Origin of the sequence: Pseudomonas sp. PS02290 (genome assembly GCF_029960075.1) — a bacterium.
In the GTDB taxonomy this organism is placed as follows: Bacteria; Pseudomonadota; Gammaproteobacteria; order Pseudomonadales; family Pseudomonadaceae; genus Aquipseudomonas.
Genome location: NZ_JASCOY010000021.1, coordinates 1 through 57,671 on the forward strand (window position 1 = coordinate 1; position 57,671 = coordinate 57,671).

49 protein-coding genes and 1 pseudogene (1 of these 50 running past the window's edge) are annotated in these 57,671 nt (G+C 60.3%); 18 read left to right on the forward strand and 32 right to left on the reverse strand.

What is annotated here, in order from left to right; translation table 11 throughout:
* Positions 1–129 precede the first annotated feature (129 nt).
* From QMX88_RS12090 to yaaA, 9 genes are all read right to left on the reverse strand, one after another.
* The gene (locus tag QMX88_RS12090; RefSeq protein ID WP_192171838.1) at positions 130–1,266 is read right to left on the reverse strand and encodes a mannuronate-specific alginate lyase; all 1,137 of its coding nucleotides are present in this window, start codon (positions 1,264–1,266) and stop codon (positions 130–132) included.
* 7 nt (positions 1,267–1,273) lie between these two features.
* Positions 1,274–2,713 (reverse strand): alginate O-acetyltransferase, encoded by a 1,440-nt coding sequence (locus tag QMX88_RS12095; RefSeq protein ID WP_282369539.1) that lies wholly within the window; start codon positions 2,711–2,713, stop codon positions 1,274–1,276.
* A gap of 13 nt (positions 2,714–2,726) precedes the next feature.
* The gene (gene algG / locus QMX88_RS12100) at positions 2,727–4,361 is read right to left on the reverse strand and encodes a mannuronan 5-epimerase AlgG (protein WP_282369541.1); all 1,635 of its coding nucleotides are present in this window, start codon (positions 4,359–4,361) and stop codon (positions 2,727–2,729) included.
* A gap of 27 nt (positions 4,362–4,388) precedes the next feature.
* Complete coding sequence (locus QMX88_RS12105) at positions 4,389–5,894, reverse strand: alginate export family protein (RefSeq protein WP_192171835.1); 1,506 nt, start codon at positions 5,892–5,894, stop codon at positions 4,389–4,391.
* Positions 5,891–7,303, reverse strand: a complete 1,413-nt coding sequence (algK, locus tag QMX88_RS12110) for an alginate biosynthesis TPR repeat lipoprotein AlgK (protein WP_133772048.1) — start codon at positions 7,301–7,303, stop codon at positions 5,891–5,893. Before algK ends, QMX88_RS12105 begins: the two co-directional genes overlap by 4 nt.
* A gap of 2 nt (positions 7,304–7,305) precedes the next feature.
* Positions 7,306–8,478, reverse strand: coding sequence for an alginate biosynthesis protein Alg44 (locus tag QMX88_RS12115; protein ID WP_282369544.1), 1,173 nt, complete (start codon positions 8,476–8,478; stop codon positions 7,306–7,308).
* Positions 8,479–8,531: 53 nt separating this feature from the next.
* Positions 8,532–10,013, reverse strand: a complete 1,482-nt coding sequence (alg8, locus tag QMX88_RS12120; protein WP_192171833.1) for a mannuronan synthase — start codon at positions 10,011–10,013, stop codon at positions 8,532–8,534.
* A gap of 129 nt (positions 10,014–10,142) precedes the next feature.
* Positions 10,143–11,459 carry a nucleotide sugar dehydrogenase gene (locus QMX88_RS12125; RefSeq protein ID WP_192171832.1) on the reverse strand — a complete coding sequence of 439 codons (1,317 nt, stop codon included), beginning with the start codon at positions 11,457–11,459 and terminating at the stop codon, positions 10,143–10,145.
* A gap of 996 nt (positions 11,460–12,455) precedes the next feature.
* Entirely contained in the window at positions 12,456–13,235 is a 780-nt protein-coding gene (gene yaaA / locus QMX88_RS12130; RefSeq protein ID WP_282369550.1) for a peroxide stress protein YaaA, read from the reverse strand.
* A gap of 183 nt (positions 13,236–13,418) precedes the next feature.
* Between yaaA and QMX88_RS12135 the strand changes: the two are divergent.
* The 5 genes and pseudogenes from QMX88_RS12135 to moaE form a co-directional block, all read left to right on the forward strand.
* A pseudogene (locus QMX88_RS12135) lies at positions 13,419–14,609 on the forward strand (polysaccharide deacetylase family protein); the annotation flags it as partial.
* Between the two features lie 377 nt (positions 14,610–14,986).
* Positions 14,987–16,381, forward strand: coding sequence for a PhoH family protein (locus QMX88_RS12140; RefSeq protein WP_065991946.1), 1,395 nt, complete (start codon positions 14,987–14,989; stop codon positions 16,379–16,381).
* Between the two features lie 147 nt (positions 16,382–16,528).
* Complete coding sequence (moaC, locus tag QMX88_RS12145) at positions 16,529–17,014, forward strand: cyclic pyranopterin monophosphate synthase MoaC (RefSeq protein WP_282369556.1); 486 nt, start codon at positions 16,529–16,531, stop codon at positions 17,012–17,014.
* 2 nt (positions 17,015–17,016) lie between these two features.
* Entirely contained in the window at positions 17,017–17,262 is a 246-nt protein-coding gene (locus QMX88_RS12150) for a MoaD/ThiS family protein (RefSeq protein ID WP_192171893.1), read from the forward strand.
* A 1-nt stretch (position 17,263) separates the two neighbouring features.
* Positions 17,264–17,713, forward strand: a complete 450-nt coding sequence (gene moaE / locus QMX88_RS12155) for a molybdopterin synthase catalytic subunit MoaE (RefSeq protein ID WP_282369558.1) — start codon at positions 17,264–17,266, stop codon at positions 17,711–17,713.
* A gap of 32 nt (positions 17,714–17,745) precedes the next feature.
* Here moaE and rhlB read toward each other — a convergent pair whose 3' ends face one another.
* Positions 17,746–19,212, reverse strand: a complete 1,467-nt coding sequence (rhlB, locus tag QMX88_RS12160; RefSeq protein ID WP_282369560.1) for an ATP-dependent RNA helicase RhlB — start codon at positions 19,210–19,212, stop codon at positions 17,746–17,748.
* Positions 19,213–19,326: 114 nt separating this feature from the next.
* Complete coding sequence (locus QMX88_RS12165; RefSeq protein WP_282369562.1) at positions 19,327–19,983, reverse strand: alpha/beta hydrolase; 657 nt, start codon at positions 19,981–19,983, stop codon at positions 19,327–19,329.
* A gap of 490 nt (positions 19,984–20,473) precedes the next feature.
* On the opposite strand from QMX88_RS12165, the gene QMX88_RS12170 reads away from it, so the two are divergent.
* The 8 genes from QMX88_RS12170 (at position 20,474) to QMX88_RS12205 (ending at position 28,070) form a co-directional block, all read left to right on the forward strand.
* Positions 20,474–21,505, forward strand: a complete 1,032-nt coding sequence (locus tag QMX88_RS12170) for an amino acid ABC transporter substrate-binding protein (protein ID WP_122535855.1) — start codon at positions 20,474–20,476, stop codon at positions 21,503–21,505.
* Between the two features lie 65 nt (positions 21,506–21,570).
* On the forward strand, positions 21,571–22,752 hold the full coding sequence (locus tag QMX88_RS12175; RefSeq protein ID WP_282369566.1) for an amino acid ABC transporter permease: 1,182 nt from the start codon (positions 21,571–21,573) through the stop codon (positions 22,750–22,752).
* Positions 22,753–22,762: 10 nt separating this feature from the next.
* Positions 22,763–23,860 (forward strand): amino acid ABC transporter permease, encoded by a 1,098-nt coding sequence (locus QMX88_RS12180; RefSeq protein ID WP_192171824.1) that lies wholly within the window; start codon positions 22,763–22,765, stop codon positions 23,858–23,860.
* A 10-nt stretch (positions 23,861–23,870) separates the two neighbouring features.
* Entirely contained in the window at positions 23,871–24,635 is a 765-nt protein-coding gene (locus QMX88_RS12185; RefSeq protein ID WP_282369568.1) for an amino acid ABC transporter ATP-binding protein, read from the forward strand.
* 181 nt (positions 24,636–24,816) lie between these two features.
* Entirely contained in the window at positions 24,817–26,124 is a 1,308-nt protein-coding gene (locus QMX88_RS12190; RefSeq protein ID WP_282369570.1) for a CynX/NimT family MFS transporter, read from the forward strand.
* A gap of 91 nt (positions 26,125–26,215) precedes the next feature.
* A complete protein-coding gene (locus QMX88_RS12195; RefSeq protein ID WP_282369572.1) occupies positions 26,216–26,701 on the forward strand; it encodes a nuclear transport factor 2 family protein in 486 nt (161 codons plus the stop codon).
* Between the two features lie 45 nt (positions 26,702–26,746).
* Complete coding sequence (locus QMX88_RS12200; protein ID WP_282369574.1) at positions 26,747–27,073, forward strand: GIY-YIG nuclease family protein; 327 nt, start codon at positions 26,747–26,749, stop codon at positions 27,071–27,073.
* A 64-nt stretch (positions 27,074–27,137) separates the two neighbouring features.
* The gene (locus QMX88_RS12205) at positions 27,138–28,070 is read left to right on the forward strand and encodes a glutathione S-transferase family protein (protein ID WP_282369576.1); all 933 of its coding nucleotides are present in this window, start codon (positions 27,138–27,140) and stop codon (positions 28,068–28,070) included.
* 139 nt (positions 28,071–28,209) lie between these two features.
* On the opposite strand, the gene QMX88_RS12210 is transcribed toward QMX88_RS12205, so the two are convergent.
* Together QMX88_RS12210 and yejK are read right to left on the reverse strand one after the other, a co-directional pair.
* On the reverse strand, positions 28,210–28,560 hold the full coding sequence (locus QMX88_RS12210) for a glutaredoxin family protein (RefSeq protein ID WP_192171819.1): 351 nt from the start codon (positions 28,558–28,560) through the stop codon (positions 28,210–28,212).
* 25 nt (positions 28,561–28,585) lie between these two features.
* Positions 28,586–29,587: a nucleoid-associated protein YejK gene (gene yejK / locus QMX88_RS12215; protein WP_074884246.1), complete on the reverse strand. Its 1,002-nt coding sequence runs from the start codon at positions 29,585–29,587 to the stop codon at positions 28,586–28,588.
* 354 nt (positions 29,588–29,941) lie between these two features.
* On the opposite strand from yejK, the gene QMX88_RS12220 reads away from it, so the two are divergent.
* Complete coding sequence (locus QMX88_RS12220; protein WP_037014905.1) at positions 29,942–30,223, forward strand: HU family DNA-binding protein; 282 nt, start codon at positions 29,942–29,944, stop codon at positions 30,221–30,223.
* Positions 30,224–30,321: 98 nt separating this feature from the next.
* On the opposite strand, the gene rlmF is transcribed toward QMX88_RS12220, so the two are convergent.
* The 5 genes from rlmF to QMX88_RS12245 form a co-directional block, all read right to left on the reverse strand.
* Positions 30,322–31,359 (reverse strand): 23S rRNA (adenine(1618)-N(6))-methyltransferase RlmF, encoded by a 1,038-nt coding sequence (gene rlmF / locus QMX88_RS12225; protein ID WP_282369583.1) that lies wholly within the window; start codon positions 31,357–31,359, stop codon positions 30,322–30,324.
* A 173-nt stretch (positions 31,360–31,532) separates the two neighbouring features.
* Positions 31,533–34,379 (reverse strand): valine--tRNA ligase, encoded by a 2,847-nt coding sequence (locus QMX88_RS12230; protein WP_282369585.1) that lies wholly within the window; start codon positions 34,377–34,379, stop codon positions 31,533–31,535.
* Positions 34,380–34,553: 174 nt separating this feature from the next.
* Entirely contained in the window at positions 34,554–35,000 is a 447-nt protein-coding gene (locus QMX88_RS12235; protein WP_282369588.1) for a DNA polymerase III subunit chi, read from the reverse strand.
* Positions 35,001–35,007: 7 nt separating this feature from the next.
* Positions 35,008–35,436, reverse strand: coding sequence for a DNA polymerase III subunit chi (locus QMX88_RS12240; RefSeq protein WP_192171815.1), 429 nt, complete (start codon positions 35,434–35,436; stop codon positions 35,008–35,010).
* A 57-nt stretch (positions 35,437–35,493) separates the two neighbouring features.
* Positions 35,494–36,984: a leucyl aminopeptidase gene (locus tag QMX88_RS12245; RefSeq protein WP_282369593.1), complete on the reverse strand. Its 1,491-nt coding sequence runs from the start codon at positions 36,982–36,984 to the stop codon at positions 35,494–35,496.
* A gap of 305 nt (positions 36,985–37,289) precedes the next feature.
* Between QMX88_RS12245 and lptF the strand changes: the two genes are divergently transcribed.
* Both lptF and lptG read left to right on the forward strand, forming a co-directional pair.
* Entirely contained in the window at positions 37,290–38,408 is a 1,119-nt protein-coding gene (gene lptF / locus QMX88_RS12250; RefSeq protein ID WP_192171813.1) for an LPS export ABC transporter permease LptF, read from the forward strand.
* Positions 38,401–39,462 (forward strand): LPS export ABC transporter permease LptG, encoded by a 1,062-nt coding sequence (gene lptG, locus QMX88_RS12255; RefSeq protein ID WP_192171812.1) that lies wholly within the window; start codon positions 38,401–38,403, stop codon positions 39,460–39,462. The genes lptF and lptG overlap by 8 nt, the downstream gene beginning before the upstream one ends.
* Before the next feature lie 64 nt (positions 39,463–39,526).
* On the opposite strand, the gene QMX88_RS12260 is transcribed toward lptG, so the two are convergent.
* The 14 genes from QMX88_RS12260 to gap form a co-directional block, all read right to left on the reverse strand.
* Positions 39,527–40,003 carry an RDD family protein gene (locus QMX88_RS12260; protein ID WP_282369649.1) on the reverse strand — a complete coding sequence of 159 codons (477 nt, stop codon included), beginning with the start codon at positions 40,001–40,003 and terminating at the stop codon, positions 39,527–39,529.
* Between the two features lie 122 nt (positions 40,004–40,125).
* Positions 40,126–40,338, reverse strand: a complete 213-nt coding sequence (locus QMX88_RS12265; protein WP_003227496.1) for a cold-shock protein — start codon at positions 40,336–40,338, stop codon at positions 40,126–40,128.
* Between the two features lie 395 nt (positions 40,339–40,733).
* Complete coding sequence (gene gcvT, locus QMX88_RS12270; protein ID WP_282369597.1) at positions 40,734–41,855, reverse strand: glycine cleavage system aminomethyltransferase GcvT; 1,122 nt, start codon at positions 41,853–41,855, stop codon at positions 40,734–40,736.
* Positions 41,856–41,924: 69 nt separating this feature from the next.
* Complete coding sequence (locus QMX88_RS12275) at positions 41,925–43,301, reverse strand: L-serine ammonia-lyase (protein ID WP_192171809.1); 1,377 nt, start codon at positions 43,299–43,301, stop codon at positions 41,925–41,927.
* Positions 43,302–43,407: 106 nt separating this feature from the next.
* Entirely contained in the window at positions 43,408–46,266 is a 2,859-nt protein-coding gene (gene gcvP, locus QMX88_RS12280; protein ID WP_282369603.1) for an aminomethyl-transferring glycine dehydrogenase, read from the reverse strand.
* 10 nt (positions 46,267–46,276) lie between these two features.
* Positions 46,277–46,660: a glycine cleavage system protein GcvH gene (gcvH, locus tag QMX88_RS12285; RefSeq protein WP_192171807.1), complete on the reverse strand. Its 384-nt coding sequence runs from the start codon at positions 46,658–46,660 to the stop codon at positions 46,277–46,279.
* Positions 46,661–47,115: 455 nt separating this feature from the next.
* Positions 47,116–48,624 (reverse strand): sigma-54-dependent transcriptional regulator, encoded by a 1,509-nt coding sequence (locus QMX88_RS12290; protein WP_282369605.1) that lies wholly within the window; start codon positions 48,622–48,624, stop codon positions 47,116–47,118.
* A gap of 92 nt (positions 48,625–48,716) precedes the next feature.
* Positions 48,717–49,067 (reverse strand): DUF5064 family protein, encoded by a 351-nt coding sequence (locus QMX88_RS12295; protein ID WP_192171805.1) that lies wholly within the window; start codon positions 49,065–49,067, stop codon positions 48,717–48,719.
* Between the two features lie 175 nt (positions 49,068–49,242).
* A complete protein-coding gene (locus tag QMX88_RS12300) occupies positions 49,243–49,641 on the reverse strand; it encodes a YbaN family protein (protein WP_192171804.1) in 399 nt (132 codons plus the stop codon).
* Between the two features lie 93 nt (positions 49,642–49,734).
* Positions 49,735–50,334, reverse strand: a complete 600-nt coding sequence (locus QMX88_RS12305; protein WP_282369609.1) for a biliverdin-producing heme oxygenase — start codon at positions 50,332–50,334, stop codon at positions 49,735–49,737.
* Between the two features lie 89 nt (positions 50,335–50,423).
* Entirely contained in the window at positions 50,424–52,763 is a 2,340-nt protein-coding gene (locus QMX88_RS12310; RefSeq protein ID WP_442969450.1) for a TonB-dependent hemoglobin/transferrin/lactoferrin family receptor, read from the reverse strand.
* A 181-nt stretch (positions 52,764–52,944) separates the two neighbouring features.
* A complete protein-coding gene (locus tag QMX88_RS12315) occupies positions 52,945–53,190 on the reverse strand; it encodes a FecR/PupR family sigma factor regulator (RefSeq protein WP_282369611.1) in 246 nt (81 codons plus the stop codon).
* A gap of 81 nt (positions 53,191–53,271) precedes the next feature.
* The gene (locus QMX88_RS12320) at positions 53,272–53,787 is read right to left on the reverse strand and encodes an RNA polymerase sigma factor (protein ID WP_282369613.1); all 516 of its coding nucleotides are present in this window, start codon (positions 53,785–53,787) and stop codon (positions 53,272–53,274) included.
* 224 nt (positions 53,788–54,011) lie between these two features.
* Positions 54,012–55,013, reverse strand: coding sequence for a type I glyceraldehyde-3-phosphate dehydrogenase (gene gap, locus QMX88_RS12325; RefSeq protein WP_122535884.1), 1,002 nt, complete (start codon positions 55,011–55,013; stop codon positions 54,012–54,014).
* 234 nt (positions 55,014–55,247) lie between these two features.
* Between gap and edd the strand changes: the two genes are divergently transcribed.
* On the forward strand, positions 55,248–57,074 hold the full coding sequence (edd, locus tag QMX88_RS12330; protein ID WP_282369615.1) for a phosphogluconate dehydratase: 1,827 nt from the start codon (positions 55,248–55,250) through the stop codon (positions 57,072–57,074).
* A protein-coding gene (locus QMX88_RS12335; RefSeq protein WP_282369618.1) for a glucokinase crosses the window boundary here: on the forward strand, positions 57,071–57,671 show its 5' portion. The gene runs 374 nt beyond the window's last position; only the first 601 of its 975 coding nucleotides appear in the window; its start codon is at positions 57,071–57,073; the stop codon falls past the right edge of the window. Before edd ends, QMX88_RS12335 begins: the two co-directional genes overlap by 4 nt.

Here is a 57,671-nt window from a genome sequence, read left to right on the forward strand (position 1 = left end):
AGCTTGCTCGCGATACGTCAGTCCGGTTGATGCCGCTCTGACTGATACATCGCTATCGCGAGCAAGCTCACTCCTACAGTGGGTTCGCGGTGGATCACACCACGGCGAACACTGCTGGAGCCTTTGCTCTTACGAACCGCCCTTGTCACCCTTTTCATGGGTCGGGTCATAAGTGCGGGTCAGGTCGCCGCCAAGACGGAAGTTCTTGAACGGCTGCATCTTGTGTTTCTGTTCAAGTACGTCCGGGCCGCAGTCATACAGCGAGCAGTACGGTTCCAGCCAAGCGAATTTCATGTCGGTCTTCAGGTCCGTCATGTCCTGCTTTTCGCCATCGCGGGCGGCGAATTCGCTGCCGGAGTTCTTCACGCCAGCCAGCACGCGATCACCCAGACGCTTGAGCGCACCGTTGTTTTCCTGACGCAAATCGACACCGTTGGCCTGGGCGAAACTCGCGATCATGGCCAGAGGCGGAAGTGCGTAGTTGTGGTACGCCAGCGCACGCTGTTTGCGCTTGAGCTCGTTCGGCAGGAAACCTTGCGGGTCAACCTGATTGGCGCCGATCTTGAATTCCTTCACTGCCCAGTCAAACAGGTCTTGGCGATTGGTCGCGACTGCCGTGGACATCACGGCCCAGGCTGCCCAGTAGGAGTGGTTGTTAGTCTTGTCGAGCGGCAGATTGTTCCAGTCGCTAACGACGTGATCCGCCAGTTTGCTGAACCAGGCCTCAATCACCTGCGATTCCTGCTGGCGGGTGGCCAGAGGATGCGACTCGGAGAACTTCAGGCGCAGATAGGCTGACGACATGCTGCCCAATGCCCATTTGCGCATCGACTTGCCGGTGTGGTTGAAGTCGGTGGACTCCAGCGCATCGGCCTTGGCCCAGGTGGTCAGCATGTTCAGCGCGCAATCGAGCTGTTCCGGGCGACCGTCACGCATGTACTGCATCACCACCTTGCTGGTGGCGCGCTCCATGGTGGTGATGTCTTTGGTCGCATCACGAAAAGCCTGATCGGAGACCATATTCAGCGTCGCGCGGGCTTTGTCCGAACCTTCGTATTTGCTGCGAAACTGCAGCGGACCGGTGTAGGGCTGCGGAATGGAGTCACAGCTGAACTTGCCCTGGCCCGTCTTGAATTTCTCGACACCTTCGTAGTAACCCTGCGGCGGCACGAGTGTCGACGCAGCGCTGGCGCCGGTGGCGAACAGTGCGGAGGACATCATTGCCAGCGACAGAAGGGTAGGGAGCATCAGTTTTGGAGTGTGCATAAGAGCCTCATAACCCGGCTTGCGCGGTTTGATGCGCGACATTCGGGAACACGTTGCGTTTGCATACTTTCGCTTCGACCTGCTGTGGCGCAGCGCCCGCTTCCGGACCCTGCACTTCCAGTGCGAGCAATTGCTGGTCAGCCCAGTCTTTGTCATCGCGCAGTTCGAAGGAGAAGCGCCCGTCGGTTTCAGATGTTTCAGGTTTCTCGATCTTCAAGTCTTCGTGGCGACCGTTCATGTACCAGAGGCGCGCCTGAAGGGTTTTCACCGAGTTGTCGGCGAACTTGATGTCGATCTGATTACTGCCGTTGCGCACATCCTTGATGCCGTTTTTGCCGTTGACCAGCAACTCGTTGATCCCTGGTTTGAGGGTGGTGCTGGTGCTCATGATTGCCGGTTTGCCTTCACAGCCGTTGTCCAGCAGCGACATCATCTGGCGATAGATGGTCTCCTGATCCAGGCGGTAAAGCGGCGAGAATTCCCAGATGAGAATCTTCGGTGGGTGTTTCTGGAAGTCTTCGCTGCCCAGGTACTGCAGCATCGAACCTTCAAGGCCGCCGCCCGGGAAGGCGACGTTCAGCACATCAGCACCAATGTATTCCTGCAAAAAGCCGGCAAAGTTGTAGTTCTTGCCGCTGTGACTGGTACCCACCAGCGTGATCTCCGGATTGCCGGAGTCACCAAACAGGTCGCCGTCGGCTGCTTCGCCTTTGGGTTCCGTCTCGAACTGGTCCATGTACTGGATGGCGTAACTCGTGCCGCACAATTGACCGGCCATGTTGTGAAGAGTGCCCTTCTTGCCCATGCGACCTGACAGGTGGGTCTCGAACTCACGACGTGGAACACCGGCGAAGGCCTGCATTTTCTTCACAGAATCAGCGACGATTTTTGCTGTGCGCTGAGCGCCATACGGCGTCCAGTGCTGGTCACCGCGGAAGTAGAAATCATGGGCCTGTTGCTCGTTGGTCAACGGCGACAGGTCCGGCACGGTGTAGCCCATCTTCGCGAAACGACCGAGCATGGCCTGGTAGTTACGCAGCGCGGTGTTGTAGTCGAACTTGTCGCGCTCGGCCGGGAACAGCTTGTTGCGATCCACCAGCCCGCGGGTTGGCTGATACACCACGACCAGCTCTACACCCTTGCTCTTGAAGGCGTCGTGCAGCATTTGCATGCGGCGATAGCCTTCAGGCGTGGTGTCGAATTCGGTGCGCAGATCTTCGCGGGTCCGGAACAACCAGTCGCCCTGGGCCTGAACCAGCGTGGTGAAGTTCTGCTGGTAGCGGCTGACGTAGTTTTTTTCGTCGTGCGCTTCAGGGCACAGACTGCAGCAAGGCTCGGCCGTGAAGGTCGGGGCTGTAGTGTCCGCTGCATACGCGCTATTGCTGGCGGCGAACAGTGCAGCGGTCAGGCCCGAGAGGCTGAGCAGTTTGATCAAATGTGCGTGCATAGAAATATCTTCCTCAGTCCCGGAGTTGTTTCTGGCTTTCGACCGGGTCGATCAACACGGCTTTCTGTTGGCGCACCAGCAGATCGAGGATTTCGTCCTGACGGTCGCCCAGTACACCGTTGAAGCTGATCCCGCTGGCTTTGGTCGGTGCGAGCATCGAGACTTTGTACAGCTCGACGCTCAGAGGCGAGTCGATGGACAGCGGGCCTGAACCGTTGGAGGTCAGTTCGCCGCCGACCATGATCAGCGAGACTTCGGCATCGAACGGGTCGAGCTTGATGTCGCGGTCAGTGTCCGACAAGTCCTTGATGTGGCCATAGACGCCCATCAAACCGTTACCGATGGCCAGGTTTTCGTACAGCTTGATGTTGGTGCTGTTGCGAACCCGGATGCCGTGACGCTTGTTGGCGAACACACGATTGCCCCACAGCAGGTTGTCGGCACTCTCATACAAGGTGATGCCGTCGGTGTGGTTGCGGTAGATCTCGTTGTACGCCACCAGGTTGTTCACGCTGTTACGGTCAAGGACGATGCCGGACAGGTGGTTGTCGTAGCTTTTGTTGTTGATGATGAAGCTGTCGTTCACCTCACGGGAGACGATGATCCCGTGCTTTTTCTTGGTCCCGTACACCGTGTTCTCGGCAATGATCAGACCGTGGGAACGGTCATGGGGGTCGATGCCGTAGATGATGTTGTCGTGGTAGGTACTGCCCTTGACCACGAAGTCGCGGGTTTCATAGCAGTAGAAGCCGTACCACATGTCCGAGAAGTCAGAATTGACGATCCAGCCGGTTGGCTCGGCGCGGTTCATCTGCGCCTTCATGTTCGGTGTGTACTGGGAAATACTGACGCCGTACGACTTGCTGTTGTTGTAACCCAGGCTCGCCACTTTGGTGTTGAACATGTAAGTCTGGGTGCCACCCCAGGACAGCAGGAACGGGCGGAATTCCTTCGGCGCCTTGAACGTCGACGGGCCGTTGGACTTCTCGCTCCAGCCGGTCAGCTTGGTGTCGGACATGAACAGCAGGTTGTCGTTGACCAGAAACGCACCGGCATCCTGAGACAGGCGCAGCTCGGTGGTTTTCTTGTCGACTTCAAAGATGCCGTTCTTGCCGACAACGATCGGCAGACGCGCCAGAAAAACGCCCGGCGAGGTTTCGCTCAGGTACTGTTTAGGCACCTTCTTCGCCAGCTCCTGCAGGGTCATGTAGCCATCTTCGATGAAGATCGCCTGGGGGATGCCGTGCTGACGGGCCACCCATTCGGCCATCTTGTTGTCACCGCCGATGAATTCTTTCAGCGAGTCTTCCTGCATCATGCGTTTGATCGCAACCTTGCCCGGCTTGCTGCGCACGATCTTCTTCTGCATGGCCTGCTGGGTGTAACCCGAGAGGTCAGGCAGTTTTGGTTTGTCCATCAACAGCGGCTCAATGGGCGGACTGCTGATGGAGTAGGTCTTGGCCTGATGCAGGCCTTTGACCAGCACATCCTTGCCATCCGCCGGATGCGCCGCAGGGGCGGGAACCGGCAGCGGGCTGTTGGCCATGGCCGCAGTGCTGGCGAGCAGCAAGGCGCTGCTCAGCACAGCGCTTTCCAGCAGGGCATAGGGCCATGCCCGGTGACGCAATCTGCTTGCTTGACTGTTCATCTCATTGCACTCCTATCGCGGCTTGCATCAGAAGCGCCAGATGACGTCGACGATGGCGCGGTGCATGTAATCGTCTACACCGCTGTGGTACGCATCGCCCGGTTTGAACACGCCTGCACGCAGACGAATCAGCGCCGACGGTTCGTCGAACGACTGGCTTACCGCAGCAGGCAGCAGGCCTTGCTTGAAGTACTTGGTGACGACGAGGTCCATTTCCTGGCCCAGGTCCTTGCGGCCGTCTTCGAGGGGCAGCGAGGCAAAGGTGCTGACGCCATCGTCATCGACATTTTCCTGAGCAGGGTTGATGCCTGCGCCGCCGATGCCCGAATGGCCGTCGACGCGACGGAACTTGTGGTAGATCAGCGAGGCGTCGTACTCGTCCTGCATCTGCCAGGACGCGAACAGCGAGCCCGACTCCACGTTGGCCATTTCGCCCTGGAACGCTTCACCGAAGCGATGCACGCGCGAGCGGGTACCGGTCCAGTTCGAGCGGTTGCTTTCCAGACCGTTCTGCTCGTAGTTCTTGCTGGCGCGGGAGTAGGCGCCGCCCACTTGCCACATCGGGTCCAGTCGGAAACGCAGGCCCAGGTCGGTGGCCCAGCCGTTGACGTTTTCGCTGTTCTTCTCACCGGCCACGTACTGATCTTCGGCCGCGTTGTAGGTGGTGCCGATGCGGTCACGATCGCCGGTCAGCCAGGTCAGGCTGCCCCAATAGTTGACGGTGTTCAGGTTGCGGTAGTTGTACGCGTCGCTGTTGGCCTGCAGACCCAGCCAGGTCAGGTCGCCACGCGAAGTCTTGTCCAGGTCGTCGATGGCTGAGCCCTGTTGTTTCAGGCTGCCGCCGTCATGACTGTGGTGCGCACGAACGCCTGCCCATTGGCCTGGCGTCCACTGGTATTCCACGTCGCCATACAGGTGCGAGCGATCCTTGTCCTGTGCCGACAGCTCGGTCAGGTCGGTACGGTATTCGCTGAAGCGCTGGGCGGCGCCCACTTCTGCCTTGAGCAGGGTGGTGTCGAAGGTCCAGTTCACCGCTTCGATGTTGGTGTCGTGCCACTGACCGTCGTCATTGCGCAGACGCTGACGACCGACTTTCAGGATCTCGCCAGGGTAAGGCGTGAAACCGCTGTAGCCGATCCAGAATTCGCGCAGGGCAGCGTAGCTGTCATCCACTTTGCGGCTGTTCGACGTGCTGCGTGAACGCTGGGCGCTCTGGCCGTTTGCGTCAGTGACCTGCTGATCCAGCGGGTCGGTCTGAATGGTGTCGGTAGCGGTAACTACCTGGCCCATCGCGTAACCGCTCCAGTTGCCCCACTCGCCATAGGCCCACGGACGCAGATCCAGACCGACACCGTTGACGTCGCCACCGCTGCGGGTGCCGAGGTCACGGTCGTCTTCCATCTGGCCGGTCGCTTTGACTTCGATGCCGAAATTCTGAGTGTCGGTCAGGGCTGCCAGTGTCGGCGTGGCCCAGATCAGGGAGAAGCCCAGACCGAATCCGGCCGCCATCAGAGGGTTCAACTTAAGCTTCATAGAGGTGCGTCCCCGCCGTCTTTTTCTTCTTGCAGTGTCTGCAAGGCCAACGCGTTTTGCGCGGTTGTGCCGCGGACCTGCTGTTCTCGCTGGAGAAGGCTCTGCGCCTGGGCGCGCTTCTCAGGCGGCAATTGTTCGTTCAGTTGTTGCGCAAGATCCGTCGCTTGCGGCGTGCCCTGAGCCAGTGCGAGCTGGCCGAAGACCCATGCGTTGACCGGATCAGGCTTGATACCTTTGCCTTGCGAAAACAACTGCGCGAGGGCGAAGTCGGCACTGTTCTGGCCACCGCGTGCGGAGGTCAGCAACTGGTCGACAGCTTTCTGCGGGTCTGGATGGCCCAGATAACCCCGGCGATACAGCTGACCCAGGTAGTAATGCGCGGAGATTTGCGTCGCAGCGGCCTTGGTCAGGTGCTCTTCGGCTTTCTTCGCATCCGGCAAGACCAGCTTGCCTTCGTAATACAGCTTGCCCAACAACAGTTCGGCGCGCGGTTGATCCGCAGCACGGCCGTTGTCCAGGTATTCCATCATCTTGTTGACGTCGCCCAGTTCGGGGAAGTCGTACAGCAACTGCGCCAGGCTCACCCACGAAGCGGGGTAACCGGGGGCAACTTTCTCCAGCAGCGATTGCGCGGTCTTTTCGTCCGGCTTGCCGATTGTCGAATCCGCCAGCACGCGAGCGACGCTGTCGACACGCATGGCAGGCACGCTGCCCATGGCGTAGCCGCTTTGCATCTGCTCGATCAGCGCAGCCTGTTTGTCGGCTTCGCCACGCTTCTGGTAGACCGTCGCCAGCTCGGTGTAGCAAACGTCGGTGGTGCGCAGGGCTTGCTTGCAGATGCTTTCGACTTCAGCCAGATGCTGGTCGTAGGTGCCCTGGGTGCGATACAGCAGCACCTGGGCCAGACCCGCTTCCGGGTAACCGCCAGCGCGCCATTCGTTGATCTTCTGCTGCGCGTTCACGTTCGGGAACGTGTGCGGGTATTGCAGATAGAGCATCGCCAGCGGAATCAGCGTGCCGGCTTCGCCATTGGCGAAGGCTTTCTTCAGCAGACCTTCGGCTTCACGTTGCTCGGCTTCGGTGGAGTTCGGCTTGACCGCCAGCAACTTGCCCAGGCGCGATTGCGCCCGAGGCGAAGTGGCGGCTGCAGCGCGATACGTTGCCTCGGCCTGCTTGATCAGCTCCGGGTCGCGGGTACCCACCTGGATATCCGCGAGGCCGACCTGTGCATCGCTATAGCCCAGGTCCGCCAGTTGCCGATAGTTTTGCTCCGCCAGCGCGGTGTCGCCGCGTTTCAGGGCTTCGTTGGCCAGGCGCTGATCGGGCAGGCCGGCACAGCCGCCCAAACCGATAGCGATCGCCAGGCTCAACAATGTAGGGGCTGACAAGCTTCGTAGTGGGCTAGCCATGTTTAGAAACCTGCCGCCGTGGCTTTATCGATCAACCAGTTCAGCGACGGGCCACGAGTGCTCACCACTTCAACCGGGCGACCTGCCAGGCTGCTGTTGATGGCTTCGTCAGGCTGGATCTGAACGCGGATGTCAGAAGACAGGTCAGCAGGGCTCAGAGCCGTGGCGCTGACGATCTTGCCGCTGTGGTCGCCGTCTTCGCCAGCGACCTGGAAGGTCACGCGAGCGCCCGGCTGTACATCGGCGAACTGACGATAGGTGAAGCGAGCATCGACATTGGCGGCGACGTTGCGCGGGACCATCTGGAAGATCACTTGACCTTTGCTGGCGTATTGACCGTCGGCGACCAGTTGCTTGGCCACGACGCAATCGCAAGGGCTGGTCATGGTGCCGGCCAGTTGACGACCGAACAGTTCTTCGATTTTGGCCGGCTGCATTTCGTCCGGGTCCAGGTTGCCTTTCAACATGTCCAGCATGCTGGTGTTGAAGGTCGCCAGCGGAGCGCCTTTGGCGACGTTGCCGTTAGGGGCGACCAGGCTGGTCACAGTGCCTTCACGTGGCATAGTGACATCCAGGCTCGGCACGCTGACCAGGCCCGACGTGGAGTGGCTGACGAAGTACATGCCGTAGACCGATTTGGCGACGAAGCCGAACGCAATCACACCGACGGCGAAGATGCCGATGCTGAAGGTCACGGCACGCAGACGACCGAATGCGCTCAGGCCGCTGCCGCCGTCCTTGGATTTGCGTGCCTTGGTGAAGTTATCGCGCTGCAGGGTCGCGAGCACTTCGCCCATGCTGATGAGGTCGCCCGACAGGTGCGAAGTGATCAGATGACGCAGAGTCGAGATGTCTTGCGATTCCAGATTCTGGAACTGGCAGCCGACACGGCCGGTGCTCGAATCGATGGTGCGCACCTGCAGGTCGACGTCCATGGCCAGACCGAGGTTGTCGATCAGGAACTGCAGACGACCCTTGATGACCTCACCGACGGCTGGACGCAGGTTGGCAGGCGCTACAAAGCTCAGACCGCCTGCGGAAAGGTCCTCGACACGCACCAGCGGAGCGTTCGGCTGACCATTGAGCAGTCGCAGTTTGGCCGGGATCTTGACCCGTGCGTGCTGACGCTGGGCTTCGGATTCATGTACGACATTGGCATTCACGGCTGTATTCATGGTGGTAATTCCTGATTAATCGAGTTGATCCATTGTTTCGGTCAGAGGCCCGGTCAGACCATTGTCAGCAGCACGGCAACGAAGATGCTGCCAGCCGAGAAAGTCATGGTCCGCGACGACCAGGTGTTGAACCAACCCTGGAAGCTGGCCATGTCGCGGCTCAGTTTTGTGTCCTGGCGGGTCCAGGACTGTCGGTCGAGACGGAAGAAGACGTAGATCTTCATCAGTGCGCCAACGATCTGGTTGTAATAGAGAATCATCGGATAGGCCGGCCCGATCTTGTGGCCGCTGCACGACAGCAGCAGCGTCAGGATCAGGCGGGTGATGCCAATCCAGAGCAGGTACGCCAGCAGGTATTCGATACCGAACTTCAGGCTCGCCAGCATCGCGACGGTCAGGCCAAGGATCGACGTCCACATCGACACGCGCTGGTCGAACAGCACGATGCTGGTGAAGACCCCGAGACGACCAACGCCCAGACCCAATGCACGGGAGTTCTGCCGAAGGTTGTTGCCGTACCAGCGGTACATCAGCTTGCGGCTGGCCTTCAGGAAACTTTTTTCCGGCGGGTGCTCAACGGTGTTGATCGCGGCATCCGGCACGTAGAACGTGTCGTAGCCCAGGCGCATCAGGCTGAACCAGCTGGACTTGTCGTCGCCGGTCAGGAACTTGAAGCGGCCCAGACGCCAGTGCTGCAGCGAGTCGCTTTCCACGTCGGCGATGAACGCCGGGTCCGTCACCACGGTGGCGCGAAACACCGACATACGGCCGGTCATGGTCAGCACGCGCTTGGACAGCGCCATTGAGCACATGTTGATGTGACGCTGAGCGAAACGCAGCTTGTGCCACTCGCTCATGATGTAGCCGCCGCGGACTTCACAGAACTCGTTGGTGGTCAGTCCGCCGACATTGCCGAACAGCTGGAACCACGGAACGGTTTTCTGCACCACGCCTTCAGCCAGAACGGTGTCACCGTCGATCACCGCAACCACGGCGCGGTCGTCGGGCATGTGGCGGGAGATGGCGCGGAAACCGAACGCCAGGCCGTCACGCTTGCCGGTACCGGCGATGCGCACGAAGTCGAGCTTCACGTGCTCCGGCGGGTTGTATTTGGCCCACAGTGCCTTGACCAGCAGCTCGTCGGACATTTCCACCAGGGAGCACACGATGGTGGTCGGGAAGCCGCATTTGATGGCTTCGCGAATCACCGAGCTGTACACCTGAGCGGTGGTCAGCGCATCGATACGAAAGCTGGTGACCATCAGGAACACGTGGGATGGATCGGCTGCCTTGCCCAGCTTGCGCACTTTACGGCGCAGGTGCGGGTAGACGATGTACAGGAAAATCATGCCGCGCACGAAGTGCGTTGCGCCCATCGAGTAACGCCAGATGCCGACGATACCGATCAGGAAAATAAAATCTTTGGAGTGCGAGTCAAACAGCGATGCAGGCAGCGCCATGGCTATGGCCGCCAGCAACGTCAGATAAAACAGCCAACCTGCGGCCTGGAGGAAGCCGTGCTTCAGCCTTTGCATAGTGTGTATCCCTAAGTCAGTTGCAACCTCAAGCCGCAAGCTTCAAACCTCCAGTCGCTGGCGCTGACGCCCGGGACTGGAGGGATGAAGCCTGAAACTTGCAGCTCGTGGCTTGCAGCTCGCTGTGTGTTACCAGCAGATACCTTCGATTTGACCGTTTTCGGTGGTGGTGCCTTTCATGAAGCCCACCAGGTCAATCACACGCTTGCCGGCTGGCGCGTTGTTGGCGAGTGCACGGAAGCGCTCGTCGCGGTTACCCAGGATGATCACGTCGGAGTTGTTGATGACCGCGTCGAAGTCCGAGTTCAGCAGGGACGAGACGTGCGGGATCTTGGACTCGATGTAGTCTTTGTTGGCGCCGTGAACGCGAGCGTATTCGACGTTGCTGTCGAAGATGCTCAGGTCGTAGCCTTTACCGATCAGCATTTCTGCCAGCTCGACCAGTGGGCTTTCGCGCAGGTCATCGGTACCGGCCTTGAAGCTCAGACCCAGCAGGGCGACTTTGCGAGTGTCGCTGGCGGCGACGATGTCGAAAGCGTTCTGAACCTGGGAAACGTTGCTGCGCATCAGGGAGTTGAGCAGGGGGGCTTCAACGTCCAGAGAGCTGGCGCGGTAGGTCAGGGCACGGACGTCTTTCGGCAGGCAGGAACCGCCGAACGCGAAGCCTGGGCGCATGTAGTACTGCGACAGGTTCAGAGCCTTGTCCTGGCAGACCACGTCCATCACTTCACGGCCGTCGACGCCGACTGCCTTGGCGATGTTGCCGATTTCGTTGGCGAAGGTGACCTTGGTCGCGTGCCATACGTTGCAGGTGTACTTGATCATTTCGGCAACGGCGATGTCCTTGCGGATGATCGGTGCGTCGAGTTCTTCGTACAGGGACTGCAGAACGTCACCGGACGCCTTGTCGAATTCGCCGATAACGGTCATTGGAGGATGGTCGTAGTCGGCAATCGCGGTGCTTTCACGCAGGAATTCAGGGTTGACCGCGACACCGAAGTCGACGCCGGCTTTCTTGCCCGAGCAGTCTTCGAGGATCGGGATGACAACGTTTGCGACGGTGCCCGGCAGAACGGTGCTGCGCACGACGATGGTGTGACGGGTGCTCTTGTCACGCAGTACGAAGCCGATTTCGCGACAGACCGATTCAATGAAGTCCAGCTCCAGATCGCCGTTCTTTTTGCTTGGCGTGCCGACGCAGATCATCGACAGGTCAGTGTCGCGAATGGCGGCGGAGAAGTCTGTGGTGCCGCGCAGTTTGCCGGTCTTGATGCCGGTTTCCAGCAACTCGCCCAGACCTGGCTCAACGATTGGCGATTTGCCTTTGTTGATCAGATCGATCTTGGCGGCGGAGATGTCCACGCCAACAACATCATGACCACGCGCCGAGAGGCAGCCTGCGCAGACTGCACCGACATAGCCCAAACCAAAGATGCTGATACGCATAGTAATCTCCTCGATGTTTACGCCATTAGTTGGCCGAATATAAAAACTGTCTTACAACTTTTGCGCACTCGTACGCACGGCAATGAATGTCGCGTGACAAGCACAGGCAGAATTAAGGGGTGAGTTACCTATATGAAAGGCAAACCCGAATGTTACAGATCAAAAGTGTCGAGTAGCCCATACATATTTATATAGGTTCCCGATCTGGGATGTGGCAGGCACTCCAGCGGATGGTTTGCGCGTCGTGCTCAGGCGGTCAAGGACAAGGCTTTTAGCCGTCTCCCGATGAATCAGTCCCGATTCACGACTGCGGGCACCCGAATGGTGCTAGCTCAATTCACTTCAACTAGTTTGGTGCGTGACTCCTTGTACGTACCACTTGACCGACGGGTCTAACTTCGTTGAGAAGCAACTTCCAGATCTGTCCATGTGCCATGTAAGAGATGTCCTACATGGGGGACGAGAATTGTTACGGGATGTAGGAGCGTGGGCATTCCCCATAAGTTCCGGGCCGCTCGTCCTCTTTTTGAGATTTTTCGTAACACCAGGCGGTTTTCAGCAGGATCCAACGTGGGGCCAACCAAGGTTTGAGCCTTAGTTTGTAAGGCTTTGGCCGACGTGCAGACTGGAGTGTCACTCGTTCAAATCAACGTACCGAAATCTGAAAAAAAAGTTGTTAAATTTTTGAGAAAAAAAAGAGCACTTAGTTTCTGACTGTTAGTTGGCGCCAATTAGTCGGCAGCACTACCGTTCGTCCGCGCAAACTGCAGGTTATGAACTAAGTAAGTGTGGGAATTTGCGAACAGCGTCACTGTTAATCTTTACTTTCGGTTGGATGGATAGACGCATTCGAATGATGGGACCAACCGATGCGCACTAAAAATGCAAGGCAGGTCTCCTGAGAAGTGCACCGAAGTGGGATTGAATGACGTCGCGGCGCCCGTCAACCATTGAAGACGGGCGATGCTTGCAGGCGAGAGGACGGGTAGGTGCAGGTCAGGCGTCTTGCTCATCGCGCAGGAAGATGAGCTTGTCCGGGGAGGACAGCTCTTTGCTGTATCGATAGCCGTGAGCATCGAACTGCGTCAAGTCTTTGGGCTTGCTGATACGCTCGGAAATCACGAAGCGAGTCATCATGCCCCGGGCTTTCTTGGCGTAGAAACTGATGATCTTGTACTGACCGTTTTTCTGGTCGCGGAACTCGGTTTCGATCACGCGGGCATTCAGTGCCGGACGCTTGACCGCTGAAAAGTACTCGTTCGACGCTAGGTTGAGCAGCACATCGTCGCCTTGTTCTTTCAGCGCTTCGTTCAGCCACTCGCTGATGCGGTCGCCCCAGAATGCGTAAAGGTCCTTGCCCCTGGCATTGGCCAGCTTGGTGCCCATTTCCAGGCGATAGGGTTGCATCAGGTCCAGAGGACGAAGCAATCCATAGAGCCCGGACAACATACGCAGGTGCTTTTGGGCGTACGTCAGATCGGGTCCGCTCAGGGTGTCGGCGTCGAGACCGGTGTACACGTCACCCTTGAATGCAAGCAGCGCCTGTTTGGCGTTTTTTGGGGTGAACGCCGGATTCCAGCTGCCAAAGCGGGCGGCATTGAGGCCGGAGAGCTTGTCGGACAGATGCATCAGCTCACCGATCTGCGCCGGGGTCATGTCGCGCAGCTGGTTGATGAGCTCCTGAGAGTGATCCAGAAATTCCGGCTGGGTGTAGCGCTTGGTGGTGGGCGGTGTTTCAAAATCGAGGGTTTTGGCTGGGGAAATCACCATCAGCATGGGCAGGTCTCCTTTGATCGTCGGGCGATTCTAGGGGTTGCGTGCGGATCACTCCAGCTATGGTGTCGATAGGCGCGCTCCTGCAGCAGCGGTGCCGGAATCCGGCATTCTGGCCCAAGGCAAATCCGCTATAGTGCCTCGCCGGTTTTCGGCCTCTTCATCAAGGATTGGGAGCACGTCGTGTTGCGCATGCTGTTATTGATCGGAGCCTGTTTGCTGGGGCTCAACGCACAGGCGGCCACGGGCGATATTGCGATGCTGGATCGCGCAGTCTGGCCGGAGGCTCTCGAAACGCCGCAGCTGTTCGACGTGGCGTCTCGTGCGCAAATTCTCAGCTTCGCCCATCAGTTGCTGGAAAGCGAAAACCTCAGCGACGCCCAGCTGAGTGCGCGTCTGGGCCTGCGGCAGATCAACCTGCCGACGGTGAACCTGATCCGCACACGGCTATGGACGCGGCTGTTCGAGAACTGGACATTCGCTGAAAAAAACTGTGAAGCCGACGCATCATTCTGTGTGCTGGTTGACGACGTGCCGATGCTGCGTCAACGCGCCGCCGAATACAAAGTGGCCGATGATTCCTTCTATGCCAAGTGGGCTGCGCCGGCCGATGCCTTCAACCAGCGTTATCTCAACGAACTGTTGCGCATGGCCGCCTTGTTCCCGCAGACCAGCAGCGAGATCGAGCGCTACAACTCCGACGAACTCAGCGGCGAAGAAATGCCCGACAGGACCTTCCTGCTCAATTTCGAGAGCGGTCCGACCGTTGCTGACGGGGCGACTGACTGGCTGGCCGACTTCATGCGCCAACAGAAGATCACCGCCACGTTCTTTGTGCTGGGCAAGGCCCTGCAAAGTCGTCTGGACAGCACCTCGCCCCAGGCGCTGCAAACGCTCTACCGCCAGCAATGCGTCGGCCTGCAGGGCTGGGAGTTCAGGTCCCACGCCCACTGGCGGGACTGGCAAGACTCCATCGAGCGCACCGCCGCGCTGGTTCAGCAGGTGCTGCCGGACAATTTCGTGCCGCTGTTCCGCCCGCCTTACGGCCATCGTCGTGCCGACAGCGCGCCATTCTTCCGCGACCAGCAGCTGCGAGTCTCTCTGTGGAACATTGATTCCCAAGACAGTACAGGACGCATCAGCGCCGAGCAGGCTGCCAACCGGGTGCTCACGCTGATGCTGCTCTGGCGGCGCGGCAATGTGGTGTTCCATGACAGCACAGACAAACCGCAGCAGGCGGTGCCATGGCTGATGGCCAATACCGCGCAAAGCGGCGTGATGTGGGAAGACTGCCATATCTATCCGCAGCAGTTGGCGGACGAAGAAGATGCACCGGATGAGGAGGATGATACGCCCGACGATGACGCCGCAGACGAACCAGCCGAGCAGCCGGGCGCAGCGGTTGAGCAGACGGTGCCGCCAGTGAAAGAAGGGGAACAATGAAAGGGTACGTGGGAAATTTCTGAGGATTTGTCCCGGACCGGACTTCCGACTTTAAACGCGGCTGACCCATCCGCCAAGGGCTAATTGTCCCCCCGAGAAATAAACTTCAAAAAGCGCCGAAACGCGTTTTTATGTCATCGGTTTTGCGGTATTACGACAACAGACCGCCGAACCCTGCAACACAGGTGGCGTCATTCCAGACCCCACTTTGCGCAATTTTCTCCTGCCTCAAGGGGAAAGCCTCGGCGGCCTTTTCGTGGCGCAGCATCGCTGTGTGTTGCGTCACTTGGCTACTACAAAGGTGAGCGAGTATGGATGACCACGGACGCACCCCTTCCTCTAACCAGCCAATCCTTTACGTGCTCGATACCAACGTATTGATCCATGATCCAAACGCGCTTCTGAATTTCGAAGAACATCACGTTGCACTCCCCATGACGGTCCTGGAAGAACTGGACAAGCTCAAGGCGGGCAAGCACTCGGTGGCTGCTGAATGTCGGCAGGCGATCCGGTTGATTGACAAGACACTCGGCGAAGCGACCCCGGAGGAGGTTGAAAAAGGCGTACCGATCGATCGCGGTACAGGCGTATTCAAGGGTTATCTGTCCATCCTCATGAACAAGCGGCAAGAGCCCAACCGGGTGCTGCCTGACAACCTCAATGACAACATCATCATCAACCAGCTGATCGACCTGCATGCGCGGAAAAAGGACACGCGCATCGTACTGGTCACCAAAGACATCAACATGCGCCTGAAGGCGCGGGCCTGCGGCATCGAGGCCGAGGACTACAGCACCGACCAACTGGTCGACGACGTGTCGATGCTGTCCCGCGGTTACCACACCATGACCGGCTCTTTCTGGGACCGGGTGAGCAAAGTCGATACCCGCCAGGATCATGGCCGTACCTGGCACAAAGTGCAGATGATCGAGCAGATTCCGTCTGTGCACATCAACGAGTTCATCATCGATGAGCAAGGCTTCGTCGGTTGGGTCAAAGGCGTCAAGCCTGACGAGCTGCTGTTGCTGGACATGCACCAGGAGCCGCTGCTGCACCAGGAAGCGTGGGGGCTGAAACCGCGTGACATCTATCAGGGGCTGGCGCTGTTTGCGCTGCTCGATCCGGACATTCATCTGGTCAACCTGTCCGGCGCGGCCGGTTCGGGCAAGACCATTCTTGCCCTGGCCGCTGCCATCGAGCAGACCATGGTCAGCAAGCGTTATCGCCGCATCATCGCCACCCGAAGCGTGCAGGGGCTCGACCAGGAGATCGGCTTTTTGCCCGGCACCGAAGCAGAAAAGATGGAGCCATGGCTCGGCGCGATCACCGACAACCTGGAAGCGTTGCACATGGATGATGAAAACACCCATGGCAGCGTCGATTACATCCTGAGCAAGGTGCCGCTGCAGTTCAAATCCCTCAACTACATTCGCGGCCGAAGCTTCCAGCAGAGCCTGATCCTGATCGATGAATGCCAGAACCTCACGCCGCACCAGATGAAAACCATCATCACCCGTGCCGGCGCGGGCTCTAAAGTGGTCTGCCTGGGTAACCTGGCGCAGATCGACACGCCTTATCTGTCGGCAACCAGTTCGGGGCTGACCTACCTGACGGAGCGTTTCAAGGACTTCCCCAACGGCGTGCACATCAGTCTGCAAGGTGTTCCACGCTCGATCCTGGCTGAATACGCGGAGAGCCATCTCTAAAAGTTTCAAGCGTCAAGCCTCAAGCTGCAAGCTCGCGCTCACTCAATGTCGCTAGCTTGTAGCTTGTAGCTTGTAGCTTGTAGCTTGCAGCTTGTGGCTAGCAGTCCTAACTCCCTACAATCCCCGCTCCTGTTCAGGAGTCATCCCGTGCTCACTCATCTCGATTCCCAAGGTCGCGCCCACATGGTCGACGTCACTGAAAAAGCCGTGACGTTCCGTGAGGCGGTGGCCGAAGCGCGCGTGCGCATGCTGCCCGAAACCCTGCAAATGATCGTCGCAGGCGGGCATCCCAAAGGGGACGTATTTGCCGTCGCGCGCATCGCCGGCATCCAGGCCGCGAAAAAAACCAGCGATCTGATTCCCCTCTGTCATCCGTTGATGCTCACCGGCGTGAAGGTCGAACTCACCGCTGAAAGCCCTGACACCGTGCACATCGTTGCGCGCTGCAAACTCTCCGGCCAGACCGGGGTGGAAATGGAAGCGTTGACCGCCGCCAGCATCGCCGCCCTGACCATCTACGACATGTGCAAGGCGGTTGACCGCGGCATGACCATAGAACACGTGCGGTTGCTCGAAAAGCTCGGTGGCAAGAGCGGACACTTCATCGCCGACGACCAGGTGCTCGCCCAATGACCATTCACGTACAAGTCCAATATTTCGCGCGTTTTCGCGAAACCCTCGGCACCGAGAGCGAGAACCTCGAAGGCTCATTCGCCACCATCGACGCCGTGCGCCAGCATTTACTCGAGCGCGGCGGTGTGTGGGAAGTGCTGAGTGAGAAAGGCATCATGTGCGCCCGCAACCAGGAGCTGTGCTCGCTGGACACGGCCGTCGAACCGGGCGATGAGGTGGCGTTCTTTCCGACCGTCACCGGAGGTTGATATGGCCGTTCGAGTACAAGCCGCCGCGTTCGATCCGGGCGCGGAAGTCAATGCCATGCACGACGCCAACGTCGGCGTGGGTGCGGTGGTCAGCTTTGTGGGCTATGTGCGGGATTTCAACGACGGCCGTGAGGTCGCGGGGATGTTTCTCGAGCACTACCCCGGCATGACCGAGAAGGCGCTGCTTAAAATTGTTGATGAGGCGCAACAGCGCTGGCCGTTGCTCAAGCTGGAAGTGATTCATCGCGTGGGCGAGTTGGAACCGGGCGAGCCAATCGTGTTCGTCGCGGCGGCCAGCGCCCATCGCCAGGCCGCGTTCGAGGCCTGTGATTTCGTCATGGACTACCTGAAAACCCGCGCGCCGTTCTGGAAGAAGGAAAACACTTCAGAAGGGCCGCGCTGGGTTGAGGGCCGCGACAGCGATCACATGGCTGCAGATCGCTGGAAATAGGCTGCGGGCTCAGCATTCGCAGGCGCGTGGCGTCATTCCGCCGCAGGAATCGCTCGCTGCACGCGCACCACCGGTCGCAGCAACACGGTCGGCGGCGTTTCGCAGCTGATCTTGCGGCCCAGCTTCTCTTCGATCGACGGCAGCTGATACGAATCGTCTTCCCCGGCGAAGCTGATGGACACGCCGTCTGCGCCTGCACGACCGGTGCGGCCGATGCGGTGCACGTAGTCGTCCGGTACTTCCGGCAGGGTGAAGTTGATCACGTGGCTGATGCCGTCGATGTGAATCCCGCGACCGGCGACGTCGGTGGCCACCAGCACGCGAATCTTGCCTTCGCGGAAACCTTCCAGCGTCTTGATGCGCTTGTGCTGCGGCACGTCGCCTGACAACTGCGCGGCATTGATGCCGTCACGCACCAGACGTTCTTCAATGCGTCGCACTTCATCCTTGCGGTTGGCGAACACCATCACCCGCTCCCAACCGTGGTCGTTGATCAGGTTGAACAACAGCTTGTACTTGTCGGCGCCGGCCACGGCATAGATGTGCTGCTCGACGGTGTCGCTGGCGACGTTCAGGGATTCGATCTCGACGATCGCAGGGTCCGTCGTCCACTGCTTGGCCAGGTTCATCACGTCTTCGGTGAAGGTGGCGGAGAACAGCAGCGTCTGACGTTCGCCCTTGTGCGGAGTCTGGCGAATGATCGAGCGGACCTGAGGGATGAAGCCCATGTCGAGCATGCGGTCGGCTTCGTCCAGGACCATCACCTCAACCATGTCCAGGTGCACTTCGCCGCGCTGGGCGAAGTCCAGCAGACGGCCTGGCGTGGCAACCAGAATGTCGCAGTGGCGCGCTTCGAGGTGCTTGAGCTGCTTGTCGAAATCCATGCCGCCCACGAACGTCATCACGTTGAGGTCGGTGTATTTGGTCAGCGCCTCGGCGTCCTTGGCGATCTGCACCACCAGCTCGCGGGTCGGCGCAATGATCAGCGCACGGGGTTCACCCATGTAGCGCTCTTTCGGCGGAGGCGTCTGGGTCAGTTGAGTAATGATGGAAATCAGGAAGGCGGCGGTCTTGCCGGTGCCGGTCTGGGCGCGGCCGATGGCATCGCGGCCTTTGAGGGTGTAACCCAGAACGCCGGCCTGAATTGGCGTGCAGTACGGGAATCCCAGGTCCTGGATCGCGTGCATCAGTTCGGGAGCGAGGGGGAAATCGTGGAAACGGGTTTTGCCTTCCTGGGGTTCGACGACGAAGTCTTCGGGTTTCCAGGGAATGACGACGGGCTTGGGCGCACGTTCTCGGCGCGGGCGTTCAGCCCTAACGGGCGATGTAACGGCCGGTGCGGTGGCTGCCAAATGCTCGGGCGCAGGCACGTGCACTTCTGCTGCTGACGGTTCCCGCGAGACGCTTTCGGTCTGGCGCTGGGGGACGGGGAGGGGAGCAGCAGGCGCGAGCGGCTCAGCCTCGCTTTTTCCGAACATCTTTTTAAGTGCTTTGAGCACGGTGATCTCATCGATAGATTTAGGAATGTACGCCGGGGAGTGTAAAGCAAGAACCCGGCGCGGCGTAGTGTCCTAGCAAATCCGCAACGTAATTGGAAGGATCAAATGAGTGGACTAGCGAAGCTTATCCGCGAGCCAGACACCTATGTCGGAAATTTCCTGCGGTAACACTTCGTGCTCCATTGGGTATTCCTGCCATGTCACGGTGACGCCCTGAGCCTTCAAATGCTCGTAAGCCGCTCGCCCCATGGCATGCAGAACCACCGGGTCATTGCTGCCGTGCAAGCAATAGGCCGGGATGCGTTGCTGGCTGGCGGACAAGCTCATTTCGTCGCTGAAAGTCGGTGCGTACGTGGACAGCGCAAGTACGCCGCCGAGGGGGCCTTCCCAGCGCAGGAAGGCGGTGTGCAACACCACGGCGCCGCCCTGGGAAAAGCCTGCCAGGAAGATTCTGGCCGGGTCAATTCCGCTGTCCCGTTGCTGTTCGATCAGTTTGATGACGTCTTGTGCCGAGCCTTCCAGCTCGCCGCTGTCGATGGCGCGGGCCGGGCTCATGGCTTTGATGTCGTACCAGCTGGGCATCGCGTAGCCACCGTTGATGGTGACGGCCCGGGTCGGCGCCTGCGGCAGAATGAACCGCGTGGTCTTCAGCGTCTTCTGCAGCATCTCGGCCACCGGCAGGAAATCGTAGCGATCAGCCCCCAGGCCGTGTAGCCAGATGACGCAGGCGTCGACTGCCAATTCCGGGTCGATGATCAGCGGTTCAGTCATGTGTGCTCCATTAGTGTGCGGCACCTCTGGCACAGCGCTTTAAGGCGGTGCGTCAGCTCGTGTGCGGATGAATGAAAGATGTCGCAAGGTTACAAGTTTTGATCTTGACCTGTCGCTAATTCGACATTGCCAGCATGGTGGTACGGGCTTTGCTACACAACCCGCGGAGTGAAGGCGCTCACCTCGGGCGGTAACACTAATAGGCTATCGAGCAGACAGCCGCGTGTTGCGTCAGAGGCAGCATGGAATCATCGAGCAGGATTCCCGGCACGATTCGCTTTGAACCTCGGGGTTCAAGGACATCATGGGGCTTCAGTCTGCTGGACTCGCAACATGCTGAACACGCGATGACCAGATGCCTGGCGTCGGTGGCGGTAAACGGGTTCAACGTCGCATGACCCAAAAACAAGCCAGCACGGGTCATGAATGCCTCACAAGGGTGCGACGGGGCTAAGGCTCCCACACAACAAAGAGCAAACTGGAGGTTTGAATGAAGATGTTGAAATCCACCCTGGCTGTAGTGGCCGCCGCTGCAGCGCTCGGTCTGACCGGGTTCGCTCAAGCGGGTGCCAAGCTGGACGCCATTCAGAAGAAGGGCTTTATTCAGTGCGGCGTCAGTGACGGTCTGCCAGGCTTCTCGGTTCCAGATGCAAGCGGCAAGATCCAGGGCATCGACGCCGACTTCTGCCGCGCTGTTGCTGCCGCGGTGTTTGGCGACGCGACCAAGGTCAAGTTCAGCCAGCTGAACGCCAAAGAGCGTTTCACTGCGCTGCAGTCCGGCGAAATCGACATCCTGTCGCGTAACACCACCTGGACCAGCTCCCGTGACGCGAGCATGGGCCTGGTCTTCCCGGGCTTCGTGACCTATTACGACGGCGTTGGCTTCCTGGCCAACAGCAAGCTGGGCGTGAAAAGTGCCAAGGAACTGGACGGCGCGACCATCTGTATTCAGGCCGGTACCACCACTGAGCTGAACGTGTCGGACTACTTCCGCGCCAACAATCTCAAGTACACCCCGATCACCTTCGACACCTCCGACGAAAGCGCCAAGTCGCTGGAATCCGGTCGTTGCGACGTACTGACCTCCGACAAATCCCAGCTCTACGCACAGCGCTCCAAGCTGGCCTCGCCGAAGGACTACGTCGTTCTGCCTGAAACCATCTCCAAAGAACCGCTGGGTCCTGTTGTCGCACGTGGCGATGAAGACTTCAGCACCATCGTTCGCTGGGTGGGCTACGCGCTGCTGAACGCGGAAGAAGCAGGCGTGACGTCGAAAAACGTTGAAGCCGAAGCCAAATCCACCAAGAACCCGGACGTAGCCCGCTTGCTGGGTGCCGATGGCGATTACGGTCCGCAGCTCAAGCTGAAGAAAGACTGGGTCGTGCAGATCGTCAAGCAAGTCGGTAACTACGGCGAAATCTTCGAGAAGAACCTGGGCGCAGCCACTCCTCTGGAGATCGCTCGCGGTCAGAACGCTCTGTGGAACGCTGGCGGCATTCAATACGCACCACCAGTGCGTTGATTGACCTGCACCCGGCTGCGTGAATCGCAGCCGGGCGCTTTGTTGCATTTCTTCCGGGGCACTCCATGCAAAATCAAATCAGCGCACCCAAGCAGAGGCTCAGCCTCAGCGACCCTAAAGTGCGTGCGTGGCTATTTCAGATAATTACGGTTGTCGCCGTAGTCGCGATGGGTTGGTATCTGTTCGATAACACCCAGACCAACTTGCAACACCGGGGTATCACCTCAGGTTTCGGTTTCCTTGAAAACAGTGCCGGCTTCGGCATCGCGCAGCACCTGATTCCGTTCACGGAGTCGGACACCTACGCGCGGGTTTTCCTGATCGGTTTGCTCAACACGCTGCTGGTGACGTTCATCGGCGTGATCCTCGCGACCCTGCTGGGCTTCATCGTCGGCGTCGCGCGCCTGTCCAACAACTGGATCATCAACAAGCTGGCGACGGTTTACGTTGAAGTCTTCCGTAACATTCCGCCGCTGCTGCAGATCCTGTTCTGGTACTTCGCCGTGTTCCTGACCCTGCCGGGGCCGCGGGCTGCCCACGGGTTTCTCGGCTCGTTCTTCGTCAGCAGCCGTGGCCTGAACATGCCGGCCGCGATTGCCACCGATGGGGCGTGGCCGTTCGTGATCAGCGTGGTGCTGGCCATTGTCGCCATCGTGCTCACGGCGCGCTGGGCGAACAAGCGCTTCGAAGCCACGGGCGTACCGTTCCACAAGTTCTGGGCAGGCGTTGCGCTGTTCATCGTGATCCCGGCGCTCTGCGCGTTGATCTTCGGTGCGCCGGTGCATTGGGAAGTGCCCGAGCTCAAAGGCTTCAACTTCGTTGGCGGCTGGGTATTGATCCCTGAACTGCTGGCCCTGACCCTCGCCCTGACGGTCTACACGGCGGCATTCATCGCCGAAATCGTGCGTTCGGGCATCAAGTCGGTGAGCCACGGCCAGACCGAAGCGGCGCGTTCTCTGGGCCTGCGTCCAGGGCCGACGCTGCGCAAGGTCATCATTCCGCAGGCGCTGCGGGTGATCATCCCGCCATTGACCAGCCAATACCTGAACCTGGCGAAGAACTCGTCGCTGGCCGCCGGTATCGGTTACCCGGAAATGGTTTCGCTGTTCGCCGGTACCGTGCTCAACCAGACCGGTCAGGCGATCGAAGTCATTGCCATCACCATGAGCGTGTACCTTGCGATCAGTATCAGCATTTCCCTGCTGATGAACTGGTACAACAAGCGCATTGCGCTGATCGAGCGGTGAGGAAACGCGCATGACATCTCATACTTTCAAACCCGACATGCCACCGCCGAGCAAAGTCTTCGGCCCGGTGGCATGGATGCGCCAGAACCTGTTCTCGAGCTGGATCAACACGCTGTTGACCCTGTTCGCGATCTACTTGATCTGGCTGGTTGTTCCACCGCTGCTGAGTTGGGCCATCTTCGATGCCAACTGGGTCGGTACCACGCGCGAAGACTGCACCAAGGCCGGCGCCTGCTGGGTGTTCATCGAACAGCGCTTCGGCCAGTTCATGTACGGCTACTACCCGCAGGCACTACGCTGGAGGGTTGATCTGACCGTCTGGCTGGCGATCATCGGCGTCGCGCCGCTGTTCATCAAAGTGATGCCGCGCAAGGCGATCTACGGCCTGTCGTTCCTGTTCATCTACCCGATCGTTGCGTACTTCCTGCTGCACGGCGGTGTGTTCGGCCTCGACCTCGTTGCGACCAGTCAGTGGGGCGGCCTGATGCTGACCCTGGTGATCGCCACAGTGGGTATCGCCGGCGCGTTGCCACTGGGTGTAGTGCTGGCTTTGGGGCGTCGCTCCGAAATGCCGGCCATCCGCGTGATGTGCGTGACGTTCATCGAGTTCTGGCGGGGCGTTCCGTTAATCACCGTGCTGTTCATGTCGTCGGTAATGCTGCCGTTGTTCCTGCCTGAAGGCATGAACTTCGACAAACTGCTGCGCGCACTGATCGGCGTGATTCTGTTCCAGTCGGCGTATGTGGCCGAGGTGGTTCGGGGCGGCATGCAGGCCATTCCGAAAGGTCAGTACGAAGCGGCTGCGGCCATGGGCCTCGGCTACTGGCGGCGCATGGGCCTGGTGATTCTGCCGCAGGCCCTGAAGCTGGTCATTCCCGGTCTGGTCAACACCGTGATCGCGTTGTTCAAGGACACCAGTCTGGTGATCATCATCGGCCTGTTCGACCTGCTCAACAGCGTCAAACAAGCTGCCGCCGACCCCAAGTGGCTCGGCATGGCGACCGAGGGTTACGTGTTCGCGGCCCTGGTGTTCTGGATCTTCTGTTTCGGCATGTCCCGCTACTCCATGCACTTGGAGCGTAAGTTGGACACAGGCCACAAGCGTTAGGAGTTTTGTGATGAGTGAAGCTATCAGTAAGCCTCTGGGCGCCGAAGGCATGATCCGGATGGAAGGCGTACACAAGTGGTACGGCCAGTTCCACGTGTTGAAAGACATCAACCTGAACGTGCGTCAGGGCGAGCGCATCGTCTTGTGCGGCCCGTCGGGTTCGGGCAAGTCGACCACCATTCGCTGCCTCAACCGTCTGGAAGAACACCAGCAGGGTCGCATCGTGGTCGATGGCACCGAACTGACGTCGGACCTGAAGCAGATCGAGACGATCCGTCGCGAAGTCGGCATGGTGTTCCAGCACTTCAACCTGTTCCCGCACCTGACCATCCTGCAGAACTGCACGCTAGCGCCGATGTGGGTGCGCAAGATGCCCAAGCGCAAGGCCGAAGAAATCGCCATGCACTATCTGGAGCGCGTGCGCATTCCGGAGCAGGCGCACAAGTATCCGGGCCAGCTGTCCGGTGGTCAGCAACAGCGTGTGGCGATTGCCCGCGCGCTGTGCATGAAGCCGAAGATCATGCTGTTCGACGAGCCGACCTCGGCCCTCGATCCGGAAATGGTGAAAGAGGTGCTCGACACCATGGTCGGCCTGGCGGAAGAGGGCATGACCATGCTCTGCGTGACCCACGAGATGGGTTTCGCCCGGACCGTCGCCAACCGCGTGATCTTCATGGACAAGGGCGAGATCGTCGAACAAGCCGCACCGAGCGACTTCTTCGATAATCCGCAAAGCGACCGTACTCGCCTGTTCCTCAGCCAGATCCTGCACTGAGTCAGGAGCAACGCACCACAGAAACCCGGGCCCAGTGCCCGGGTTTTTTATGGCCGATCCCCTGACGTTTGCCGCGAAACTGTACCCAATCCTCGTAAAACTTGTGTTCTCTGCCGATCTCCAACAGGATTACTGCTTTGCGCAATGCGCTGTTACATCCTCCTGCCCCCACGAGAATCCCATGACGACCAAGGCGCCGACGGCGAGCAGCACCCGTTCCAATGCTTCGACCCCTCACGACATCAACGAGCTGCTGATCGATGCAGAAGCCGATGACGAGCAAGTGCAGCAGCATCATCCCGTGCTCAAGCGCCCATGGTTCCTGTTGTTGGGCCTGGTGCTGGTGGCGCTGAACCTGCGTCCGGCGTTGTCGAGCATGGCGCCGTTGTTGAGTGAGGTGTCACGAAGCCTGGGACTTTCGGCGGCCACGGCCGGCTTGCTGACTACGTTACCGGTGTTGTGCCTGGGTCTTTTCGCGCCGCTTGCGCCGATCCTCGCGCGGCGTTTCGGCAGTGAGCGCGTGGTGCTGGGCATTCTTCTGACGCTGACCTGCGGCATCATTCTGCGCAGCTCGTTCGGCGAGTTCGGTCTGTTTGCTGGCAGCATCATGGCCGGTGCGAGCATCGGCATCATCGGGGTGCTGCTGCCCGGCATCGTCAAACGCGATTTCGCGAAACAGGCCGGCGCCATGACGGGCGTTTACACCATGGCGCTGTGCCTGGGTGCTGCCGTTGCGGCGGGCTCAACGGTGCCGTTGAGCGAAGTGCTGGGTAGCGGCAACGGCAGCGACTGGACGCTTGGCCTCGGCTTCTGGATCGTTCCGGCGATTCTCGCCGCGATCTTCTGGTGGCCGCAGACGCGTCAACGTCATGGCCAGCATCAGGTGGCTTATCGGGTGCGCGGTTTGCGCCGGGATCCTCTGGCCTGGCAAGTCACCCTTTATATGGGCCTGCAATCGTCACTGGCCTACATCGTGTTCGGCTGGCTGCCGTCGATCCTCATCGGGCGAGGACTGACTGCCGTTGACGCCGGCCTGCTGTTGTCCGGTTCGATCATGGTGCAACTGGTCAGCTCGCTGACCGCGCCATGGCTGGCCACTCGCGGCAAGGATCAGCGGATTGCGATTGTGCTGGTGATGCTGCTCACACTGGCGGGGCTGTTTGGCTGCCTTTATGCACCGCTTGAGCAATTGTGGGCCTGGGCCATCGTGCTTGGGCTGGGGCAGGGCGGCACGTTCAGCCTGGCACTGACCCTGATCGTGTTGCGCTCGCGGGACTCCCATGTCGCCGCCAACCTGTCGAGCATGGCCCAGGGCTTCGGCTACACCCTGGCGTCGCTCGGGCCTTTCGCGGTCGGCGTCGTGCATGACTGGACCGGCAACTGGGACTCGGTCGGCTGGATCTTCGGCATCATCGGCGTCGCCGCGATCATCGCCGGTCTCGGCGCCGGGCGCGCGCTTTACGTGGGTGTCACGAGCGAGAAAATCTGAGGGCTGACATTTTTTCCCCTGCGAATGCCCGTGCAAACCACGGTGCGGCCGCTTATCGTGCAGGCATCCTATTTCCATGGACGGCGTTCCCATGAGCGAGACCTTTACCAGCGAACACAACAGCGCGCTGATTACGCGCTTTTACGAGGCGTTCAGCCGTCTGGACGCCGAGGCGATGGCCGCGTGCTACAGCGAAGACGTGGTGTTTTCCGACCCGGTGTTTGGCCAGTTGCACGGGCAGGATGCCGGCGATATGTGGCGCATGCTGACCTCCCGCGCCCGTGACTTCTCGGTGGTGTTCGACCACGTCCGTGCCGATGCCACGACCGGCGCTGCACACTGGGTCGCGACCTACCTGTTCAGCCAGACCGGTCGTACGGTGGTCAACGACATTCAGGCGCGGTTTGTTTTTCGCGACGGCAAGATCTGCGAACACCACGATCAGTTCGATCTGTGGCGCTGGTCGCGTCAGGCCCTCGGCACAAAGGGCGTATTACTGGGCTGGACGCCGCTTGTGCAAAACGCCATCCGTGCGCAGGGCCAGAAAGGGCTGAAGGCTTTTCAGGCCAGTCGCTGACGCTTGATAGAATCCGTTCCCCTCGCTACTGGTCCACGGTCCCGCATGTCTGAAGCCGAAATCGCCACCGCACCCGTGCCCGAAGCCGTGCCGGTCAAATCCTGGTTCGTGTATCTGGTGCGCGCGGCCAACGGTTCGTTGTACTGCGGCATCAGCAATGATCCGCAGCGCCGATTCGCCCAGCACCAAAGCGGTAAAGGTGCGCGCTTCTTCAGCTCGAGCCCGGCGGTGGCGCTGGTGTATGTGGAGGCCTGCCGCGACAAGGGCGACGCATTGCGGCAGGAGCGGTTGATCAAAAAGCTGCGCAAAAGCGCCAAGGAGTGCCTGGCCGCAGGCTACATCCAGCCGAGTGATGCCGCGCCATCACCCTGAGCGGGTATGCCGTGGGGCTTCGGGGGGATAAGCTGGTGGTTTCTCCCTGCGGATGGCCCGAAGCATGTCTGAGTTGATTCTTCACCACTATCCAACGTCCCTGTTCGCCGAAAAAGCCCGTCTGATGCTGGGCTTCAAAGGCCTGTCATGGCGCTCGGTCAACATCCCGTCGATCATGCCCAAGCCCGACCTCATGCCCCTCACCGGCGGCTATCGCAAAACCCCCGTCCTGCAAGCAGGCGCCGACATTTATTGCGACACCGCGTTGATCGCCCGGCGCCTGGAGCAGGAAAAATCGTCACCCACGTTTTATCCCGAAGGCCAGGAGTTCACCGCGGCGGGGCTCGCGGCGTGGGCGGATTCGGTGCTGTTCCTGCACGCGGTCAGTCTGGTGTTTCAACCGGCCTCCCTCGCTGTGCGTTTCGCCAAGGTTCCGCCTGAGGCTGTGAAGGCATTCGTTGCCGACCGCGCCACGTTCTTCGAGGGCGGCAGCGCCAATCGTGTGCCACTGGAAGTGGCGCAGCATCAATGGCCGACGCTGATGGCGCGTCTGGAGACCCAGCTTGAGCGCAACGGTGATTTCCTGTTGGGCGCGCCCTCGATTGCCGATTTCTCGGTGGCCCACACCCTGTGGTTCCTCAAACAAACCCCTGTCACGTCCCCACTGGTCGATGCCTATCCGGCGGTGTTGAGCTGGTACGAGCGCGTTATTGCATTCGGTCATGGCGCACCGAGTGAATTGAGTTCGGGCGACGCGGTTGAAATCGCGCGTGCGGCTACCCCGGCGCCGGTGCCCGATGAAGATTTCACCGATCCCAATGGTTTTACTGTCGGTCAGCAGGTCACCGTGTCTGCCGTGGATTACGGCGTTAACGCAGTGGAGGGAGAGTTGGTATTCAGCGGCCGTGAAGAAATTATCCTGCGCCGCGAAGACGACCGCGCCGGCACCGTGCATGTGCACTTCCCGCGCTTCGGTTTTCAAATCAAGGCTGTTTAAACACCTCATGCGCAAATAAGCCCGGTGCAATGCCGGGCTTATCGCGATGCCTGATAATCGCTTTGTTTTAATTGCGGATTGATGTGGCTGGTGGCGCGAAGTTGTCGTGACTGTCAGTTGTGACAGTTGTTACCCGATGCTACTTGAGTGCAGCGAGAATCTGCTCTTCGCTGAAGCCTCTGATCAGCGTGCCGTTTACGTCGATCAGAGGAATGCCGCGACCGCCGAGCGCTTCATAGGCCTTGCGGCCTGCAGCGTCTTTTTCGATATCGAACTCGGTGTAGCGAATGCCCTGGCTGTCGAGAAAACGCCGTGTCTGTTTGCAGTAGCCGCACCAGTCGGTGGCGTACAACGTCACCTTGGCGTTGGCCTGCGCGTGCTCCGATAAAGCTGAGGAGGGGTGAACCAGGTTTTCGATCTTGCCCCAGTTCTGGTACACGACCACCACCAACATGATGAGCAAGAACTTCTTCAGGGTACGAACGAACATTCGGGTCTCGGCTCCTCGGCAACGTTTAGCGGCGTTTAAGCTGATCGGTCAGCTGGGTCGGCAGTCCCTTGATGATCAGCGTGCCTTTCTCTTCGTCGTACTCGATCTTGTCGCCCAGCAGGTGCGCTTCAAAGCTGATCGACAGGCCTTCGGCACGGCCAGTGAACCGACGGAACTGACTCAGCGTGCGCTTATCCGCAGGAATCTCGGGCGACAGGCCGTAATCCTTGTTGCGGATGTGATCGTAGAAGGCCCGCGGGCGGTCCTCGTCGATCAGGCCGGACAGCTCTTCCAGAGCGATGGGCTCGCCCATTTTGCTCTGGCTGCTGGCGTAGTCGACCAGCGCCTTGGTCTTCTCGCGGGTCGATTCTTCTGGCAGGTCTTCGCTCTCGACGAAATCACTGAATGCCTTGAGCAGGGTGCGGGTCTCGCCCGGTCCGTCGACGCCTTCCTGGCAGCCGATGAAGTCGCGGAAGTACTCGGAAACCTTCTTGCCGTTCTTGCCCTTGATGAATGAGATGTACTGCTTGGACGCCTTGTTGTTCTGCCACTCGGAAATGTTGATCCGGGCTGCAAGGTGCAGCTGACCCAGATCCAGATGCCGGGAGGGCGTCACGTCCAGCGCTTCGTTCACCGCCACGCCTTCACTGTGGTGCAGCAGCGCGATCGCCAGGTATTCGGTCATGCCCTGCTGGTAGTGCGCAAACAGCACGTGGCCACCGACCGACAGGTTCGACTCTTCCATCAGCTTCTGCAGATGCTCGACCGCGATGCGGCTGAACTGGGTGAAATCCTTGCCCTGATCCAGGTATTCCTTCAGCCAGCCACTGAACGGGTGCGCGCCGGACTCGGCATGAAACAGCCCCCACGCTTTGCCTTGTTTGGCGTTATAGCTCTCGTTGAGGTCTGCCAGCATGTTCTCGATGGCTTGGGATTCGGCGAGTTCCGAGTCCCGGGCGTGGAGCACGGCGGGCGTGCCGTCAGGTTTTTTGTCGATCAGGTGGACGATGGCGTGACGGATCGGCATGGATTTCTCGGCTGCTGAAGGGTAACTGAACGGGACCAGACCAGGCCCGTGCGAAAGTCGGCAAGTGTACCGCAGACGGGGGGCGGAACGCTCTGGAAGGGCCGAAAACGCTGACCTCGGTCGATTAATATGACTTTTTTACGCCTCATGGGCGATAAAGCTGACCAAATGGGTAGGTAGGGGCGGATATTTGCGTTGCGCTGTGCTAGTTTTGCCCGGTCCTGAGCGCCCAAGCGCGCCAGGCGTGCAGTTTGTGGGCGTTCGGCCGAACCAAAGGCCGTTTACAGTATCTACATTTCGCGTCTGTACCACACTCTGCAAACCATTCGAATTTGATAGGGAAGGAACACCACCATGGCTCTGACTAAAGACCAATTGATCGCCGATATCGCAGAAGCTATCGACGCGCCTAAAACCACCGCGCGCAACGCTCTCGACCAATTGGGTCAAATCGTCGCTGACCAACTGGAAAACGGTAGTGAAATCACTCTGCCAGGCATCGGCAAACTGAAAGTCACCGAGCGTCCAGCACGCACCGGCCGCAACCCTTCGACTGGCGCAGCCATCGAAATCGCTGCCAAGAAAGTCGTCAAGTTCGTACCAGCCAAAGTGCTGACTGACTCGGTCAACAAGTAAGCGAAAACGCTGCTTGGTTGAGGAAACCGTGTGACGGAGCGATCCGGACACGGTTTTTTTGTGCCTGCGATTCGGTTATCGCTTCGGTCGCTGGCGTCCTAGCGCGGTGAAACCCAACGTGTCGCCTTCCAGGCGGCTTGCTGCGTCTTGTCCTGGAAGGTCCAGGCAACGAAGCGGCTCTGTTTCTGACCCTGGCCCATCTCCACCGTCTGACTTTCAACGGCACCGGCTTTTTTCAGCGCGCTTTGAATCAGCGGCAGGTTCGAAGCCTTGGACACCAGCGTGCTGAACCACAACACCTGCGCCGCCACCTGAGCGCTTTCGCTGATCAATTGCGTCACAAACCGTGCCTCGCCACCCTCGCACCACAGCTCCGCCGCCTGGCCGCCGAAATTCAGCACCGGCAACTTGCGTTTTGGGTCTGCCTTGCCGAGGGCTCGCCATTTACGCTGGCTGCCGCTTAACGCTTCCTCAGCCGAGGCGTGGAAGGGCGGGTTACACACGCTTAGGTCGAAGCGCTCATCGGGCTGCAGCAGGTGAATCAGGATGTGTTTGGGGTTGGTCTGCTCCCGGAAGCTGATGCTCTTGCTCAAGCCGTTGGCTTTGACGATGGTCGTCGCCGAGGCCAGGGCGATCTTGTCGATGTCCGAGCCCATGAACGACCAGCCGTATTCGCCCTGACCGATCAGCGGATAGATGCAGTTGGCGCCGGTGCCGATGTCCAGCGCTGTGACAGACGTGCCGCGCGGGATGACGCCCTCGTTGCGCTCTGCCAGCAGGTCGGCGAGAAAGTGCAGGTAGTCCGCACGCCCCGGGATTGGCGGGCAGAGGTAGTCCGCCGGAATATCCCAATGGGCGATGCCGTAGAACGCTTTGAGCAAGGCGCGGTTGAACACCCGCACCGCGGCCGGATTGGCGAAGTCGATGCTTTCCTTTCCATAGGGATTGAGGATCACGAACTTGCCCAGTTCGGGGCTGCTTTTGATCAGGCGCGGAAAGTCGTAATGGCCCTGATGGCGGTTGCGCGGGTGCAGGGTGGCTTTCTCACGCGGCGCGGCAGGCTTGGCCTGTTGAGCAGGTTTGGCTTTCTTGCGTGGGGTGTTGCGTTGGGGCTTGGGGGCGTCGGGGCTGGTCATCGGTGATGCGATTCTCGTGAAAGCACAACCCCTGTAGACGTGAGCTTGCTCGCGATAACCGTGTGTCAGTCAACGGTTAGGTTGCTGACTTACCGCTATCGCGAGCACGCTCACGCCTACAGGGGTCATGGTCGTCAACCGGCCTGCGATTCAGGCCGGCTGATTTGGTCGGGTTACAAACTCGCGATGCGGGCGTGCTGCTCGGCCAGTTTGCCCAGCGCCTGTTCGGCTTCGGCCATCTTCGCGCGTTCCTTGGCGATCACCTCAGGCGGCGCCTTGTCGACGAACGCGGCATTGGACAGCTTGCCGCCAACCCGCTGCACTTCGCCCTGCAGACGCTGGATTTCCTTGTCCAGACGCGCCAGTTCGGCGTCCTTGTCGATCAGGCCGGCCATCGGCACCAGCACTTCCATCTCACCGACCAGCGCGGTCGCGGACAGCGGTGCTTCGGCGCCGGCTTCCAGCACGGTGAACGCTTCAAGCTTGGCCAGCTTCTTCAGCAGGTGCTCGTTCTCGTTCAGGCGGCGCTGGTCTTCGGCGCTGACGTTTTTGAGGAACAACTGCAGCGGCTTGCCCGGGCCGATGTTCATTTCGCCACGGATGTTGCGCACGCCGAGCATCAGGCTTTTGAGCCATTCGATGTCGCCTTCGGCCGCAACGTCGATGCGCGCATCGTTCGCCACCGGCCACGGTTGCAGCATGATGGTCTTGCCTTCGATGCCGGCCAGCGGCGCAAGACGCTGCCAGATTTCTTCGGTGATGAAGGGCATGAACGGATGGGCCAGACGCAGTGCGACTTCCAGCACGCGCACCAGCGTGCGACGAGTGCCACGCTGACGTTCGATCGGCGCCGTCTCGTCCCACAGAACCGGCTTGGACAGCTCCAGGTACCAGTCGCAATACTGGTTCCAGATGAACTCGTACAGCGCCTGGGCCGCGAGGTCGAAACGGAATTGATCCAGCTGACGGGTCACTTCGGCTTCAGTGCGTTGCAGCTGCGAGATGATCCAGCGATCCGGCAGCGAGAGCTCGAACGCTTCGCCGTTCTGACCGCAGTCTTCGCCCTTGTCGAGCACGTACCGCGCGGCGTTCCAGATCTTGTTGCAGAAGTTGCGATAGCCTTCGACGCGACCCATGTCGAACTTGATGTCACGGCCGGTGGAGGCCAGCGAGCAGAAGGTGAAGCGCAGGGCATCGGTGCCGTAGCTGGCGATGCCGTCGGCGAATTCGTCGCGAGTCTGCTTCTCGATCTTCTTGGCCAGCTTGGGCTGCATCATGCCGGAGGTGCGTTTCTGCACCAGGGCTTCAAGCTCGATGCCGTCGATGATATCCAGCGGATCAAGGACGTTGCCCTTGGACTTGGACATCTTCTGGCCCTGACCATCACGCACAAGGCCGTGGACATAAACGGTCTTGAACGGCACCTGCGCCGTACCGTCTTCGTTCTTCACCAGATGCATGGTGAGCATGATCATCCGGGCAACCCAGAAGAAAATGATGTCGAAACCGGTAACCAGCACGTCGGTCGGGTGGAAGGTTTTCAGGAAGTCGGTCTGCTCCGGCCAGCCCAGGGTGGAGAAGGTCCACAGGCCGGAACTGAACCAGGTGTCGAGCACGTCGTTGTCCTGTTGCAGGGCAACGTCAGGACCCAGATTGTGCTTGGCGCGGACTTCGGCCTCGTCGCGGCCGACGTAAACCTTGCCGGACTCGTCGTACCAGGCTGGAATGCGGTGGCCCCACCAGAGTTGGCGGCTGATGCACCAGTCCTGAATGTCGCGCATCCACGAGAAGTACATGTTCTCGTACTGCTTGGGCACAAAGGCGATGCGGCCGTCTTCAACGGCGGCGATGGCCGGTTCAGCCAGCGGCTTGGTCGACACGTACCACTGATCCGTCAGCCACGGCTCGATAATGGTCCCGGAGCGGTCGCCCTTAGGTACTTTCAAACCGTGGTCGTCGACGCTGACCAGCAGCCCGGCGGCGTCGAACGCAGCCACGATCTGCTTGCGTGCTTCGAAGCGGTCGAGGCCGGCGTATTCGGCGGGGAGGGTGCCGTCTACGGTGTCGTTCAGCGTGCCGTCGAGGTTGAACACCTGGGCAGCGGGCAGCACGGCAGCGTTCTTGTCGAAGATGTTCAGCAGCGGCAGGTTGTGGCGCTTGCCGACGTCGTAGTCGTTGAAGTCGTGGGCCGGGGTGATCTTCACGCAGCCGGTGCCGAATTCAGGGTCGCAGTAGTCGTCCGCGATGATCGGGATGCGACGACCTACCAGCGGCAGCTCGACGAACTTGCCGATCAGCGCCTTGTAGCGCTCGTCGTTCGGGTTCACGGCGACGGCGGCGTCGCCGAGCATGGTTTCCGGACGGGTCGTGGCGACGATCAGATAGTCCAGACCTTCAGCGGTCTTCGCGCCATCGGCCAAGGGGTAGCGCAGGTTCCACAGATGCCCCTTCTCGTCGTGGTTTTCCACTTCGAGGTCGGAGATCGCGGTGTGCAGCTTGGTGTCCCAGTTGACCAGACGTTTGCCACGGTAAATCAGGCCGTCTTCATGCAGTCGCACGAACGCCTCTTTAACCGCTTCGGACAAGCCGTCGTCCATCGTGAAGCGCTCACGGCTCCAGTCGACCGACGAGCCCAGGCGACGGATCTGGCGGCTGATGTTGCCACCGGACTGATCCTTCCATTCCCAGACTTTTTCGAGAAATTTGTCGCGACCCAGATCGTGACGGCTCTGACCCAAGGCTTCGAGTTGGCGCTCCACCAGCATCTGCGTGGCGATACCGGCGTGGTCGGTGCCTGGCTGCCACAGGGTGTTGCGACCCTGCATGCGTCGGAAGCGGATCAGGGCGTCCATGATCGCGTTATTGAAACCGTGCCCCATGTGGAGGCTGCCGGTGACGTTCGGCGGCGGAATCATGATGGTGTACGAGTCGCCCGCGCCTTGCGGAGCGAAATAGTTTTCGGACTCCCAGGTCTGGTACCAGGAAGATTCGATGGCGTGCGGCTGGTAGGTCTTGTCCATGCGAGGCGGGAACCTGATCTGCTTTGAGTCGGAAAAGCCGACGAGTATAGCTTTTCAAGGCGGCGTCAAGCTACAAGCGGTAGGTCGGGTGCTACGAGCGGTGATGCCCGGAATCATCGCGGGCATCTGTAGGACTGTGCTTGCGCACGTTCCGGGTCGGGGCAGAAGACAGCTTCAGTTGTTGTATTGACTCAGCAGCCGTTCCATTCGCGCATCAAGGCGGCGTTTGATCTCGTTCTCGATGTGCGGGGCGAAATCATCGATCACGTCTTGCATGATCAACTGCGCGGCGGCACGCAGCTCGGCGTCCAGGTGCAGCAGCGCCTCTGCATTCGGTGCTTTGGCGCTCGACGCGCTAGATGCGTGGGCAGCTGGCGCGGGAGGTGTCGCCGCAACCGGCTCGGGGGTGAGCAGGGGAATATTGTCGATGTCGGCTTCGTGCTCATCGAGGGTCACGACCTGGCCGGTGACCACGTCGAACAGCAGCGGGATCTGCTCGTCGCTGTGCACGGACTCGGTCAGCAGGGGTGGATGGGCCGGATCATCGCCCAACAGCTGGCGAATGGACTCGAGGTCATCCAGCAGGTGTGCTGAATCTTTCAGGTGTTTTGAATTATCCATCGTGTGCTCAAAGACGCTGCAGCCGGTGATCTTGCAGAGGATAGCCCTGTTCGCGGTAGAAGCGAAAACTCTCGCGCGCCGCGAGGCGAATGGCGGGATCCTCGACAACGATCTCGGCGACACGCGCGAATCGTTTGAAGAAGTCCGGGATGCGCAGGTCAAGATTGACCAGCAGATCCTGATGTTGGCCGGGGTCGCTGCCGATACCCAGCGCCACGGGTGCGTCCTGGTCGTCTTCGACCGCGCCATGGGGAACGAACGCTTCGCCCCGGAAGCGCCACAGTCGGGCGTCCAGTTCCTCGCGTTGCCCGGCATCGCTGCAATGCAGGTACACCCGATGGCCGAGGCGCCAGGCCTTGTCGGTGAGTTTGCAGGCGAAGTCCAGGCGCGCGACGGGGTCGGCACTCGGCAGAATGTAGAAATCGACTTGGGTCATGGGTGATTCCAGAACGCTGGACGCGACGACCGGGGAGGCCGGCGCGTTTGCAGCGGCTTAAACGCCAGCGCGGTCGATCAGGTACTGGGTCAGCAGCGGAACCGGACGGCCCGTGGCGCCTTTGTCCTTGCCGCCGCTCAGCCATGCCGTGCCGGCGATGTCCAGATGCGCCCACTCGTAGGCTTTGGCGAAGCGCGAGAGGAAGCACGCCGCGGTGATGGTGCCGGCTTTCGGACCGCCGATGTTGGCGATGTCGGCAAATGGGCTGTCCAGTTGCTCCTGATACTCATCGAACAACGGCAGCTGCCAGGCGCGATCGTCGGCGCGTTTGCCGGCTTCCAGCACTTGAGTGATCAACGCATCGCTGTTGCCCAGCAGGCCGGAGGTGTGACCGCCCAGCGCGACAACGCAAGCGCCGGTAAGCGTGGCGATGTCGATCACGGCCTGTGGCTTGAAGCGTTCGGCGTAGGTCAGCGCATCGCACAGCACCAGACGGCCTTCGGCGTCGGTGTTGAGGATCTCGACGGTCTGGCCGCTCATGGTCTTGACGATGTCGCCCGGACGCGTGGCGTTGCCGCTCGGCATGTTTTCAGCCGCTGCGACGATGCACACCAGATTGATTGGCAGTTGCAGTTCAAGCACGGCGTTCAACGTGCCGAACACACTTGCGGCGCCGCACATGTCGAATTTCATTTCGTCCATGCCCAGGCCCGGCTTGAGGCTGATGCCGCCGGTGTCGAAGGTGATGCCCTTGCCCACCAGCACGAATGGCTTTTCGCTTTTCTTGCCGTTGGAGTACTGCATGACGATCAGGCGTGGCGGCTGAGCGCTGCCTTGACCGACCGCCAGGAACGAACCCATGCCCAGCTTTTCGATGTCTTTCTCATCGAAGACTTCGACTTTGAGGCCCTTGTTGGCTTTGCCCATCGCCTTGGCTTGCTCGCCCAGGTAGGTCGGGTGGCAGATGTTCGGCGGCATGTTGCCCAGGTCGCGGGTCACAGCCATGCCGGCAGCGATGGCCTGTGCGTGCTTGGCCGCGCGCTCGACGTCGGCGACGTTGGCCTTGGCGGTCAGCAGGGTGACTTTTTTCAGGGCGCGGGGATCGACTTTCTGACTCTTGAAGCGATCAAAAACGTATTCGCCGTCGGCCAGGGATTCGACCAGCAGGCGATTCTTGCCATACACGTCGCGATTTTTGACGTTCAGTTGATCGAGGGCGAAGGCGGCATCAACCCCACCCAAGCTTTTCAGGGTGCTGAGCGCGCCGCTGATGATTTTGCGGAATTGGCGATCGTTCAGTTCCGGCTCTTTGCCCGACCCGACCAGCAACACGCGTTCGGCTTTCAGGTTGGGCAGGCTGTGCAGCAACAGGCTCTGGCCGATCTTGCCCGACAGGTCGCCGCGCTTGAGAACAGCGCTGATGGCGCCGCCGCTCAGGGTGTCGAGGGTGTTCGCGGTGTCGCTCAGCGTGCGGCCTTCACCGACGGCGACCACCAGTGTGGCGGTCTTCAAGGTTTCTGCACTGACGCTTTTAACAACCAATTCCATGTCGGGGTCCCCGAATAAACTGTGAGTTATCGCACTTGAGCACACGGCTCGGCAGCGGCGCAGAGGTATTTACACCGGCATGCCTGCGGCAAGGCCCGCAGTTTGACCCTGCGAGCCAATGGATGACAACCCCGTCCGGGTGCGCGCGTGTGCCGGTTGCAGAAGTATCCCGCGCGCGCAGTGACAGACACACCCAATCACAGGATAATGCCGCATATTTTTTTGGTGGTACGCCGTCGCGCGCATCATGGCTGATTCATTTCATTGTCATGCCGCCTTAGCGTGACAACCCTGGAGTGTCTGGTTTGATTGTCTTCCGTTACCTGTCCCGAGAAGTGCTGGTTACCCTGAGCGCTGTCAGTGCCGTGCTGCTGGTAATCATCATGAGTGGCCGCTTCATCAAATACCTGGCCCAGGCCGCATCGGGCGCACTCGATCCGGGTGTGCTGTTTCTGATCATGGGGTTCCGTCTGCCGGGCTTCCTGCAACTGATCCTTCCTCTGGGGTTGTTCCTCGGGATTCTCCTGGCCTATGGCCGGTTGTACCTCGAAAGCGAAATGACCGTGCTCGCCGCCACCGGTATGAGCCAGCAACGCCTGCTACTGATTACCCTCGCGCCGGCTGCGCTGGTTTCATTGCTGGTGGCCTGGCTCAGCTTCAGCCTCGCCCCCCAGGGCGCGACCCAGTTCCAGTTGCTGATCAACAAGCAGGACGCGATGACCGAATTCGACACCCTGGTGCCGGGTCGTTTCCAGCTTCTGCGTGACGGCAGCCGGGTGACCTACACCGAGACCATGAGCGACGATCGCATCAACCTGGGCGGCGTGTTCATTTCCGAGAAGAAGCTCGACGAGAAGAAAGACCACGGCATCACCGTGCTGGTCGCGGAAAAAGGCCGGCAGGAAATCAAACCTGACGGCACGCGCTACCTGATTCTCGATAACGGCTATCGCTACGACGGCAACCCCGGCCAGGCCGATTACCGCGCGATCAAATACGACACCTATGGCGCCTTGCTGCCCAAGCCGGACATCAGCGATGAGGTCACTGACCGCGATGCCATCTCCACCAGCGAATTGCTGACCGGCGAAGACAGCCTGCGCAACCGGGCCGAGCTGCAGTGGCGGGTCTCGCTGCCGATTCTGGTGTTCATCGTGACGCTGATGGCGGTGCCGCTGGCACGGGTCAACCCGCGTCAGGGCCGCTTCCTCAAGCTCCTTCCGGCGATTCTTCTTTATATGGCCTATCTCACCATCCTCATCGCCGCGCGCGGTGCGCTGGAGAAGGGCAAGATCCCGATGGGCCTCGGCCTGTGGTGGGTGCATGCGCTGTTTCTGTCCATCGGGCTGGGGTTGCTCTACTGGGAGCCTCTGCGCCTGAAGATCGCGAGTCGCCGCAGCGTGTCGGGGGTGGCTCATGGTTAAGCTCGATCGTTACATCGGCAAAAGCGTGTTCATGGCGATTCTGGCGGTACTGGGGATCATCCTCGGACTGGCCTCGCTGTTTGCCTTCATCGATGAAATGGCCGACATCAGCGATACCTATACCTTCTGGGACGCTGGCAGTTTTGTCGTGATGACGGCGCCGCGTCGCCTCTACGACATGCTGCCGATGGCTGCGCTGATCGGTTGCCTGATCGGTCTCGGCGCGCTGGCGAGCAGCAGCGAACTGACGATCATGCGTGCCGCCGGTGTGTCGATCGGCCGTATCGTTTGGGCGGTCATGAAACCCATGCTGGTGTTGATGGTTGCCGGGCTGTTGATCGGCGAGTACGTCGCGCCGGTGACCGAAGCCTCAGCCCAGGCCGCGCGCTCGCTGGCTCAAGGCACCGGCGACGCCCAGAGCGCCAAACACGGTCTGTGGCACCGTCAGGGTGAGGAGTTCATCCACATCAACACGGTGCAACCGAACGGCCTCCTGTATGGCGTGACCCGTTACCATTTCGACGACCAGCGCCACATGCTGACGTCGAGTTTTGCCAAGCAAGCCAACTTCAAGACCGATTACTGGTTGCTGAAGGACGTCACCACGACGGTCTTCCACGACGGTCGCACCGAAGTGGTCACCGCACCCGAAGAGCGCTGGAACGTCGCGTTGAGCCCGCAGTTGCTGAGCACGGTGGTGCTGCCGCCGGAGTCGCTGTCGATGACTGGCCTCTATGGTTACGCGCGTTATCTCGCCGATCAGGGCTTGAACAACGGTCGTTACTGGCTGGCGTTCTACACCAAGATTCTGCAGCCGCTGGTGACCGTGGCGCTGGTGCTGATGGCGATTTCCTTCATCTTCGGTCCGTTGCGCTCGGTGACGCTGGGACAACGGGTGTTCACGGGCGTGCTCGTGGGCTTCACCTTCCGCATCGCTCAGGACCTGCTGGGCCCGTCGAGCCTTGTATTCGGTTTCTCGCCACTCTTCGCGGTGCTGGTGCCGGCGGGAGTGTGCGCCCTGGCGGGGATCTGGTTGCTGCGCCGCGCGGGCTGATATTCACCTCGCTATGAAAAGCCGACCCCAGGGTCGGCTTTTTTGTGGGCGAGATGCAGAGGGTTCACTTCCTGGTGCGGGGCACCCGCACCAGTTGCGTCTCGGAATACAGGTCATGCCAGCAGCGTTTCTGTTTGTCGATCAGGCTCCAGAAGAAACCCAGCCCGACACACAGCCACGATGCGATGGCGACGACGAAGCGCAGCAGCGCTTGCCACAGGCTGATGGCCGTTCCGTCGGCGTTCTGCACGCGTATCCCCCAGACCTGCATGCCCAGCGTCTGGCCCCCATGGGTCCAGAATTTGGCGAAGAAGCCGAACAGCGTCACCAGCAGAATCGAGGACAGCAGCGGGTCGGCGTCGAGCGCACCGGACTCGGAGAGCTGGCGCAGTCTGGCTTCGCCGATAAAGCCCATCCAGGCCAGCTTGTAGATAAATGTAATGACCATCAGCAATGCCACGCACAGCAGCGCGTCGTAGCTGATCGCAGCCATGCGCCGGCCCAATCCAGCGGGGGGAAAGTCGCCCCGAGGGCGTAACATCTGGGCATCATGGTTAACTGAGGTCATGGCGGCGCTCATTCACACGGGAGCGGCAGTTTACGGAATCGCAGGCATAAAAAAGCCCCTGATGTTGGCCATCAGGGGCTTTTTGCGTCGGCTGATCAGGCTTCAGCTTGTACTTCGTCAGCCTGCATGCCTTTTTGGCCCTGCACTGCGACGAACGTCACTTTCTGGCCTTCCTTCAGACTTTTGAAGCCGTTGCCCTGAATAGCGCGGAAGTGGACGAACAGATCCGGACCGCTTTCAGGAGTGATAAAACCAAAACCTTTTTCATCGTTAAACCACTTAACGGTGCCGCTCTGACGTGTAGACATTTTCTTATTCCTTGACGCATTAAATTAATGACAGCCTCTTTCACGGGAAAGAGTACTGGGCTGGTTGCAGGAAGAAGAAACGTAGAGCGGGATGTAGCATTGCTTTTGGCGCTACTGCCCGGGTCACGATCCCAGCGACCCATGCAAACACAGTCCGGGAAACTCTACGCTAACTCTCGTCGAAAAAACAAGCCCCGGCTGGGCCAGTGTTCATAGGGGTTTTCGGCTTTTTTGAAAACATTAACCACGTTCGCAAGATCGATAGTTTTTAATGTTTAGAGGGGTATCTAAGTTCAATATTTTGACAGTTTAACGGTTGTAAACATTGGCGCCCGACTGCGGCACTCGCACAGTTTTATGCACTGTTGCGGTGCCGCATTTTTTGACGATGTTACTTAGCCGCGGAAGTAACGTGGCGGAACGAAAGGAGTTTTTGTCACTTGCATCGGGACTTTCTTGCCGCGGACGATTGCCCACACCGGTGTTTCCAGCGCGGTGAAACTGGCGTCGACATAGCCCATCGCCAATGGCGCGCTCAGCGTCGGGCCGAAACCGCCGCTGCAGACAGTCCCGATGGTCTTTCCATCGGCATCGACGATTTCAGCGCCTTCTCGCACGGGTGTGCGTTCCTGTGGCAGCAGGCCGACACGTTTGCGCGCCGCACCGCTTTGGTGCTGGGCGAAGATCTTGTCGGCACCGGGGAAGCCGCCTGGACGTGCACCATCGGCACGACGAGCCTTGGAAATCGCCCACAGCAGGCTGGCTTCGATCGGCGTGGTGTCGGTGTCCATATCATGGCCGTAGAGGCACAGCCCGGCTTCCAGTCGCAGCGAGTCGCGCGCGCCCAGGCCGATCGGCGCCACTTCGGGCTCCGCGAGCAGTCGACGTGCCAGGGCTTCCGCCTGATCTGCCGGCACTGAAATCTCGTAGCCGTCTTCACCGGTGTAGCCCGAGCGGCTGACGTAGCAGTCGATGCCGTCGATCCTCGCCGAGGTGTACTGCATGAAGGTCATTTTCGCGACTTCCGGCGCCAGCCGCGCCAGTGCGGTGACAGCGTACGGGCCTTGCAGCGCGAGCAATGCGCGTTCGTTGAACAGCGGCGTGATCTCGCACTGGCTACCGATGTGTTGCTGCAGGTGCGCCAGGTCTTGGTTCTTGCAGGCGGCGTTGACCACCAGCATGAGCTGATCGTTACCCAGATTGGCAACCATCAGGTCGTCGAGAATGCCGCCGTTCTCGTTGGTGAACATCGCGTAGCGCTGCATGCCGACCGGCAGATCGATGATGTCCACGGGCACCAGGGTTTCCAGCGCTTTCGCTGCGTTCGCGCCGGTCAACAGGATCTGACCCATGTGCGAAACGTCGAACAGGCCGGCCTGATCGCGGGTGTGCAGGTGTTCTTTCATGACGCCAGCGGGGTACTGAACGGGCATGTCGTAGCCGGCGAACTCGACCATCTTCGCGCCGAGTTCACGGTGCAGGGCATTGAGCGGGGTCTTCAGCAATTCGGTGGTCATGGGTCACTCCTTGAAAGCGGTTCCGGGTTCCCCGCGCAGGGCAGGGGACCCTATGAATTCGGGCTGATGTCAGCACTCGATAATGTTCACGGCCAGCCCGCCACGGGCTGTTTCCTTGTATTTGCTTTTCATGTCGGCGCCGGTCTGGCGCATGGTGCGGATCACTTTATCCAGCGAGACAAAGTGCTGGCCGTCGCCGCGCAAGGCCATGCGCACCGCGTTGATGGCCTTCACCGAGCCCATGGCGTTGCGCTCGATGCATGGCACTTGAACGAGACCGCCAATCGGGTCGCAGGTCAGGCCGAGGTTGTGTTCCATGCCGATTTCAGCGGCGTTTTCCACCTGTTGAACGTTGCCGCCCAAGACTTCGCACAGGGCGCCGGCCGCCATGGAGCAGGCCACCCCGACTTCGCCCTGACAGCCAACTTCGGCGCCGGAGATCGACGCGTTCTCCTTGTAAAGAATGCCGATGGCCGCCGCCGTGAGCAGGAAACGCACGACGCCGTCCTCGTTCGCCCCGGTGATGAAGCGCATGTAGTAATGCAGCACCGCCGGGATGATCCCGGCCGCGCCGTTGGTGGGCGCGGTGACCACACGGCCGCCGTTGGCGTTTTCTTCGTTGACCGCCAGCGCGTACAGGTTGACCCAGTCGAGCACCGACAACGCATCGCGCAGCGCGGCTTCCGGGTTTTTGCACAGCTGGCGATGCAGCGCCGCCGCACGCCGTTTGACCTTCAGGCCACCCGGCAAAATGCCTTCGTTGCGGCAACCCGCCTCGACGCAGTCCTGCATGACCTGCCAGATGTGCAACAGGCCCTGACGGGTTTCGGCTTCGGGGCGCCACGCGGCTTCATTCGCCAGCATGATCTGGCTGATGGAAAGACCGCTGGCAGTGCAATGCACCATCAGGTCCCGTGCAGTTTTGAAGGGATACACCAGCGGCGTCTGGTCCTCCACGATGCGATCCGCGCCAGCCGCGTCCTCATCCACCACGAAGCCGCCGCCGACGGAGTAGTACTCGCGGCTGCGGACCTGTATGCCGGAGGCATCGAAGGCACGGAAAATCATGCCATTGGGATGGTAGGCCAAGGGCTTGCGAATCATCGCCAAGTGATGCTTTTCGATGAATTCGATGCTGTGCTGGCCGAGCAGGTTCAGGCGCTCGCTGCTGCGAATCTGCTGCAGGCGCGCCGCAACGGTTTCGGTATCGACGGTGTCCGGGTGCTCACCTTCAAGGCCCAGTAACACGGCCTTGTCGCTGCCGTGGCCTTTGCCGGTGGCACCGAGGGAGCCGTACAGCTCGACTTTCACGCATATGATGGTTTCCAGCAGGCCATCGCGCTGCAAGCCTTCGGCAAAACGCGCCGCGGCTCGCATCGGGCCCACCGTATGAGAGCTGGAGGGACCAATGCCGATCTTGAACAGGTCAAATACGCTCAGCGACATGATGGGGTTCCGGGAGGTAAAGCAGTAGCAAGTCGCAAGCTACAAGCCGCAAACAAAGGCTGATCGGCCTTTACTTGTCGCTCGCGGCTTGGGGCTCGTGGCTTTTTTAAGCGTAGTCTTCGATCGACGGGCAGGCGCAGACCAGGTTGCGGTCGCCGAACACGTTGTCAACGCGACCGACCGGCGGCCAGTATTTGCCTTCGATCAACGACGCCACCGGGTAGACGGCCTGCTCGCGGCTGTACGGATGGCTCCATTCGCCCACCAGTTCTGCAGCGGTGTGCGGCGCGTTTTTCAGCGGGTTGTCGTCCTTGTCCAGTGCGCCGCTTTCGACCGCGCGGATTTCTTCGCGGATCTTGATCATCGCGTCGCAGAAGCGGTCCAGCTCCTCTTTCGATTCGCTTTCGGTCGGCTCGATCATCAACGTACCCGCGACCGGGAAGGACATGGTCGGGGCGTGGAAACCGAAGTCGATCAGGCGCTTGGCAACGTCATCAACGCTGATGCCGCTGGTTTCCTTCAGCGGGCGCAGGTCGAGAATGCATTCGTGGGCGACCAGGCCGTTGCTGCCGGTGTACAGCACGGGGTAGTGCTCTTCCAGACGACGGGAAATGTAGTTGGCGTTGAGGATCGCCAGTTGCGAGGCGCGCTTGAGGCCTTCGCCGCCCATCATGCGGATGTACATCCAGGTAATCGGCAAGATACTCGCGCTGCCGAATGGCGCCGCGCAGACCGCGCCTTCTTTGCGCTCCATCTTCGCGTGACCCGGCATGAACGCCGCCAGGTGCGATTTCACACCGATCGGGCCAACGCCCGGGCCGCCGCCGCCGTGGGGGATGCAGAAGGTTTTGTGCAGATTCAGGTGAGACACGTCGCCGCCGAACTTGCCCGGTGCGCAGAGGCCGACCATGGCGTTCATGTTGGCGCCGTCGATGTACACCTGGCCGCCGTTGTCATGAACGATGCCGCAGATTTCGCGGATGCCTTCTTCGAACACGCCGTGGGTCGACGGGTAGGTGATCATCAGTGCCGCGAGGTGTTCGCGGTGCTCGATAGCCTTGGCGCGCAGGTCTTCGATGTCGACGTTGCCGCGGGCGTCGCAAGCGGTCACGACCACGCGCATGCCGGCCATGTTGGCGGTTGCCGGGTTGGTGCCGTGGGCCGAGGACGGAATCAGGCAGATGTCGCGACGCTCATCGCCACGGCTCTGGTGGTAAGCACGGATGGCCAGCAGACCGGCGTACTCGCCTTGGGAGCCAGCGTTTGGCTGCAGAGAGATCGCGTCATAGCCGGTGGCGGCGCAGAGCATCGCTTCCAGTTCGTCGGTCAGCTGCTGATAACCGGCGCTTTGCTCGGCCGGGGCGAAGGGGTGCAGGTTGCCGAATTCGGCCCATGTCACCGGGATCATTTCGCTGGCGGCGTTGAGCTTCATGGTGCACGAGCCCAGCGGGATCATCGTGCGGTCCAGCGCCAGGTCCTTGTCCCCCAGGCGACGCAGGTAGCGCATCAGCTCGGTTTCGGAGTGGTAGCGATTGAACACAGGATGGCTGAGGATCGCCGACTGGCGCTTAAGCTCTGCAGGCAGGCGCGCTTCCACGCTGTCTGCCAGCGCGGCGAAGTCAGGCAGGGCCTGGCCTTCAGCAGCGAAGAGAGACCACAGCACTTCTACGTCGGCTGGCTTGGTGGTTTCGTCCAGCGAAACGCCCAGACGCTCGGCGTCTACTTCACGCAGGTTGATTTCGTGGGCGCGTGCCTTGGTGTGCAGGTCGGCCGTTTTCGCGCCTGTGTTCAGGGTGATGCTGTCGAAGAAGAACGACTGCTCGGCCTTCAAGCCCAGCTGATTCAAGCCCTCGGCGAAAATCGCGGTCAGGTGATGCACGCGGTTGGCGATGCGGGTCAGGCCGCGCGGGCCGTGGTAAACGGCGTACATGCTGGCGATGTTGGCGAGCAGCACCTGCGCGGTGCAGATGTTGCTGGTGGCCTTCTCGCGACGAATGTGTTGCTCGCGGGTTTGCATGGCCAGACGCAGGGCCGTCTTGCCGAAGCGGTCAATGGACACACCGACCAGCCGGCCGGGCATGTCGCGCTTGTAGGCGTCACGGGTAGAGAAATAGGCCGCGTGCGGGCCGCCGAAACCCAGTGGCACGCCGAAGCGCTGCGCACTGCCGATGGCCACGTCAGCGCCAAATTCGCCGGGCGGGGTGAGCAAGGTCAGGGCCAGCAGATCCGCTGCCACGGCGACCAGGGCATTGGCGGCATGAAAGCGCTCGACCAGTTCGCGGTAGTCGAACACGTCGCCATTGCTGGCAGGGTATTGCAGCAGCGCGCCGAAGAACTCGCTGACGTCGGTCAGTTGAGACTCGTCAGCGACGACCACTTCAATGCCCAGCGGCTCGGCGCGGGTTTGCAGTACGTCGAGGGTCTGCGGGTGGCAGTGGGCGGAGGCGAAGAACTTGTTGCTGCTTTTGTTCTTGCTCAGGCGTTTGCAGAAGGTCATGGCTTCGGCAGCGGCGGTGGCTTCGTCGAGCAGCGAGGCATTGGCGATCGGCAGGCCGGTCAGGTCGCTGATCAGGGTCTGGAAGTTCAGCAGCGACTCCAGACGGCCTTGGGAAATCTCCGGCTGATACGGCGTGTAAGCGGTGTACCAGGCCGGGTTTTCCAGCAGATTGCGCAGGATCGGCGCTGGCGTGTGGGTGTTGTAGTAACCCTGGCCGATGTACGTTTTGAACAGCTGATTCTTGCCGGCGATGGCTTTGATGTCGGCCAGCGCGTCGGCTTCGCTTTGCCCGGCGGACAAGCCAAGAACGCTGGTGCCTTTGATGGATTCAGGGATGACGCTGGCGGTCAGCGCGTCGAGGGAGTCATAGCCCAAGGTGGTGAGCATGGCTTTTTCATCAGCGGCACGCGGGCCGATGTGGCGGGCGATGAACTCGTTGGCGGTGCTCAGTTCAATACGGTCAGTCATTGCGCGCTCCTCAGGCTTCGGCGTTGGCTTTGATCAGACGATCATAGGCGTCTTGAGTCAGCAGTTGGCCGACAGCATCGGGATTGGAGGGAATAAAGCGAAAGAACCAGCCCTGGCCGAGCGGGTCTTTGTTGACCAACTCCGGGTTGGCATCCAGCGCGGAGTTGGTTTCGACGACTTCGCCATCAAGGGGCATGTACACGCCGCTGGCGGCTTTAACCGATTCGACGGTGGCGGCTTCGTTGCCTTTGTCGTAGGACTGCAGCTCCGGCAGTTGCACGAAAACCACGTCACCCAGTGCGTCCTGCGCAAAGGCGGTGATGCCGACTGTGACGCTGCCGTCAGCTTCGGCGCGCAGCCACTCGTGGTCTTCGGTAAAGCGCAACTCGCTCATGAAATCTCCCCAGATGATAAATCGCCCGTTACGCCCGGGCGTGATGGGGTGAGTGCATAGCAAGTTTGCGGCCAAAGTGGGGAAGGGGCGTAAACGTTGGGCTGCGCGAGTTGGCGTAGTGTGGGTCGCGTGGGCTTCTGGAACGAAATCGATACGGATCACAGGAGCTTCGGTCGAGTTTTAACGTCCGAACGCCAAAAGACGTTATGTCTGGATGGCTGGAATGGTTTCGATACGGTGTTTCGATTCCGTTCCGGGCGCAGTGGGTGCGTGGAATGTCTTGGACTGGTGGAAGCGACCGGGGTGGCGCTCCACCTTGCTCGCGAAGGGGCAGGTACAGTCGCCGAATATGCAGCGGCAGGGATAATGTCTTCGCGAGCAAGGTCGCTCCCACCCGACCGGGGATTGATCCGAGATGGCGGCGCTTGAGCGACCGTAAATCTCCGTCGAGCTTTTTAGCTTTTTCCGGGAATGCCGTATTTGCGCAGCCGGTGCGCGATTGCGGTGTGGGATGTCTGTAACCGAGCGGCCAATTGGCGAGTTGAAGGATATTGGCTGTAGAGCTTTACAAGCAGCGACTTTTCAAAATCCTCAACCGCCGCTTCAAGGCTTTCGATTTCCCCATCACTGCCCCTCGCCACCGACGTGCCGGCTATGTCGAGGTCGCCGATGTCAACCAGTGAGCTGTCGCAGATGGCCGCCGCGCGGAAGATCACGTTCTGCAACTGGCGAACGTTTCCCGGCCAGCGATTGCCAAGGAGAGCAGGGTAGGTGGTCGGGGCAAGGCGGCAGACCGGTCGCTGAATCTGCGTGCAGGCCTGCTCCATGAAATAGCGTGCCAGCATCAGGATATCCTGACCGCGTTCACGCAAAGGCGGCACGTCCAGATTGAGCACGTTGAGGCGATAAAAGAGGTCTTCGCGAAAGGTGCCCTCGGCGACCATTTTTTCCAGGTCGCGGTGGGTGGCGCTCAGGATGCGCACGTTGACCTGCACTTCCTTGTCGCCGCCGACCCGCCGAAAACTGCCGTCATTCAGGAAGCGAAGAAGTTTTGCTTGCAGATACGGCGACATCTCGCCGATCTCGTCAAGAAACACGGTGCCCTTGTTGGCGAGCTCCATCAGCCCGGGTTTGCCGCCCCGCTGTGCACCGGTAAAGGCACCGGGGGCGTAGCCGAACAGTTCGCTCTCCGCGAGGTTCTCCGGCAGCGCCGCGCAGTTGAGCGCGAGAAAAGGCGCGCCATTGCGCGCGCTCACGGCATGACACGCCCGCGCCACCAGCTCCTTGCCCGTCCCGGTTTCGCCCTGAATCAGCAGCGGCGCATCCAGTGCCGCGACCCGCTGGGCGCGGGCTTTAAGTGTACGGATTGGCGCGGAGTCGCCCAACAGCGCGTCGAACCCTTCGGCGTGATCGTGGTGCAACGCCGACAGGCGTTCGCCGATTCGGCTCGGTTGGTAAAGGGTCAGTAATGCGCCCGCGTCGGTGATTGGTGTGGCATCGAGCAGCAAGGCCTCGCCGTTGAGCGTGACTTCGCGCAGTGGCAGACGAAAGCCGTTTTCCAGCAGCGCCGATTGCAGGCCATCATCGGAGAACAGTTCGCCGATCGATTCTCCCGTCGGTTCCCGGCCATACAACGCGACCAGGGCAGGGTTCGCCAGCAGCACATGGCCGGCGCTGTCGAGGGCAAGCACCGGGTCGGTCATCGCTGCCAGCAGGGCATCCAACTGCAAGTGGCGGCGCTGGCCGGGAAGGATGTCGACCACTGTGATCGCTTCCACCCCGCGCACGCGAAACAGCCGGTCCTTGAGTTCTTCAAGCACGTCATGGCTCAGCGTCGGCGCGTCGATGTAGACGTTCGGCGGCACCATTTCCACGGCATCGAGGTTCAGGTTGCGTGCGCCGAGGATGGCAAGCACTTCCTGAGTGATGCCGACGCGGTCAATGAACGTGACGTGAATGCGCATGGGGAGTGAAAGGACCCGCGGGAGTGAGGGGGGCGATTATGCCAGTAATCTCATCACCCATCGCGGTCCCGAGACGGTGTCAGCGTGCTGGTCTATTCCAGATGCTCCGGCTTCACCGGATCACCGGATTTCATGTCGAGCGTGTGGCGGATGTCTTCGAACATCTTGTCGTACTCGCCGTGCATCGCGTGCAGGTCAGTGGTTCTCGGCAGGCCATGCTTTTCGAGTCTGCGCGAGGCATCACTGGCGAAGTTGTAGGCCTTGTCCTTCGGCAGCTCGAATGTTTCGCTGACCGCCTGGCCATTGATGTCGCCTTCCAGGGTGAACTGCATGCCCGGCCCCGAATCGGTCTGGCTGACTTCGTAACGAATGTGAAGGTCGTAGCCGACATCGTGTGGTTGCAGAGCGGGGTGGACGATGTGCAGATGACCTGGCTCGAACATGACGATGGCTCCTGGGAAAGGTGATGGACCTAAGAGGACAGACCTGCAGGGCTGCCTCGGGTTCAGGTTCATATGCCGCGCATTGATTGTAGGACCGGCTTCAGCCGGGAAGGGGTCAGAGGTCACACTTCAGAACCAGGTGTGAAACCGGCCCACTTCCCGGCTGAAGCCGGTCCTACACCTGACGCCGCGAAGGCTCAGGCCGTGACCAGATCCACAGATTGACCAGCACCATGCCGGCTACCGCGAAGTAGATCCACCAATTGTGTTTCAGCAGCACCAGCATCATGACCGCGCAGATCAGCATGGTGACCGTAGCGCTGATCTTGGCCTTGCGCGCAATCATCTTGCCGTTTCGCCAGTTGCTCAGCATCGGTCCGAACACCCGATGATTCTCGAGCCAGGCGCTCAAGCGCGGCGAGCTACGCGTCGCCGCCCACGCCGCTAGCAGAATGAATTCGGTGGTGGGCAGGCCCGGAATGAAAATCGCGATGATGCCGATGGTCAGGCTCACGTAGGCGAGAATGCCAAACAGGATGCGGGACAGTTTACTGCCGGGTGGAGTACGGGTCATGGTCTCGGTAATGCAGAGTGAACAGGTGTTGCGGGATTTTCAGGTCCCGCAAAGGCGCTCAGCTTATCAGTGCCGGGCGCAAAAGGCCCGGCGTCAGGCGGGTTCCGCTTCGGACGCTGGAGCGTAGGCGTGCTGCAGCAGCACGTTGAAACGTTCGAAGGCCGCCACTGCGCCACGGTCTATCTCGCGCTCCTGTTCGGCGTTGAACGGCAGATCGTCAATGATCCGGACAAAGCGTTTCCAGCCTTCGGCGCGACCGCCTGACGGTTCACCCAGATGGCGCGCGCCGAACGTCTCGCTGAGGTTCAAGGCCACGGCGCGTTTGATCAGAAAGGCGGCGCCCAGCTTCGAACCCTCCGACACGAACAGCCAGCCCAGCGCCTCGGCAAGGCTGGGTCCATCGACGGCGCCGGCGACCGGGACAGGGATGTCAGCCTGAAGATCAAGCAGATCGGCTTTGGCCTGTTCGGCGCGGCATCGATCGGGCAGGTCGGCAATCAGCTCGATCAACTGCGGGTGCGTGTACAGCGTTTTCAGCTCTTCCTGGAACAGGTATTGGGCGCTGAGGAATCGGCGGTAGCTGGCCAGTGTCTCGAACGGCGCGTTGGCTTTCACCGCCTTGTCCAGTTGTTCATGGGGGGCATGGGTGATCTGGTTCAGTCGTTGCGAGCGACGAATGGCGTTGTCGGTCATAGGGTCTTCCTTGTAGATGAGGCGCTTGTTAACAAGACGAACGAGCGTTGCAGGCGCGTAAAAAATCACGCACCTGCAACGGGGATCGGTCAGATGTCCCACACCACGTTGACAGCGAAATTGCGTCCTGGCTGGGTCAGGCGGTCGAGGTTGGCGGGGGCGGTGGCGCCGGCTTCGCCAACACTGTCGTAGCCGCGCACGTCATCCCACAGCCAGTATTTTTTGTCCGCGAGGTTGTACAGGCCACCGCTGACCGTGACGTCGTTAGTGACTTTGTAATAGCCCGTCAGATCGACGAGGCCAAAGCCCGGCGTCTTGAACCGGGTGGCACCGTCGGGGGCGTAGTAGTTACTGGTGTCGACCCGCGTCTTGCGCTTGACCAGCGTCCAGTTCAGCAAACCGCCGTAGTTGTTCTGGTCATAACCCAGCCCTAATACGCCGGTGAGCGGGTTGATGCTATTGAGGGGCTGGCCGGTGTCGTTGTTGCGGCCGTACAGATAGGCCAGCGAGCCTCGGGTGTAGAGGCCTTCGGGTGCGCCGAAGCTGTCCAGGTTCAAACGGGCCTTGAGCTCAACGCCCTTGATCGTGGCGTGCCTGATGTTGTTGGACTGGAAGGTCGTGGTGGTGGAGTTGGCTGGAATCACTGCGTCCTCATTAATGAAGTCGCGATACGTGTTGTAGAACACCGCCAGATCAAACGTGCCCTCGTCGAAGTGACCGCGCAGCCCGGTTTCGTAGCTCTTGCTGGTCTCCGGTTTCAGGTCGGGATTGGGCTCGACGACGTAATTGCCCCGGGTGTTTTCGAAGCGGCCATACAAGGCTTTGGCGCTCGGCGTGCGGAAGCCCTCGGCGTACTGGCCGTACCAGGTGTAGGCGTCGTTGAACGCATACGTCAGCCCCAGCTTGGGTGACAGGCGATGCCATTTTTTCGTGCTGTCGTCGAACTCGCTCTTGCTTTTCAGGTTGACGCTTTTGAGGAATGAATCTGTGGCGTCTGGTTCGAGCGTGGTGTAGTCGTAGCGGGCGCCGGGCATGAAGGTCCAGTCGCCCCACTTGATCTGATCCTGGGCGAACAGCGCGTAGGTGGTGATCGTCGGATTCGGGAAGTCGTTAGTGGGTGCCACGATGTCGGAGGCAGTGGTGCTGACTGCACCGATGGTGCGGCAGGTTCCGACGACCGACGCACAGGTGGCTGATCCTGTCCGAAGCCCTGTCACCTTCTGTTGCTTGAGGGTCGTGCCGTACGTCAGCAAGTGCTGGGTGTCGCCAATGTCGAACGCTTTATCCAGCTGTGCGTCGAGGATCCATTGGCGTTCCTTGTAGTGGGTGTCGCGGGTGCGCCAGACATCACGACTACCAGGGACGTAACGCTCGAAAGTGTTTTGATCAGTTTTGGCGATCTGATAATTCAAGCTCCACTTGGCGTTGTCGGCCAGCACGCTGTCCAGCGCGAACGTGTTTTCGAGGCCAAACCGCTCTCGGGTGATGACATCGTTTCCCTCGCGGCTTCGGTACATCCCTGACGCACCTCTGCCAGGTATGAAAGGCCCACCCACCACACTCTTCTGATTGGTATGGGTATCGTCCTTGTACTTCTCGTAAGTGAACGCCAGACGATCATTGTCGCCATAGTTCCAGCCCAGCTTGGCCAGGACATTGGTTGCGCGGGCGTCTTCCGGGTTGGCTGCCGTACGGGACAGCCCGGTGCCGCCATGCTCACCGTAGGACTCGGTCTCGTGGCCGTTGCGCTGGCTGACGTGCAGCAAACCGTCGACATCCCCCGCGCGGCCGGCAACCGTAGATGAATTCAACCAGCTGTTGTCCGCCGAGCTGTAGCCGGTTTTCAGGCGGGCGCCTACATCCTTGCCCGGCTTGATGATGTCCTCGGGGTCGAGGGTGTAATAACTCACCGCGCCGCCGATGGCGCTGCTCCCATACAGCGCCGACGCAGGCCCGTGCAGGATCTCGACGCGCTTGATGATCTCCGGATCCACGTAATTGCGATGGGTGTTGGCGAAAGGGCCCTGGAAGAAGTTGTCCGGCACTTCGACGCCATCCACCTGCGTCAGGATCCGGTCGCCATCGATGCCGCGGATGTTGTAGCCGCTGGTGCCCGCACGCTGGCCGGTCCCGCCCACGGACACGCCAGGCACCTCGCGTACCAGGTCGCGAATGCTGTTGACGTTGCGACGATCCAGCGACGCTCGGTCCTGCACGGTCACCGTGCCGGGTACCGAATCCACCGACTGCGCCTGACGCGTGGCGCTAACTGTGATCTGCTCCAGTTCCAGCGCGCTGGTTTGCTCGGCGGCAGCGACGGCGGGACTGTGCACCGCGGCCGCTAAAACGGCGATGGTCAGCAGGGAAAGCCCGAGGTGGTGAGTGGCGTTTGCCGAGGCGTATGAGGCGGGGTTGAAGCTGGACAGCATGGATAGCGCTCCCTGTCGTGCGGGTCGTCATAGTTGTTGCGAGATGATTCAAATAGGAATCAGTTGCATTGGCTATGACTAGACGTGCGGGTCGCGGCTATCGCGTAAAAATAATTTCGGTGAGTGTCAGATCATCAGGTTTGAAGCCATGGCGCCGCAGCTTGGCGAGCGCAGTCCGGCGTCAGGTTTTTTTCCGCACAGCCAGCACCGCTGCTGCATCGAATACCGTTTGCGAGTGCCACACGGTCTCGGCGCTGGCAAACGCTTCTCGGTGGGCGGGATCGGCTTCGAGCCATTCCAGAAAGCGCGCGTGGGTTGCGGCATCTGCGATTTCCAGCTCGATCAGCCAGGTCAGGGCCTGGTCCATCGTCTCGGCAGTGCCCGATGCATCGGCTTGAGTGCGGCGGGGTGATTGGGAGTCCGTCAAGGAGCGTCCTCAGGTCCACGGTTTGGCCGGCATTGTAGCGTCACTCAGAAGCACCCACTGACGAATTCTTGCGGATGAAACTCAGTGATCCAGGCGCGCCGCGACACTCAGGCAGAGCGTCATGATCAGCTTCAATTCTTTTTGCACGGTGCTGGTGGACACGCCCAGTTGCTCGGCGATTTCCAGATAACTTGCGCCGTGAAGCCGACTGAGGGTGAAGATTTTCTGCTGCCGGGGCGACAGGGTTTCCAGGCTCGCGCTCAGGCTTTCCAGCAGACGGTTGGCGTGGGCGGCGTCCTCCAGCGCGGAGTGGGGGGCGACGACATTATGAATATCGCTGATCGGCGCATCGTCATTGATGGTGCGCGCGTGAACGCGGCGGGCGCGCAGATGATCCAGGGCCAGATTGCGCGCGGTCTGGAAGACGAAGGGTTCGAGGTGCTCGATGGCTCGCTCGGTGAGCGCGCGGGTGACACGCAGGTAGGTTTCCTGGAGCAGGTCTTCGGCGGCGGTGTGACTGCGGACCATGCGCTGAAGCGTGCGCAACAGCATGGTTCGCCGGGCGAGGAAGACAGTATTGAAGTGCGACTGAGTCACAGGGACACCCGACGAGAATTCATTAGATGATAATGCTTATCATCTAGACGTCAGGTCAAGGCAGGGATTTGCACAGATTGTAAGGGCCGTTCACCGGGACGGCAGTCATTACCGGGGAGGGAGTTGATCGCGAAGAGCCTGGTAAATCCGCTGACGGTCCAGCGGCTTGAATTTCGTCTTCGCGAGCAAGCTCGCTCCTACATTGAGGGGATCCTGTTACTTGCTTACTCGGCGTTCATCAACGCCAGGCAGTTATCCAGCATGCGGTTGGAGAAGCCCCATTCGTTGTCGTACCACGCCAGCACCTTCAGCAGGCGACCGCTGACTTTGGTGTGGTTCGCATCGAAGATCGACGACAGCGGGTTGTGATTGAAGTCGTGGGAAACCAGCGGCAGGGTGTTGTAGCCGAGGATTTTCGAATGCTGCGCGGCCTCTTTCATGATCGCGTTGACTTCTTCGGCCGTCGCATCGCGCTTGAGCTGAATGGTCAGGTCGACCAGCGACACGTTGATCACCGGTACACGCACGGCCATGCCGGTCAGCTTGCCCGCCAGTTCCGGCAGCACCAGGCCGACCGCTTCGGCAGCGCCGGTCTTGCTCGGGATCATCGACTGGGTAGCCGAACGCGCGCGGTACGGGTCGGTGTGGTAGACGTCGATCAGGTTCTGGTCGTTGGTGTAGGCGTGGATGGTGGTCATCAGACCGCTCTCGATGCCCAGTTCACGGTTCAGCACCTGAGCGACCGGCGCCAGGCAGTTGGTGGTGCAGGATGCATTGGAGATGACCTGATGGGATTGGCGCAGTACATCATGGTTAACGCCGTAGACGATCGTCGCATCGGCGCCTTTGGCCGGTGCAGAAATAATCACTTTCTTGGCGCCTGCGGTGATGTGTGCAGCAGCCTTGGTGCGGTCGGTGAACAGGCCGGTGCATTCGAACACCACGTCGATGTCCAGGGATTTCCACGGCAGCTCGGCCGGGTTGCGGATCGCGCTGACCGCAATTCGGTCACCATTGACGGTCAGGCTTTCCTGATCGTGTTCAACGGAACCGTCGAATTGCCCGTGAACCGTATCGAATTTCAGCAGGTGGGCGTTGATCTCGCTGTCGCCCAAGTCGTTGATGGCGACGACTTGCAGGTCCTGACGGTAGCCTTGGGTATAGAGTGCGCGTAGGACGTTGCGGCCGATTCGGCCAAAGCCATTGATTGCAATGCGGAGAGTCATACACCCGTCCTCAAGAATTTGTTGTTGGAATTACAAGATTATTCTCATAAAAATAGAAAACAACCCCTTTTAGTGGCAGTATTTTGTTTTATCTACAAATAGAAACCCGTCTGGCCGTCACAACTGGCTGAAAATCAAGTGCTTGCCGCCGCTCTCGTCTGAGCCCCGGATTTGATCGCAGCCTGGTGAAAGCGCCTGAACGAGTGACCACATCGCTAGCCTGGAGTCCATGACATGCATCCCCGCGTCCTTGAGGTAACCGAACGGCTGATTGCTCGCAGCCGTGAAACCCGTCAACGCTACCTGCAATTGATCCGGGGTGCGGCGAGCGACGGGCCGATGCGCGGCAAGTTGCAATGTGCCAACTTCGCCCACGGCGTCGCGGCATGTGGTCCCGAAGACAAGAACAGCCTGCGCATGATGAATGCGGCGAACATTGCCATCGTCTCTTCCTACAACGACATGCTCTCGGCGCATCAGCCGTACGAACACTTCCCCGAACAGATCAAAAAAGCGCTGCGCGAAATCGGCTCGGTGGGGCAGTTTGCCGGTGGCGTTCCGGCCATGTGTGACGGTGTCACCCAGGGCGAGCCGGGCATGGAATTGAGTATCGCCAGCCGAGAAGTCATTGCGATGGCAACGGCGGTGGCGTTGTCCCACAACATGTTCGACGGCGCGCTGATGCTGGGCATCTGCGACAAGATCGTTCCGGGCTTGCTCATGGGATCCCTGCGTTTCGGTCATCTGCCGACGATTTTTGTACCGGGCGGGCCGATGGTCTCGGGCATCTCCAACAAAGAGAAAGCCGACGTGCGTCAGCGCTACGCCGAAGGCAAGGCAACCCGCGAAGAGCTGCTGGACTCGGAGATGAAGTCCTACCACGGCCCGGGCACCTGCACGTTCTACGGCACGGCGAACACCAACCAGTTGCTCATGGAAGTCATGGGTCTGCATCTTCCGGGCGCCTCTTTCGTCAATCCCTACACACCGCTACGCGATGCCCTGACACGCGAGGCGGCGTTCCAGGTCACGCGTCTGACCAAACAAAGCGGCGACTTCATCCCTCTCGGAGAGATTGTGGACGAACGTTCGCTGGTCAACTCGATTGTTGCCCTGCACGCGACGGGCGGTTCCACCAACCACACGCTGCACATGCCGGCGATTGCCCAGTGCGCGGGCATTCAGCTGACGTGGCAGGACATGGCCGATCTGTCGGAAGTCGTGCCGACCCTGTCCCACGTCTACCCGAACGGCAAAGCCGACATCAACCACTTCCAGGCTGCCGGCGGCATGTCGTTCCTGATCCGCGAGCTGCTCGACGCGGGCCTGATGCACGAAGACGTCAACACGGTCATGGGCCGTGGTCTGCGTCGCTACACCCAGGAGCCGTTCCTGGAAGAAGGCACACTGGTGTGGCGCGATGGCCCGGTCGAAAGCCTCGACGAAAACGTCCTGCGCCCGATTGCCCGTCCGTTCTCGGCCGAGGGCGGCCTGCGGGTGATGGAAGGCAACCTGGGCCGTGGCGTGATGAAAGTCTCTGCCGTTGCGCTGGAGCATCAGATCGTCGAAGCGCCCGCCAAAGTATTCGAAGACCAGCAGGACCTCGCCGACGCCTTCAAGGCCGGCGAACTGGAGTGCGATTTCGTGGCGGTGATGCGCTTCCAGGGGCCGCGCTCCAACGGCATGCCGGAACTGCACAAGATGACGCCGTTTCTGGGCGTGCTGCAGGACCGTGGGTTCAAGGTGGCGCTGATTACTGACGGGCGCATGTCCGGCGCGTCCGGGAAAATCCCGGCGGCGATTCACGTTTGCCCGGAAGCCTCCGACGGCGGGCCGCTGGCGTTGGTGCGTGATGGGGATCTCATTCGTGTCGATGGCGTGAAAGGAACGTTGCAAGTTCTGGTCGAACCGGCAGAATTGGCCGCCAGAGAGCCGGCCATCGGTCGCTTGTCCCATAACGTGGGCAGCGGGCGCGAATTGTTCGGCTTCATGCGCATGGCCTTCAGCTCGGCAGAGAAGGGCGCCAGCGCCTTTACTTCGAATCTGGAGACGCTCAAGTGACATTGGCGATGGTGGGTGATATCGGCGGCACAAATGCGCGGTTTGCCATTTGGGAAGACGACCAGTTGCATTCGATTCGCGTATTCGCGACGGTCGATTACGCCAGTCCTGAAAAGGCCTTGACGGTCTATTTGCAGGACCTGGAATTGCAGCGCGGTGATGTCACCTCCATTTGTCTGGCCGTGGCCGGGCCGGTGACCGGCGATGATTTCCACTTCACCAACAGCCACTGGAAGATCAATCGGCAGGCATTCTGCGCCGAGCTGAAGATCGACCACCTGATCCTGGTCAACGACTTCACCGCCATGGCGCTGGGCATGACCCGCCTGAAGGACGACGAGTACCTGACCGTGCGTCATGGCAAGGGCGACCCTCGCGGCGCGCGGGTGGTGATCGGGCCAGGCACCGGACTTGGCGTCGGCACGCTGATCCGCAGCGGCGAAGCGCGATGGACTGCGGTGCCGGGGGAGGGCGGTCACGTTGATCTGCCCATCGGCACGCCTCGCGAAGCCCTGCTGTGGATGCGGTTGATGGCGACCCACGAGCATGTCAGCGCCGAGACGATTCTGAGTGGCGCCGGGCTGTTGCTGCTGTATC

Excerpts from the sequence above, each read along its gene's own strand:
- QMX88_RS12290 (WP_282369605.1), bottom strand. The coding sequence starts at position 48,624 with ATGCGCATTCACGTCACGTTCATTGACCGCGTCGGCATCACTCAGGAA.
- QMX88_RS12205 (WP_282369576.1), top strand. The coding sequence starts at position 27,138 with ATGTCTGAGTTGATTCTTCACCACTATCCAACGTCCCTGTTCGCCGAA.
- QMX88_RS12175 (WP_282369566.1), top strand. The coding sequence starts at position 21,571 with ATGCAAAATCAAATCAGCGCACCCAAGCAGAGGCTCAGCCTCAGCGAC.
- yaaA (WP_282369550.1), bottom strand. The coding sequence starts at position 13,235 with ATGCTGATGGTGATTTCCCCAGCCAAAACCCTCGATTTTGAAACACCG.
- yejK (WP_074884246.1), bottom strand. The coding sequence starts at position 29,587 with ATGCCGATCCGTCACGCCATCGTCCACCTGATCGACAAAAAACCTGAC.
- alg8 (WP_192171833.1), bottom strand. The coding sequence starts at position 10,013 with ATGCAAAGGCTGAAGCACGGCTTCCTCCAGGCCGCAGGTTGGCTGTTT.
- gcvP (WP_282369603.1), bottom strand. The coding sequence starts at position 46,266 with ATGACTGACCGTATTGAACTGAGCACCGCCAACGAGTTCATCGCCCGC.
- QMX88_RS12105 (WP_192171835.1), bottom strand. The coding sequence starts at position 5,894 with ATGAAGCTTAAGTTGAACCCTCTGATGGCGGCCGGATTCGGTCTGGGC.
- QMX88_RS12310 (WP_442969450.1), bottom strand. The coding sequence starts at position 52,763 with ATGCTGTCCAGCTTCAACCCCGCCTCATACGCCTCGGCAAACGCCACT.
- QMX88_RS12190 (WP_282369570.1), top strand. The coding sequence starts at position 24,817 with ATGACGACCAAGGCGCCGACGGCGAGCAGCACCCGTTCCAATGCTTCG.
- QMX88_RS12245 (WP_282369593.1), bottom strand. The coding sequence starts at position 36,984 with ATGGAATTGGTTGTTAAAAGCGTCAGTGCAGAAACCTTGAAGACCGCC.
- QMX88_RS12300 (WP_192171804.1), bottom strand. The coding sequence starts at position 49,641 with ATGACCCGTACTCCACCCGGCAGTAAACTGTCCCGCATCCTGTTTGGC.
- QMX88_RS12305 (WP_282369609.1), bottom strand. The coding sequence starts at position 50,334 with ATGACCGACAACGCCATTCGTCGCTCGCAACGACTGAACCAGATCACC.
- QMX88_RS12180 (WP_192171824.1), top strand. The coding sequence starts at position 22,763 with ATGACATCTCATACTTTCAAACCCGACATGCCACCGCCGAGCAAAGTC.
- QMX88_RS12295 (WP_192171805.1), bottom strand. The coding sequence starts at position 49,067 with ATGTTCGAGCCAGGTCATCTGCACATCGTCCACCCCGCTCTGCAACCA.
- QMX88_RS12200 (WP_282369574.1), top strand. The coding sequence starts at position 26,747 with ATGTCTGAAGCCGAAATCGCCACCGCACCCGTGCCCGAAGCCGTGCCG.
- lptG (WP_192171812.1), top strand. The coding sequence starts at position 38,401 with ATGGTTAAGCTCGATCGTTACATCGGCAAAAGCGTGTTCATGGCGATT.
- QMX88_RS12090 (WP_192171838.1), bottom strand. The coding sequence starts at position 1,266 with ATGCACACTCCAAAACTGATGCTCCCTACCCTTCTGTCGCTGGCAATG.
- QMX88_RS12115 (WP_282369544.1), bottom strand. The coding sequence starts at position 8,478 with ATGAATACAGCCGTGAATGCCAATGTCGTACATGAATCCGAAGCCCAG.
- QMX88_RS12265 (WP_003227496.1), bottom strand. The coding sequence starts at position 40,338 with ATGTCTACACGTCAGAGCGGCACCGTTAAGTGGTTTAACGATGAAAAA.
- QMX88_RS12240 (WP_192171815.1), bottom strand. The coding sequence starts at position 35,436 with ATGACCCAAGTCGATTTCTACATTCTGCCGAGTGCCGACCCCGTCGCG.
- gap (WP_122535884.1), bottom strand. The coding sequence starts at position 55,013 with ATGACTCTCCGCATTGCAATCAATGGCTTTGGCCGAATCGGCCGCAAC.
- QMX88_RS12170 (WP_122535855.1), top strand. The coding sequence starts at position 20,474 with ATGAAGATGTTGAAATCCACCCTGGCTGTAGTGGCCGCCGCTGCAGCG.
- gcvH (WP_192171807.1), bottom strand. The coding sequence starts at position 46,660 with ATGAGCGAGTTGCGCTTTACCGAAGACCACGAGTGGCTGCGCGCCGAA.
- edd (WP_282369615.1), top strand. The coding sequence starts at position 55,248 with ATGCATCCCCGCGTCCTTGAGGTAACCGAACGGCTGATTGCTCGCAGC.
- rlmF (WP_282369583.1), bottom strand. The coding sequence starts at position 31,359 with ATGACCAGCCCCGACGCCCCCAAGCCCCAACGCAACACCCCACGCAAG.
- QMX88_RS12140 (WP_065991946.1), top strand. The coding sequence starts at position 14,987 with ATGGATGACCACGGACGCACCCCTTCCTCTAACCAGCCAATCCTTTAC.
- QMX88_RS12275 (WP_192171809.1), bottom strand. The coding sequence starts at position 43,301 with ATGTCGCTGAGCGTATTTGACCTGTTCAAGATCGGCATTGGTCCCTCC.
- QMX88_RS12235 (WP_282369588.1), bottom strand. The coding sequence starts at position 35,000 with ATGGATAATTCAAAACACCTGAAAGATTCAGCACACCTGCTGGATGAC.
- QMX88_RS12165 (WP_282369562.1), bottom strand. The coding sequence starts at position 19,983 with ATGACTGAACCGCTGATCATCGACCCGGAATTGGCAGTCGACGCCTGC.
- QMX88_RS12230 (WP_282369585.1), bottom strand. The coding sequence starts at position 34,379 with ATGGACAAGACCTACCAGCCGCACGCCATCGAATCTTCCTGGTACCAG.
- QMX88_RS12125 (WP_192171832.1), bottom strand. The coding sequence starts at position 11,459 with ATGCGTATCAGCATCTTTGGTTTGGGCTATGTCGGTGCAGTCTGCGCA.
- algG (WP_282369541.1), bottom strand. The coding sequence starts at position 4,361 with ATGAACAGTCAAGCAAGCAGATTGCGTCACCGGGCATGGCCCTATGCC.
- QMX88_RS12220 (WP_037014905.1), top strand. The coding sequence starts at position 29,942 with ATGGCTCTGACTAAAGACCAATTGATCGCCGATATCGCAGAAGCTATC.
- QMX88_RS12260 (WP_282369649.1), bottom strand. The coding sequence starts at position 40,003 with ATGTTACGCCCTCGGGGCGACTTTCCCCCCGCTGGATTGGGCCGGCGC.
- gcvT (WP_282369597.1), bottom strand. The coding sequence starts at position 41,855 with ATGACCACCGAATTGCTGAAGACCCCGCTCAATGCCCTGCACCGTGAA.
- QMX88_RS12185 (WP_282369568.1), top strand. The coding sequence starts at position 23,871 with ATGAGTGAAGCTATCAGTAAGCCTCTGGGCGCCGAAGGCATGATCCGG.
- QMX88_RS12210 (WP_192171819.1), bottom strand. The coding sequence starts at position 28,560 with ATGTTCGTTCGTACCCTGAAGAAGTTCTTGCTCATCATGTTGGTGGTG.
- algK (WP_133772048.1), bottom strand. The coding sequence starts at position 7,303 with ATGGCTAGCCCACTACGAAGCTTGTCAGCCCCTACATTGTTGAGCCTG.
- moaE (WP_282369558.1), top strand. The coding sequence starts at position 17,264 with ATGGCCGTTCGAGTACAAGCCGCCGCGTTCGATCCGGGCGCGGAAGTC.
- QMX88_RS12195 (WP_282369572.1), top strand. The coding sequence starts at position 26,216 with ATGAGCGAGACCTTTACCAGCGAACACAACAGCGCGCTGATTACGCGC.
- QMX88_RS12095 (WP_282369539.1), bottom strand. The coding sequence starts at position 2,713 with ATGCACGCACATTTGATCAAACTGCTCAGCCTCTCGGGCCTGACCGCT.